52 protein-coding genes (1 of these 52 running past the window's edge) are annotated in these 57671 nt (G+C 34.3%); 45 read left to right on the forward strand and 7 right to left on the reverse strand.

Annotated elements, in window-relative coordinates; genetic code table 11:
- The first annotated feature begins 222 nt into the window (after positions 1 to 222).
- Positions 223 to 1572: a hypothetical protein gene (locus BMY18_RS14465; RefSeq protein ID WP_092455311.1), complete on the forward strand. Its 1350-nt coding sequence runs from the start codon at positions 223 to 225 to the stop codon at positions 1570 to 1572.
- A 33-nt stretch (positions 1573 to 1605) separates the two neighbouring features.
- Entirely contained in the window at positions 1606 to 1992 is a 387-nt protein-coding gene (locus tag BMY18_RS14470; protein WP_092455313.1) for a VOC family protein, read from the forward strand.
- 134 nt (positions 1993 to 2126) lie between these two features.
- Here BMY18_RS14470 and BMY18_RS14475 read toward each other — a convergent pair whose 3' ends face one another.
- Both BMY18_RS14475 and BMY18_RS14480 read right to left on the reverse strand, forming a co-directional pair.
- The gene (locus BMY18_RS14475; protein WP_092455314.1) at positions 2127 to 3491 is read right to left on the reverse strand and encodes a GH1 family beta-glucosidase; all 1365 of its coding nucleotides are present in this window, start codon (positions 3489 to 3491) and stop codon (positions 2127 to 2129) included.
- Between the two features lie 76 nt (positions 3492 to 3567).
- Positions 3568 to 6006, reverse strand: a complete 2439-nt coding sequence (locus tag BMY18_RS14480; protein WP_092455316.1) for a glycoside hydrolase family 94 protein — start codon at positions 6004 to 6006, stop codon at positions 3568 to 3570.
- A 419-nt stretch (positions 6007 to 6425) separates the two neighbouring features.
- Here BMY18_RS14480 and BMY18_RS14485 point away from each other — a divergent pair, with 419 nt between their 5' ends.
- The 14 genes from BMY18_RS14485 (at position 6426) to BMY18_RS14550 (ending at position 22014) form a co-directional block, all read left to right on the forward strand.
- A complete protein-coding gene (locus BMY18_RS14485; RefSeq protein ID WP_092455318.1) occupies positions 6426 to 7436 on the forward strand; it encodes a LacI family DNA-binding transcriptional regulator in 1011 nt (336 codons plus the stop codon).
- A gap of 35 nt (positions 7437 to 7471) precedes the next feature.
- Complete coding sequence (locus tag BMY18_RS14490; RefSeq protein ID WP_092455320.1) at positions 7472 to 8830, forward strand: ABC transporter substrate-binding protein; 1359 nt, start codon at positions 7472 to 7474, stop codon at positions 8828 to 8830.
- Positions 8831 to 8916: 86 nt separating this feature from the next.
- Positions 8917 to 9855: a carbohydrate ABC transporter permease gene (locus BMY18_RS14495; RefSeq protein ID WP_092455322.1), complete on the forward strand. Its 939-nt coding sequence runs from the start codon at positions 8917 to 8919 to the stop codon at positions 9853 to 9855.
- Positions 9852 to 10712: a carbohydrate ABC transporter permease gene (locus tag BMY18_RS14500; RefSeq protein WP_092455323.1), complete on the forward strand. Its 861-nt coding sequence runs from the start codon at positions 9852 to 9854 to the stop codon at positions 10710 to 10712. The genes BMY18_RS14495 and BMY18_RS14500 overlap by 4 nt, the downstream gene beginning before the upstream one ends.
- Positions 10713 to 10991: 279 nt before the next feature.
- Entirely contained in the window at positions 10992 to 11540 is a 549-nt protein-coding gene (locus tag BMY18_RS14505; protein ID WP_092455325.1) for a LemA family protein, read from the forward strand.
- 49 nt (positions 11541 to 11589) lie between these two features.
- Entirely contained in the window at positions 11590 to 13596 is a 2007-nt protein-coding gene (locus BMY18_RS14510) for a DUF2207 domain-containing protein (RefSeq protein ID WP_092455326.1), read from the forward strand.
- 406 nt (positions 13597 to 14002) lie between these two features.
- On the forward strand, positions 14003 to 15238 hold the full coding sequence (locus BMY18_RS14515) for an MFS transporter (protein WP_092455328.1): 1236 nt from the start codon (positions 14003 to 14005) through the stop codon (positions 15236 to 15238).
- 17 nt (positions 15239 to 15255) lie between these two features.
- Positions 15256 to 15936 (forward strand): response regulator transcription factor, encoded by a 681-nt coding sequence (locus BMY18_RS14520; protein WP_092455330.1) that lies wholly within the window; start codon positions 15256 to 15258, stop codon positions 15934 to 15936.
- Positions 15937 to 16028: 92 nt separating this feature from the next.
- Positions 16029 to 16952: an ABC transporter ATP-binding protein gene (locus BMY18_RS14525; RefSeq protein ID WP_092455332.1), complete on the forward strand. Its 924-nt coding sequence runs from the start codon at positions 16029 to 16031 to the stop codon at positions 16950 to 16952.
- Positions 16945 to 17742, forward strand: coding sequence for an ABC transporter permease (locus tag BMY18_RS14530; protein WP_092455334.1), 798 nt, complete (start codon positions 16945 to 16947; stop codon positions 17740 to 17742). Before BMY18_RS14525 ends, BMY18_RS14530 begins: the two co-directional genes overlap by 8 nt.
- A gap of 157 nt (positions 17743 to 17899) precedes the next feature.
- Positions 17900 to 18655: a sensor histidine kinase gene (locus BMY18_RS14535; RefSeq protein WP_330386001.1), complete on the forward strand. Its 756-nt coding sequence runs from the start codon at positions 17900 to 17902 to the stop codon at positions 18653 to 18655.
- 163 nt (positions 18656 to 18818) lie between these two features.
- Complete coding sequence (locus BMY18_RS14540; protein ID WP_092455336.1) at positions 18819 to 19949, forward strand: GGDEF domain-containing protein; 1131 nt, start codon at positions 18819 to 18821, stop codon at positions 19947 to 19949.
- A gap of 50 nt (positions 19950 to 19999) precedes the next feature.
- Positions 20000 to 20689 (forward strand): response regulator transcription factor, encoded by a 690-nt coding sequence (locus BMY18_RS14545; RefSeq protein ID WP_092455337.1) that lies wholly within the window; start codon positions 20000 to 20002, stop codon positions 20687 to 20689.
- Complete coding sequence (locus tag BMY18_RS14550; protein ID WP_092455339.1) at positions 20677 to 22014, forward strand: HAMP domain-containing sensor histidine kinase; 1338 nt, start codon at positions 20677 to 20679, stop codon at positions 22012 to 22014. Before BMY18_RS14545 ends, BMY18_RS14550 begins: the two co-directional genes overlap by 13 nt.
- A 10-nt stretch (positions 22015 to 22024) precedes the next feature.
- Here BMY18_RS14550 and BMY18_RS14555 read toward each other — a convergent pair whose 3' ends face one another.
- Together BMY18_RS14555 and BMY18_RS14560 are read right to left on the reverse strand one after the other, a co-directional pair.
- A complete protein-coding gene (locus tag BMY18_RS14555; RefSeq protein WP_092455340.1) occupies positions 22025 to 22780 on the reverse strand; it encodes an ABC transporter ATP-binding protein in 756 nt (251 codons plus the stop codon).
- A 91-nt stretch (positions 22781 to 22871) separates the two neighbouring features.
- A complete protein-coding gene (locus BMY18_RS14560) occupies positions 22872 to 25184 on the reverse strand; it encodes an ABC transporter permease (RefSeq protein ID WP_092455341.1) in 2313 nt (770 codons plus the stop codon).
- A 246-nt stretch (positions 25185 to 25430) separates the two neighbouring features.
- Between BMY18_RS14560 and BMY18_RS14565 the strand changes: the two genes are divergently transcribed.
- The 3 genes from BMY18_RS14565 (at position 25431) to BMY18_RS14575 (ending at position 28585) form a co-directional block, all read left to right on the forward strand.
- Positions 25431 to 25778 (forward strand): PH domain-containing protein, encoded by a 348-nt coding sequence (locus tag BMY18_RS14565; RefSeq protein ID WP_170841421.1) that lies wholly within the window; start codon positions 25431 to 25433, stop codon positions 25776 to 25778.
- A 164-nt stretch (positions 25779 to 25942) separates the two neighbouring features.
- Entirely contained in the window at positions 25943 to 27106 is a 1164-nt protein-coding gene (locus BMY18_RS14570; protein WP_092455345.1) for an FIST signal transduction protein, read from the forward strand.
- Between the two features lie 45 nt (positions 27107 to 27151).
- Positions 27152 to 28585 carry an aldehyde dehydrogenase family protein gene (locus tag BMY18_RS14575; protein WP_092455347.1) on the forward strand — a complete coding sequence of 478 codons (1434 nt, stop codon included), beginning with the start codon at positions 27152 to 27154 and terminating at the stop codon, positions 28583 to 28585.
- A gap of 524 nt (positions 28586 to 29109) precedes the next feature.
- On the opposite strand, the gene BMY18_RS14580 is transcribed toward BMY18_RS14575, so the two are convergent.
- A complete protein-coding gene (locus BMY18_RS14580) occupies positions 29110 to 29865 on the reverse strand; it encodes an IclR family transcriptional regulator (protein ID WP_092455349.1) in 756 nt (251 codons plus the stop codon).
- Between the two features lie 321 nt (positions 29866 to 30186).
- Here BMY18_RS14580 and BMY18_RS14585 point away from each other — a divergent pair, with 321 nt between their 5' ends.
- The 11 genes from BMY18_RS14585 to BMY18_RS14635 all read left to right on the forward strand — a co-directional run bounded on the left by BMY18_RS14585 (position 30187) and on the right by BMY18_RS14635 (position 43144).
- Positions 30187 to 31002 (forward strand): MerR family transcriptional regulator, encoded by an 816-nt coding sequence (locus BMY18_RS14585; protein ID WP_092455351.1) that lies wholly within the window; start codon positions 30187 to 30189, stop codon positions 31000 to 31002.
- A gap of 191 nt (positions 31003 to 31193) precedes the next feature.
- Positions 31194 to 33824, forward strand: a complete 2631-nt coding sequence (gene ppdK, locus BMY18_RS14590) for a pyruvate, phosphate dikinase (RefSeq protein WP_092455353.1) — start codon at positions 31194 to 31196, stop codon at positions 33822 to 33824.
- A 39-nt stretch (positions 33825 to 33863) separates the two neighbouring features.
- Positions 33864 to 34523: a hypothetical protein gene (locus BMY18_RS21425; RefSeq protein WP_092455355.1), complete on the forward strand. Its 660-nt coding sequence runs from the start codon at positions 33864 to 33866 to the stop codon at positions 34521 to 34523.
- A 449-nt stretch (positions 34524 to 34972) separates the two neighbouring features.
- Entirely contained in the window at positions 34973 to 35239 is a 267-nt protein-coding gene (locus tag BMY18_RS14600; RefSeq protein WP_092455357.1) for a hypothetical protein, read from the forward strand.
- 429 nt (positions 35240 to 35668) lie between these two features.
- Complete coding sequence (gene vanR / locus BMY18_RS14605; protein WP_092455359.1) at positions 35669 to 36367, forward strand: VanR-ABDEGLN family response regulator transcription factor; 699 nt, start codon at positions 35669 to 35671, stop codon at positions 36365 to 36367.
- Positions 36360 to 37463: a vancomycin resistance histidine kinase VanS gene (gene vanS, locus BMY18_RS14610; RefSeq protein WP_242941050.1), complete on the forward strand. Its 1104-nt coding sequence runs from the start codon at positions 36360 to 36362 to the stop codon at positions 37461 to 37463. The genes vanR and vanS overlap by 8 nt, the downstream gene beginning before the upstream one ends.
- Before the next feature lie 143 nt (positions 37464 to 37606).
- Positions 37607 to 38386 carry a M15 family metallopeptidase gene (locus tag BMY18_RS14615; RefSeq protein WP_242941051.1) on the forward strand — a complete coding sequence of 260 codons (780 nt, stop codon included), beginning with the start codon at positions 37607 to 37609 and terminating at the stop codon, positions 38384 to 38386.
- A gap of 16 nt (positions 38387 to 38402) precedes the next feature.
- Entirely contained in the window at positions 38403 to 39452 is a 1050-nt protein-coding gene (gene vanG, locus BMY18_RS14620) for a D-alanine--D-serine ligase VanG (RefSeq protein ID WP_092455360.1), read from the forward strand.
- Positions 39452 to 40213: a D-alanyl-D-alanine carboxypeptidase family protein gene (locus BMY18_RS14625; protein ID WP_092455362.1), complete on the forward strand. Its 762-nt coding sequence runs from the start codon at positions 39452 to 39454 to the stop codon at positions 40211 to 40213. Before vanG ends, BMY18_RS14625 begins: the two co-directional genes overlap by 1 nt.
- The gene (vanT, locus tag BMY18_RS14630; protein WP_092455364.1) at positions 40210 to 42351 is read left to right on the forward strand and encodes a serine racemase VanT catalytic subunit; all 2142 of its coding nucleotides are present in this window, start codon (positions 40210 to 40212) and stop codon (positions 42349 to 42351) included. The genes BMY18_RS14625 and vanT overlap by 4 nt, the downstream gene beginning before the upstream one ends.
- 289 nt (positions 42352 to 42640) lie before the next feature.
- Positions 42641 to 43144 carry a metallophosphoesterase gene (locus tag BMY18_RS14635; protein ID WP_092455366.1) on the forward strand — a complete coding sequence of 168 codons (504 nt, stop codon included), beginning with the start codon at positions 42641 to 42643 and terminating at the stop codon, positions 43142 to 43144.
- A 173-nt stretch (positions 43145 to 43317) separates the two neighbouring features.
- Here BMY18_RS14635 and BMY18_RS14640 read toward each other — a convergent pair whose 3' ends face one another.
- Positions 43318 to 44397: a C39 family peptidase gene (locus BMY18_RS14640; RefSeq protein ID WP_092455369.1), complete on the reverse strand. Its 1080-nt coding sequence runs from the start codon at positions 44395 to 44397 to the stop codon at positions 43318 to 43320.
- Positions 44398 to 44640: 243 nt separating this feature from the next.
- Here BMY18_RS14640 and BMY18_RS14645 point away from each other — a divergent pair, with 243 nt between their 5' ends.
- Positions 44641 to 45060, forward strand: coding sequence for a hypothetical protein (locus BMY18_RS14645; protein ID WP_092455371.1), 420 nt, complete (start codon positions 44641 to 44643; stop codon positions 45058 to 45060).
- 228 nt (positions 45061 to 45288) lie between these two features.
- Here BMY18_RS14645 and BMY18_RS14650 read toward each other — a convergent pair whose 3' ends face one another.
- A complete protein-coding gene (locus BMY18_RS14650; protein WP_207647449.1) occupies positions 45289 to 47235 on the reverse strand; it encodes an acid phosphatase in 1947 nt (648 codons plus the stop codon).
- 267 nt (positions 47236 to 47502) lie between these two features.
- On the opposite strand from BMY18_RS14650, the gene BMY18_RS14655 reads away from it, so the two are divergent.
- From BMY18_RS14655 to BMY18_RS14715, 14 genes are all read left to right on the forward strand, one after another.
- A complete protein-coding gene (locus tag BMY18_RS14655; protein WP_170841422.1) occupies positions 47503 to 48579 on the forward strand; it encodes a Gfo/Idh/MocA family protein in 1077 nt (358 codons plus the stop codon).
- A gap of 134 nt (positions 48580 to 48713) precedes the next feature.
- Entirely contained in the window at positions 48714 to 49553 is an 840-nt protein-coding gene (locus tag BMY18_RS14660; RefSeq protein WP_092455373.1) for an AraC family transcriptional regulator, read from the forward strand.
- A gap of 41 nt (positions 49554 to 49594) precedes the next feature.
- A complete protein-coding gene (locus BMY18_RS14665) occupies positions 49595 to 50062 on the forward strand; it encodes a cysteine hydrolase family protein (RefSeq protein WP_170841423.1) in 468 nt (155 codons plus the stop codon).
- Positions 50063 to 50488: 426 nt separating this feature from the next.
- Positions 50489 to 51205, forward strand: a complete 717-nt coding sequence (locus tag BMY18_RS14670) for a LytR/AlgR family response regulator transcription factor (RefSeq protein ID WP_170841424.1) — start codon at positions 50489 to 50491, stop codon at positions 51203 to 51205.
- Positions 51206 to 51309: 104 nt separating this feature from the next.
- Entirely contained in the window at positions 51310 to 52596 is a 1287-nt protein-coding gene (locus BMY18_RS14675; RefSeq protein ID WP_092455380.1) for a sensor histidine kinase, read from the forward strand.
- A 244-nt stretch (positions 52597 to 52840) separates the two neighbouring features.
- Positions 52841 to 52990: a hypothetical protein gene (locus tag BMY18_RS21125; protein ID WP_170841425.1), complete on the forward strand. Its 150-nt coding sequence runs from the start codon at positions 52841 to 52843 to the stop codon at positions 52988 to 52990.
- A 36-nt stretch (positions 52991 to 53026) separates the two neighbouring features.
- Positions 53027 to 53530 carry a hypothetical protein gene (locus BMY18_RS14680; protein WP_170841426.1) on the forward strand — a complete coding sequence of 168 codons (504 nt, stop codon included), beginning with the start codon at positions 53027 to 53029 and terminating at the stop codon, positions 53528 to 53530.
- Positions 53531 to 53553: 23 nt separating this feature from the next.
- On the forward strand, positions 53554 to 53742 hold the full coding sequence (locus BMY18_RS14685; RefSeq protein ID WP_092455384.1) for a hypothetical protein: 189 nt from the start codon (positions 53554 to 53556) through the stop codon (positions 53740 to 53742).
- Positions 53743 to 53816: 74 nt separating this feature from the next.
- Positions 53817 to 54815 (forward strand): hypothetical protein, encoded by a 999-nt coding sequence (locus tag BMY18_RS14690; RefSeq protein WP_092455386.1) that lies wholly within the window; start codon positions 53817 to 53819, stop codon positions 54813 to 54815.
- 74 nt (positions 54816 to 54889) lie between these two features.
- Positions 54890 to 55906, forward strand: coding sequence for a hypothetical protein (locus BMY18_RS14695; RefSeq protein WP_092455388.1), 1017 nt, complete (start codon positions 54890 to 54892; stop codon positions 55904 to 55906).
- Positions 55890 to 56273 (forward strand): hypothetical protein, encoded by a 384-nt coding sequence (locus BMY18_RS14700; protein ID WP_092455390.1) that lies wholly within the window; start codon positions 55890 to 55892, stop codon positions 56271 to 56273. Before BMY18_RS14695 ends, BMY18_RS14700 begins: the two co-directional genes overlap by 17 nt.
- 17 nt (positions 56274 to 56290) lie before the next feature.
- Positions 56291 to 56725 carry a hypothetical protein gene (locus tag BMY18_RS14705; protein WP_092455392.1) on the forward strand — a complete coding sequence of 145 codons (435 nt, stop codon included), beginning with the start codon at positions 56291 to 56293 and terminating at the stop codon, positions 56723 to 56725.
- Positions 56726 to 57089: 364 nt separating this feature from the next.
- Positions 57090 to 57533: a hypothetical protein gene (locus BMY18_RS14710; protein WP_092455394.1), complete on the forward strand. Its 444-nt coding sequence runs from the start codon at positions 57090 to 57092 to the stop codon at positions 57531 to 57533.
- 67 nt (positions 57534 to 57600) lie between these two features.
- A protein-coding gene (locus BMY18_RS14715) for a hypothetical protein (RefSeq protein WP_092455396.1) crosses the window boundary here: on the forward strand, positions 57601 to 57671 show its 5' end (the start). Its footprint extends 955 nt past the window's final position; only the first 71 of its 1026 coding nucleotides appear in the window; its start codon is at positions 57601 to 57603; the stop codon falls past the right edge of the window.

Below are 57671 nucleotides of genomic sequence, written 5' to 3' on the forward strand. Positions count from 1 at the left end.
TAATTTATAAAACTGCAATTGGTAAGCCGTATGCCTTAATAGGGCACGTGCGGTTTGATAAGGGGGTAGCCTAGAAATAGGTTACCCTACTTTATGATTTTTATAATTAAAGAAATGTTGGTTATGAAGAAAGGTATGATTAAAAAAATATTACAAAATAATGAACCTTTCATAAAGGAAGGGAACTAGTTAAAAAGATACTTATCAAGGAGGGATATGTATATGAAAAGTAATATTGAGGATGGTTTATACGAGGCATTTGATGATAGAGAGTATTCATCAGATAAGCTAAGAGAAAATATTCGTATTAAGCTAACCGAAATGGAAAAGAAAACGATTCAAGAAAGTGAAATAATAAAAAATCAAATAATAGAAAATGAAATTGTAAAAAATAAACTAGGAAAAAATATAATTGTCAAATCAAACAAAAGATTTCATATGACGAATTTTAATTTTGTCAGAAAGGTTGCAATTGCTGGAGTGGCTTTAATGTTCATTTTAACAATAACGATTGCAACAAATGTTGGCGGCGTAAAGGCATCTATCCAGAAAATATTCGCATTTATTCCGGGGGTTGGCGTTGTGAAAGTTGATGATATTGGCAGTTTATATTATATGAAAGGTGATTCGCAGACTAAAGGTAATGAAAATTATGAAGTGAAGTTGAATTATATTTATCCAGATATGAAATTAGTAATCGGAGATAAAATTTATGAAAGTTGGTCAAGTGTTTCGGGAGGGAACAAATGTGAAACGTGGATTGATGTAAAGGACGTTACTTGGAATCTGACAGATGTATATCAAATTGTTGTTCAAGATATTAAGTTCGATTTTTCCCTGCAGGATTATGAAGTTTATGAACAAGCGGAAGGTATTGGACCAACACAGAGGTTAAATGATATTTCTATGACGGCAATCCCAAAATGGGAAGAGAACAGTGTTGTAATAGCGCTTTACGATCTGAATTACAGTAAATTTGATTCTATAGGTGGATATAATAAATATTCGCTTTCGCAATATACGCCATATCTTACAATAGGAGATGCTACGATTAATCGTGAAAAGATTGATTTAGATAGGGGGGAGGAGAAGATGGTTTTTGATTTGTCAGGTATAGAATTAACGGAAGATTTGAAAGCAAACGCCGTTATTCATATTCCGAGAATCGGGGTCGGAAAAAAGGAGAATCAAAAGATCGGTATATCAATCGCTAAAGATGGAACATATCACGCATCCAAAGAATCGGTGCAGTTTTCTGACAGTACAATGCATATTATCAAGGTAGAAAAAGCATCTAAAGTAGAAAAATACAAAGATTTTGAAAATTGCTTGAAGTTTACATTAAAATTTGATTACAATATGGAAAATTTAGAGCTAGAGAATTTTAGCAAGCTTTTACTGAGTGATGGTAAAGTAAAAAATCTGGGATGGTCCTGCGAATATGACGAAAATACTGGATACTATTCTTTATATATTCAAGATTATGCAGAAACAAGTAAAATAAAGTCAATTACATTTGGTGAACTTAATTATTATATTAATGATGAATATCAGATAGATTTAGGAAGATAATGGTGGTAGTAAAGCCACAGAAAGTAGGAAAATATGAGAATAAGCCATATTGCTCTATATGTGAAAGATATTGAGAAAGTGAAAGAGTTTTACAAAAAATATTTCTGTGCAATTGAAAACGGAAAGTACCATAATTCGAAAACTGGGTTAGAAACTTATTTCCTGAGCTTTGAAGGAAGTGATACAAGATTGGAGATTATGACAAGACCTGAAATGCAGGTTGGTAACAGTGTAGATGTGAGACTTGGATATATTCATCTTGCCATTAGTCTAGGAACAAAAGCAAAAGTTGATAAACTGACCAATAAACTTAAAAATGATGGTTATACCATTTTGAGTGGTCCAAGAATCACAGGAGATGGATATTATGAGAGTTGTGTTTTAGATTGTGAGAATAATCAAATTGAAATTACTGAATAAAACCTTAAATGAAATATAGCCCTATAGCAAATCGCCAGGCTGACAATTTACTATGGAGCTATATAATGGAGGAGAAAAACTGTATAAAAAAAAGGAGAAAGCGATATTAATGAAACGAAAAAAGTATAATAAGTTTAAATTATACTTTTATACCATAGAGCTGAATCCTTTGGTATACGTTCCTGGGTTTGATAATCAATATATATAAGTCCGAATCGGTCTTCATATCCATTGTGCCACTCAAAATTATCAGTAAAGGACCAATGAAAATAGCCACTTATGTCTGTGCCAGCTGAATATGATTTTTCTAATTCGAGAAGGTAGCGTTGTAAAAAATCAATACGTTCTTGATCGTGAACTTTTCCATCAAGGTATATTTTGTCATGGCAGGATAAGCCATTTTCGGTAATGTATATAGGGAGTTGATAACGTTCATATATAAAACGGGTTCCCCAGTTCATTACCTCAGGAGTGATGGGCCATTTTAGCGCAGTGCGAGGAAATCCAGGTTCTCTTGGAACAAATCCATTAGAATCAACGCAGTGCCCATTGTAGATATTAACGCCTAAAAAATCAATAGGCTGATGCATGATTTCCATATCACCATCTTTAAAAGCAGAAATCAGTTTGGATGCAGGTTCTCCAAGGATATCAGGATACTTCCCTAAGCATACGGCATCGCAAAAGATGGTATGACAAAACATCCAATTATCTTTCGTCACTGTAAATGACATACTTCTAGCAGTGTCAATATCTTCCTTTGTGGAACTTTTGAAATTAGTGCTACTACTATCTTGATTTTCATAAGGATAACATAATTCTCCAGTACTTGAAAATCCAATCAGTACTGGTGCATTTGCACTTAAACGCATTGCATTTACTGCCATTCCATGAGCCAATGCTAGATTATGAATAACGTTTAGGGTTGCCCCCATTGATAGTTTTAGTCCAGGAGCATGAATGCCGTTATGATATCCAAGAAATAAGATAATTTGAGGTTCATTAATAGTAATATAATTTTTGACGCGGGTTGAAAAATGTTTGCAAATAAAAGCTGCATATTCTGAAAAAGCGACGGCTGTATCACGATTTTGCCATCCACCCTGATCTTCTAATGCTTGAGGAAGATCCCAGTGGTATAAGGTGATATACGGAGTAATATTATATTCAATTAGCGCATCTACTAATTTATCATAAAATTCTAAACCCTTTGAGTTAAGTACTTTGTCGCCGTTAGGAAAAACTCTAGGCCATGAAATTGAAAAACGATAAGCGTTAATCCCTAAAGAATGCATAAGCTTAATGTCATTAAGATAATTCTCGTAATGATTACATGATATGTCCCCCGTTTGTGCATTAGCAATATTAGAATTCTCATGGCAAAAGGCATCCCAGATAGAGGGACCCTTTCCATCGCAATCCCATCCGCCTTCAATTTGATAAGCGGATGAAGCTACACCCCAGACAAAATTAGATTGAAAATTAAATTTTAATGACATAAGCATATGCCTCCTCATGAATCAAGATATCTATTAGTAAAACGTGAATCGAGATTCCTATATAGTAAAAACAATCCTAGTTTCCCATAAATGCAACAACATCATAAGATTTTTGACCCTCAACAAATGGGATGATATTTCCATCAATTAATTTTCCATCAACAGAGAGGGCAGATATTCCTTTTTCAACACCATTCGGGTTTTTGATTATAATATTATATTGTGCATTTCTAAATACTCTTGTAATTTTTAATTTTTTTGTAGTTGAAGGAATACAAGGATCAATCATCAGTCCAGCGAAATCAGGTCTAATTCCTAAAATATGCTGTGATACATTCGTAAATGTCCATGCAGCAGTTCCGGTAAGCCAACTGTTTTTTGCTTCACCATGGTGAGGCGCATCAATTCCTGCAATCATCTGTGAATATACATATGGTTCTGTTCTGTGAATATCGCTAATATCTTCAAGATAGGCAGGACATGTCTTTTTATATACATCAAATGCACGGTTACCGTGGCCTAATACAGTTTCTGCAATGGAAATCCAAGGATTGTTATGGCAGAAAATACCACCGTTTTCCTTGTACCCTGGTGGATATGTTGATATTTCACCAAGATTTAAGTAATATTTGCTGTAGGTTGGTTGAAGAAGTACAATTCCATATTGTGTATCAAGATATTTTTCAACAGAAACAAGTGCTTTTGCTGCAAGACCTTCTTTAACACCAATGCCGGCCATAACGCAGAAACCTTGAGGTTCGATAAATATTTTACCTTCTTCACATTCGTTGGAGCCTACTTTTTCACTGGCTGCATCATATGCACGAAGGAACCATTCACCATCCCATCCGGATTTTAATACTGAATCATACATAGCGGCTACGTTTGCGTTGACAGTATTGGCTTCATCTATGTGACCAAGGTGATTCAATATCGCGTTAAAATCATTTCCGTATTTGACATACATGCCAGCAATAAATAGTGACTCAGCAACAGGTCCTTCAGATGGACCACTGGTCTGGAATGATTCATCAGGCACTTTTGAAAAGCAGTTAAGATTTAGACAATCATTCCAATCAGCTCTTCCGATGAGTGGTAAATTATGTGGACCACGATTCGTAGTAGTGAATTTAAATGAACGACGTAAATGCTCCAAGAGAGATTCCGCTTTACTTAAATCATTATCGAAAGCGACACTTTCATCAAGAATTCCATAATCACCAGTTTCTTTGATATAAGCGGCAGTTCCAGCGATAAGCCACAATGGATCATCATTAAAGCCACTTCCAATATCTGCGTTTCCTTTTTTTGTCAAAGGCTGATACTGATGGTAGGCGCTTCCATTTTCGAACTGAGTAGCTGCGATATCTAGAATCCTTTGTCGTGCGGATTCGGGAATCAAATGAACGAAACCTAATAAATCCTGACATGAATCTCTAAATCCCATTCCACGACCAGTACCTGATTCGTAATAAGAAGCAGAACGAGACATGTTAAAAGTAACCATACATTGGTATTGATTCCATATATTAACCATTCTACATAGCTTTTCATCAGCTGTTTCAACAGTGAAACGAGACAATAATCTATCCCAGTGAGTTCTTAAGGCAGCTAATGCATCATCAACTTGTGAAACGGTTTGATACTTTGAAAGTAATTCTCTGGCAGGTTTTTTATTGATAACACCGAAAGATTCCCATTTTTCTTCTTCTTTGTTTTCTATGTAACCAAGAAGGAAGATATAGGTTTTTTCTTCGCCTGGTTCTAACGTGATTGATACATGGAAAGAACCGATAGGAGACCATCCACTTGCAATTGAATCTTTGGAACTTCCGTTAATAATTGCCTCTGGTTTAGCAGGACTTCCATAAGTCCCTAAAAATGATTCACGATCAGTATCAAATCCTGTAACAGGAGCATTTACAGAATATACAGCATAATGATTACGTCTTTCACGGTATTCAGTCTTGTGATAAATACATGAGTCTTCAACCTCAACTTCTCCAGTACTGTAATTCCTCTGGAAATTAGTCATATCATCTACGGCATTCCAAAGGCAAAATTCCACATAAGAAAAGAGTGAAAATGTCTTTGACTCTGTACCATTGTTTTTCAAGGTAACTTTGTTGATTTCACAGTTGTCACCAATTGGAACAAAAGCAGTAACAGAAGCATCAAGATTGTTTTTCTGTCCACTCATTTTTGTATATCCAAGACCGTGATGGCATGAATAACTATCTAACTCTGTTTGAGTTGGTTGCCATCCAGGATTCCATATTGTATCGTTTTCTTTGATATAATAGTAGCGACCATTATTATCAAGTGGAGTATTGTTATAACGGTAACGCGTTAATCTAAGAAGCTTTGCATCTTTGTAAAAGCTGTAGCCACCTCCAGTATTAGAAATTAAAGAAAAGAAATTTTCACATCCAAGATAATTAATCCAAGGAAGCGGTGTTTTGGGAGTAGTAATTACATACTCTTTTTCGACGTCATCAAAATAGCCATAATTCATAGTTTGTTCTCCTTATTGATATAATTAGATTATAAGAACTTAGTAGTTTTTATAATTAGTTTTGCGAAGCTGAAACAAGAATCTTCTTATGTGCAGTTACTTACATCTCACATAAATCAAATCGGTTATGTAATAGGTTGAAATATGTATTAATGAATCTAAGTAAACGATTAAGTTAAATTTAAGCGCTATAAACAATATAATAATACACATATTCAGTATTAGTATATTAAAGCATTCTGAAAAAATCAACAGTATAATTAAAGATTGTGCAAATTGCATAAAAAAATAGAGATTATATTGTAAAATATAGAGAATATTGTAAAATACATTGCATTTATGCTTAGAATGTGATATATTTTAGTCACGAAAACGATTAAGTAATAGAACACAATGCTCAAGGAAGGAATTGAAATACTATGGTTTCTATGAAAGATATTGCAAAATGTTGCGATGTTTCTATTGCAACAGTCAGCAAGGCACTTAATGGTCATAAAGATATCGGGGAAGAAACCAAAAGGAAAATCAAGGAAGCGGCTGCCAAGATGGGGTACTATCCAAACTCAGCAGCGAGAGCACTTAAGACACATCGTTCGTATAATATTGGAGTTTTGCTTAATGACGAAGCCCATAGTGGATTGACTCATGAGTATTTTTCGGCAGTTCTTGAAGGCGTGAGGGTGGAAGCCGAAAGTATGGGGTATGATATAACATTTATTAATACTCATAACAGCAAGATGACATATTATGAACATTGTAAATACAGAGATCTGGATGGTGTAATAATTGCTTGTACAGATTTTGAGACGCCTGAAGTATTGGAATTGATTGATGGTGTGATTCCAACGGTAACAATTGATTACATTTTTAATAATTGTACATCAGTTGTATCAGATAATGTAAAGGGGATGAGAGAACTCGTTCAATATGTGTATAATATGGGGCATCGTCGAATATCTTATATACATGGACAAAGAGAAAAAGCAGTTACAAGAGATCGTCTTGCAGCATACTACAACATCTTAGAAGAATTAGATGTTGAAATAAGAGATGAGTATGTAAAACCGTCGTTATATTTAGATTCGGAAAAAGCGGAAGAAGCTACATATGAACTGTTGGATTTAAAAGAACCTCCAACATGTATTATTTATCCGGATGACTTATCTGTAACGGGAGGGATTAATGCATTAAGAAGTAGAGGGCTGAATGTTCCAGATGATATTTCAGTAGCAGGGTATGATGGAATTAAATTATCTCAAATGTTGAATCCTAGAATTACTACAGTAAAACAGGATACAGATATAATTGGGAGAACTGCAGCAAGGGAACTAATCAATGAAATAGAAAAACCCAAAAATGCTTTTGCAAAACGAGTAATGGTACAAGGAGAAGTTTTACCTGGAGAGTCAGTAGGAAAGGTAGCAATGTAATTAATTTGTAATTAAATTTAGAGGAGGATTTTAGAATGAAAAAGAAGTTAGTTAGTTTATTATTAGTATGTATTATGGCAATGATGTCATTAGTAGGGTGTGGCACTAAGGCACCAGCTGTTGTAAAACAAACACCTGAAAATCAAGGTAAAGTATTAAATATTTATTGTTGGAATACAGAATTTCAAGATAGATTCGAATATTTCAAAAAAAGCGGAAAATTACCAGCTGATATGAAAGTGAATTTCATAGTAACTCCTAGTGCTAATAATGCATATCAAAACGCATTAGATGCAGCACTATTGAAACAAGACTCAGCAGCAGCTGATGACAAGATAGATCTTTTTCTTGTAGAAGCAGATTATGCATTGAAATATGTTAATTCAGATTATTCAATAGACGTTGTTAATGAGGTTGGTCTTTCAAAAGAAGACTTATCTAATCAATATCAATATACAAAAGATATTGTAACAAATACTAGCGGCGTTCAAAAAGGCGTAACATGGCAAGCAACTCCTGGTTTATTTGCATACAGACGTTCAATTGCTAAAGAAGTATTAGGAACAGATGATCCAGTTAAGGTACAAGCAGCACTTAATGGCTGGACAGCATTTGATGCAGTAGCAGTTAAAGCAGCTAAATTAGGATACAAAATGCTTTCAGGATATGATGATTCATATCGTACATTTTCTAATAATACAGCAGCTCCTTGGGTAGATAAAAACAATAAGATTGTTGTTGATGCTAACCTTATGAAATGGGTAGATCAGACAAAGACATATACAGATAAGAGCTATAATAACAAGACTTCATTGTGGGATGCAACTTGGGCAAAAGATCAAGGACCTACAGGTAAAGTATTTGGTTTCTTCTATTCAACATGGGGAATCAACTTCACATTACTTGGTAACTCATTAGCTACTCCAACTACTGAAGGCGGAAAAAATGAAGTTGGCAATGGTATTTTTGGAGACTATGCAGTATGTGCTGGTCCTCAAAGCTATTACTGGGGTGGATCATGGATTTGTGCAGCTAAAGGAACTGATGATCTTCCTGTAATCAAAGATATTATGTACACAATGACATGTGATTCTGCTACATTAAAGAGCATTACTACAGATACTCAAGATTATACAAATAATGTTGCAGCTATGAAAGAAATCGCTGCAAGTAGCTTCAAATCAGATTTCTTAGGCGGACAGAACCATATTGCATTATTCGCAGAAGTAGCACCTAAAATTGATATGAGCAAAATATCACCTTATGATCAAGGTTTGAATGAATCATTCCAAAACGCATTCCACGATTATTTTAATGGTAAAGTTGAAATTAGTGCAGCTTTAGATAACTTCTACAAATCAGCAATAGAGAAATATCCAAATCTTTCAAAATAGTTAAAAAAGATAGTTTATTATCTTAATGATAAAAATTTTGGAACACGAGTAAAATCGTGTTCCAATTAAATTAGTGAGGTAGAAATATGATGAAAAAGAAATCAAAACTTGTTAGCTATGCTAAATGGGGATATATTTTTCTAATTCCTTTTTTTGTAACATATCTAATATTTTCATTGATACCATTGGTATCCACGTTTTATAATAGCTTTTTCGAAAACTATATGGTTGGTTTAATGAAAGTAGGACCTAAGTTCATTGGAATTGATAATTATAAGGCTGTTTTTTTACATAGTGAGCTGCTAACGTATTTAAAAAATACATTAATTATATGGGTTATGGGATTTATACCTCAGATTTTCTTTTCATTGCTATTAGCAGCTTGGTTTACAGATTTAAAACTTAGATTAAAAACAGGAGCATTTAAAACTATTATTTATATGCCAAATCTTATAATGGCTGCAGCATTTTCAATGTTGTTTTTCGCAATGTTTTCTGATTCTGGTCCTGTTAATAATTTATTAACATACCTTGGATTACCTTCATATCGTTTCCTTTCAGAGGTGGCTGGAACGAGAGGCTTAATCGCTTTTTTGAACTTCTTAATGTGGTTTGGTAATACAACAATTATTTTAATGGCAGCAATAATGGGAATAGATGGAAGTCTATTTGAAGCGGCGCGAATAGATGGTGCTAATTCATGGCAGACGTTTAAAAGAATTACAATGCCCCTAATAAAACCAATACTTGCTTATGTATTAATTACTTCTTTAATTGGTGGAATACAGATGTTTGATGTACCACAGATCTTAACGAATGGTGAAGGTAATCCTAATAGAACAAGTATGACGGCTATGATGTACCTAAATAAACATTTGTTCAGTAAAAACTATGGTATGGCAGGAGCTGTATCGGTAATTTTATTCATAATTACATGTATATTAAGTATATTTGTATTTAAATTTATTACAAACGATTCTGACAAAGTAAAAGTTAAGAAGAAAAAGAAGGGGGGATCATTATGAAAAAATCTAAAGGATCTGATAAAATACAGTTAAATATTCAAAGAGCATTTTGTTATGTTATACTAGTATTTTTGTCTGTTTTATGCTTGTTTTCATTTTATATCTTATTCATTAATACGACTAGATCTCATCCAGATATTCAAAAAGGCTTTTCAATAATTCCAGGAAAATCGTTTTTTGTAAATTTAAATAGTGTTCTTAATAATAAAAATCTTCCAGTATTAAGTGGTCTTATGAACAGCGTAATAGTATCATCGGTTTCTGCAATACTAGCTACATATTTTTCGACATTGACAGCATATGCAATTCATGCTTACGAATTTAAATTTAAAAAATTTGCATTTGGATTTATTATGGTAATTATGATGATACCTACACAAGTATCAGCTTTAGGGTTTGTTAAATTGATGGGGGATATGGGACTTATGAATTCATTTATTCCACTTACAGTTCCAACGATTGCATCACCTATTATATTTTTCTTTATGAAACAATATATGCAAAGTGCGTTGCCTATGGATTTAGTGGAAGCTGCTAGAATCGATGGAGCACGTGAATTCAGAATTTTCAATCAAATTGTTCTCCCGATTATGAAACCAGCGATTGCTGTTCAGGCTATCTTTACATTTGTATTTGCTTGGAATAATTACTTTATTCCAGCGTTATTATTAAACAAAGATAATAAAAAGACATTGCCAATTTTAATTGCACAGTTAAGAAGTGCTGACTTCTTGAAATTTGATATGGGGCAAGTATATATGCTAATTGCTATTTCTATATTTCCTGTAATTATTGTATATTTGATTCTATCGAAAAATATTGTTAGCGGAATCACCCTAGGAAGTGTCAAAGGATGACCTTGCAAAGCATTAAGTCGTGCAACCACAAAAATAGGAGTATTCAAAAGAGAGCTTGCTCGCTTTTGAATACTCCTATTTTTGTGGTTGCACGACTTATTATAGCCAATAATAGTATTTTAGGTTATATATTATAAAATAAATAAAAAAAGATGATTCTGCTTCGATAGAAACATTGAATAAATATTTTAATAAACAGTAGATAGAATCCATTAAATATTGACATATTAAAATAATAGTTTGATACTGTTAATAGTGAATAAAATAAGGAGGTAAAAAATGGAACTTTATATTATGATTGGTGTAGTAGCTTTATTAATTATTTATATATTTATATCTTATAATAGTTTAGTAAATCTCAATAATTCGGTTAAAGAAGCATTTTCAACAATGGATGTCTATTTGAAAAAGAGATGGGATTTAATTCCAAATATTGTTGAAACAGTCAAAGGATATGCAAAACACGAGAGAGAGACGTTAGAAAGTATTGTTGAATTAAGAAATGGTGCATATGATAAGATGTCACAGGATGCAAAAATCGCTGCAAATGATCAAATAACTGGTGCATTATCGAAGTTAATGGCACTGTCAGAAAATTATCCTGATTTAAAGGCAAATCAAAACTTCTTAGATTTAAGTAGTCAACTTACAAAAATTGAAGAGGACATTGCAAATGCAAGAAAATATTACAATGCAGTTGTTAAAAATATGAATAATAAAGTGCAAATGTTTCCAAGCAATATTATTTCAAAAATATTTGGCTTTCAAGAGGTTAAAATGTTTGAAATATCTGAAAAAGAAAAGGAAAATATAAAAATTGAATTGTAGATAATCGTTTTTTGAATCTTCGATTGCAATACACCAAGGGGGATAAACGGTGAAAAAGATAATTAAGTATTTTTTTCTAATGTTAGTATTATTTATGTTAACTTCAATCAATGTATTTGCATCAGATTTCAGCAATAATAAAAGTAATATCAAGGCAGATACAACGGATACAATTAAAACTGATATGGTTAATGCAGATATAACTACAACGGATACGATTAATACTGATACGATTAATATAGATAAATTGAGCTTAGACAGTAATTATTGGAGTTATGGATACGTAATAGACAGCTATGATATTAATATTGATGTGAATGAAGACAATACTTTTAATATGAAAGAAAAAATTGGTGCGTATTTTTTTATTGCGAAGCATGGAATTTTTAGAAAAATTCCGTTAAGTAATAAAGTGGTCCGCCAAGATGATAAAACGACATCTTATAATAGGGCTAAGATTACAGAGATCACTGTAGATGCGCCTTATACAACGTCTATTACAGATGGAAATAAAGAAATTAAAATTGGTGATTCAGAATATGCATTAACTGGTGCGAAAGAATATAATATAAGTTATTTATATAATCTTGGGAAAGATACGGGAAAAGATTATGATGAACTATATTTGAATTTGATTGGTAAGGAATGGGATACGGCAATTGGAAATATAACCTTTACCATAAATATGCCAAAAGAATTTGATTCAAGGCAACTTGGGTTTTCCAGTGGATACGAAGGATCAACAGATAGTTCTAACATTACATATAAAGTGGCTGGAAATGTAATAACAGGTAGTTATCAAGGTAAGTTAAATCCTGGCCAGGCTTTAACTGTAAGATTGAAACTTCCGGAAGGATATTTTGTAGGAGCAAGTAGTAATCTAGATGCGCTGATGATTCTGTCCATTATTATACCGATTTTGTTTGTGCTAATTACAGTAATTATGTGGTATAGATTTGGTAAAGATAACAAGGTGGTTGAAACTGTTGAATTTTATCCGCCAGAAGGATGCAATAGTGCTGAGGTTGGATTCTTATACAAAGGCAAAGCCGACAAAAATGATGCTATTTCTTTATTAATATATTTGGCAAATAAAGGCTATATAAAAATAGCTGATTCCGAAAAGGAAGTAGTAGTTTCAAAAAAACAAAGTTTTAAAATCACTAAGTTAAGAGACTATGATGGTAATAATGAAAATGAGAAACGGTTTCTAAAAGGTTTGTTTAAGAGTTCTACGTCCTCAAGTGTCACTGCGAGTGATTTAGAAGATACATTTTATACTACTTTAAATAAAATCATTGCGGATCTAAATAAAAAAGAAAACAAACAAAAGATATTTGAAAAGAGCTCGTTGGGAAAAGGCATTTTTGTAATCTTTATGATAGCGATTACATATATATTAATTACAGCAAAGCCTGTATCAGAATATGGCGGGTGGACTTTAGTTCCTGTTGCATTGCTATTTCCAGGTATTGGATTCTCTGTTTCGTTTAGCTTAGTATTTGGCAAAACGCCGATATCAGTCAAATTATTTGGACTAGTATGGGGAATTATGTTTGGTGGAACAGTATGGGTTGCTATGGTATTGCCTACATTATTGATTGATCCAATGTATTTGGTTGCTTATGTTATAGGACTTGCATGTACCCTGGTTATGATTATATTATTTAAAGCGATGCCTAAAAGGACAGTTTTAGGAAATGAGATGTTAGGCAAAATCAAGGGATTTAAAACGTTCCTTGAAACGGCGGAAAAACCAAAACTTGAGGCATTGGTCATGGAGAATCCGGAATATTTTTACAACATATTGCCCTATACTTATGTTTTAGGAATATCAGATAAATGGATTAAAAAGTTTGAAATAATTGCAATAGAACCACCAAGCTGGTACGAGGGTAGTAGCGGGTTTAACATGGTGTCATTTGGTACTTTCATGAATTCGACAATGTCATCTGCATCAACAGCGATGTCTTCTAGTCCTTCAAGTAGCAGTGGTGGAAGTGGTGGAGGATCATCAGGTGGCGGCTCAGGTGGTGGCGGTGGAGGATCTTGGTAAGAAATGGATCGAAAGCCTGCGTGATAAAGCAGCAATTCGTGTTTTATATTACAATTTAATTTAGTGTTGTAGAAGCTCCTGGAAGTTTAACTTCCAAGGAGCTTCTTATAATCTGTCATATATTTCATATATAATTTTCAATATTTTAGCATATCCCTTCAACTTACTAAATATTTAGATAGAAAATGCATTTTGTAGGTATTCTAAAATATTGTGGTATCAAACATCTATATGTTGTATAATTATTGTTAAAGTAGTAGGAATTATATGAATATAGAAGGTATATTACAATAATCAAATGCATTCGGAATTGAAGACAATCAGAATTAAAGACAACCGGAATGAAAGAAAATCGTAATTAAAGGTAATTGATTTTTAAGTAGTCAAATTGAAAGAGAGATATTTTATGAATGTTACAAATGAAGTTAACAATAAATTCAACAACCCTTTTGTTTCTTTGAAACACAAAAATTTCAGGTATTATTGGATAGGTATGTGTATTTCATTAATAGGTACGTGGATGCAAAATATTGCACAACCATGGTTGGCGTACTCGTTAACGAACTCTCCATTTTTATTAAGCTTAATAGGAATAGTTCAATTTACACCGGTATTAATCTTTTCGTTATTTGCGGGAATTATTATTGATAAACACTCGAAAAAGAAGATTTTAATATGTACGCAATCAGCTTCGCTTGTAATTACCTTAATACTTGCGATATTGGTATGGACTGGAAACGTACAATATTGGCATATTTTAATTTTGGCAACGGCGCTTGGAATTATTAATACAATGGATATGCCAACACGACAATCGATTGTTATAGAGCTTGTTGGAAAAGAATATTTAATGAATGGAATTGCTTTAAATTCGATGTCTTTTAATTTAGCAAGAATCATAGGACCTGCTATAGCAGGACTCGTAATGGGATATGCTGGAATCGCAGCATGTTTTTTTATTAATTCAATTAGCTTTGCAGCAGTTTTAATTAGTTTGTTTTTTATTAAGGTAAAACCGTTGGAAAGAAAACCCCACAAAAGTACGAAAGTAATAGAAGAAATCAAAGATGGACTCAAGTATATTTACAATAATAAGGTACTATTTAATACTATAGTAGTGGTGGCAATCGTAGGTACATTTGCTCCAAATTTTAGTGTGCTTGTTCCTGTTTTTGCAAAAGAAATACTAAAGCAAAACGAAGCAGGATTTGGTATTCTTATGTCCTTTATGGGATTAGGCTCATTTGTGGGTGCAATGTTTATAGCAACATTAAGTACATCTGGACCGAAAAAGTTCTATATTTATGTAACGCCATTTCTTGTAGGCGCCGCATTGATTATTACAGGTTATACGAGTGTTTTCATATTGACAGGAATTTTTCTTGCAATTACAGGATTCTTTTTTATAATATTTGCATCTAGCGCGAACTCAACAGTACAACTTAATTCAGGCAATGAGTATCGTGGCAGAGTAATGAGTGTATATACGTTAGTATTTGCTGGAAGTACACCGTTGGGAAATCTATTTGCGGGATTGCTTACGGAACGCTTTAATGCAAGGATAGGATTTGCAGCTTGTGGTGCTGCGATAATTGTGCTTATGATTCCTTTAATGATATATAAAAAGAAAAGGAAAAATTAATTGGATGGGGAGAAAACGTGGACAAAATCTTAATTGTTGAGGACAACAAAGATGTAAATACAATGCTAGCAGAGGTGCTGACTGATGAGAAATATGAGGTCGATTCTGCGTACACAGGCATAGAGGGGATTAAAAAAATCAAGGACCAGGAATATGATCTGATTCTACTTGATATTATGCTTCCATATAAAAGCGGAGACGAAATACTCAAAGAAGTGCGTGAATTTTCAGATGTACCTATAATAATTATCTCCGCAAAGGATATGATAGGAACCAAAATTGAGCTTTTAAAAATGGGTGCTGATGATTATATTACAAAACCTTTTGACCTGGAAGAAGTAATCGCAAGGGTCGAGACAAATCTGAGACGCTCTAAAAGACGAGAAGCAACAGAAAAGATATTTCGTTATAAAGACTTGGTGCTTGACGGCAATGCAAAGCGGATAACCGTCAATAACATAGAACTGGAGCTGACTGCAAAGGAATGTTTGATTATAGAATTGTTACTCAAAAGTAGAGGCAGGGTATTTACCAAAGCAAATCTGTATGAAACCATATGGCAGGATACATATTTAGGAGATGATAATGCTGTAAAAACGCATATAAGCAATCTCAGAAGTAAACTAAAAATTGCAAATCCAGATAATGAATATATTGAAACTGTTTGGGGACTTGGTTATCGTATGTATAAAGAATAATCTTATCGAAATCTTAACAACTATATTTTAAACTTAACTTTCTCTAAACCTTTGTGATTTATGCTATTAATATAGAAAGGATAGGTGAGTAGATGAAAGAATATGTTTTGAAAACGAATAATTTAACAAAAAGATATCATGGTGTAAATGTTTTGCAAGATGTGCAAGTTGCTTTGGAAGCCGGGAAAATATACGGTTTAATTGGACAAAACGGTGCTGGGAAAACGACGTTAATGAGGGTCGTTTCCGGGCTAGCCTTTCCCACAGAGGGAAGTATTGAGCTTTTTGGTCTAAGCGGTGATGGGATTTTGCAGGAGCAAAGAAAAAGAATGGGTTGTATGATTGAGTATCCTAGTTTCATTCCTTACATGACGGCACAGGAAAATCTTACATATCATAGGATATTAAGAGGAGAACCAAGTAAAACCATAGTGAGCGAATTATTGAAAACGGTTGGCTTGGATAATACGGGAAAAAAGAAGGCAAAGAACTTCTCTCTTGGCATGAAACAACGTATGGGTATCGCTATAGCATTACTCGGAGACCCCGAATTGCTCATTTTAGATGAGCCTATCAATGGGCTTGACCCAATAGGGGTGGTAGAGATAAGGAATTTGCTGACTAGATTGTGTGAGGAACGCCAGATGACAATTCTTATATCTAGTCACAATTTACCAGAACTTTATCAGATGGCAACAAACTATATCATTATCCATGAAGGAAAAATCAAGCAATCACTTACATTAGAAGAACTTGAAGAAAACTGCAAACATTATATTTTAATTGGCAGCGATCAGCCAGAAAAGCTAGTGAGTATTTTAGAGATGCAGTTAGGAACAACAAACTATAAGGTAATGCCTGATAAGACGATTAAACGCTATGACCATTTGGATGACAAGAGTTTAGTTGCAAAGGCTATTTCTGATAATGGAATTATTGTGACGAATTTTTCTATTGAGGGAGATACACTGGAAGATTACTTTATTTCTGCGATTGGGGGTGAACTGAATGCTTAATTTAATTCAGGCAGATTTATTTAAAATGCGAAAATCACCAGTAATTAAAATTTTATTTGGAATTACAACGTTATGTGCCATAGTAATGACCATAATGGCATATTTGATACCACAAGGTGTAATCGGTGATAAATATACTGGAATTGGTTTTCTTTTCTCCGATTTAAATGTCATAAGTATTTTGGGGGCTGTTTTAGCCGGTATTTTAATATGTGGTGATTTCGAAAATAAAACAATACATGAAGCTGTTACAAGTGGATGTAATAGAGGTGCTATCATAGTAAGCAAAGCTGTCGTATTTTTTAGTGCACTGGCATTTATTCTTATTCCATATGCTATCATTACAGGTATTGCTTTGGGTACTGGTGCTAAGTTTGATATGGGCGCTGTATCGGCAGGATTTTTGAATATACTATCAAAAGATTCTGGAATCGCATTGAGTGCATCGGGAATTTTGAAAATATTAGCAGCTATGCTGACACTGATGCTTGTATATATGGCACAGTTGAGTCTATGCGTGCCACTTGCGTTCGTACTTAAGAAACCGGTCCTTGTTGTTGTTAATTATTACGGACTTTCAATAGGTAGCGGACAGTTAGCAATTTTGAGTAGCAGTTCTCCTGTCTTAAAAAATATATTGTCCTGGACGCCATTTGGTGGAAACTACTCTTTTTTAACCATGAATTCGGGACCAGGGGATTTATTAAAGGCAATTGTGGTTTGTTTTATATGTATTATCATAATGATTGTTATTGCATTCAGTTTGTTTAGAAAATCAGAAATCAAGTAAAGAAAGGTTGGTAGAAGGGTTGATAATTGCAATTTGTATTTTGATTATTATAGTATGTTTACTTGCGTCGTATATAGCCCTTCTCCAGTATCAATTTGGTAATATAAATAGTCAACTTGAAAAACGACTGACAGGCGACATAAGGCGGCCTATCAGATTGGAACTCATTAACCGCCAGTTAAATCAATTGACTGCCAATATAAACAAGTGCTTAAAGGCGGAGGAAACCCTCCGTCTTGAGAGCGTTCGGGAGGAAAAGCAATTTAAAGGTTTAATTGCTAATATATCCCATGATTTAAGAACACCGCTTACGGCCATAAAAGGGTATCAACAACTTCTAAAAAATAGCGAGTTAACACAGGATCAACAAAAAAAACTCGAAGTTGCTATAAAGCATGCAGATGAATTGGGACATCTGATTGAACATTTTTTTGAATATTCATATCTTTTAAATGCAGAAATAAAACTAAACATTGAGAAAATTAATCTTACATATGTTGTTACAGAATGTCTTGCTGCATCAATTGCTTCATTTGAAAAACGCGGTCTTATGGTACAGCTTAAGGAAACACAACCAGTCTTCGTGCTAGCCGATCAGGAAATGTTGGTACGTATCGTTCAAAATTTAATCCAAAACTGTGTAGTCCATTCCTCCAGTAATGTTGTGGTTGAAATTTTAGCTATGGAAAATGCCGTAATTTCATTTAAAAATCTAGTCGAAAATGCTACTGAAATTGATGTGAAGTGTCTATTTGACCGTTTCTATACATCAGATCAGGCAAGAAGAAAAACGACTGGTTTGGGATTGTCTATCGTTAAACTATTGGCAGAGCAGATGGGTGGAACTGTAAATGCAAATTTGTTAGGTGAAGAGTTGGAGATAGCGGTGGAACTACCTATATATGCGCGTTAAAATCATGTTATGTTTATACAAAATAATCTAGTATACCATAATATATTGGAAAAAAACAGCACTATTATTGTTGTTTCAGTATTGAAATTGTGATATCATACTACTATAGTAGCGATACAATTAGAGGAACTTATCAATGATGCTGATATAGGAGTACAAATGAATGAATTTAATAGGTAATATAATTATAAACATTTATTCAATTGCAGTTTTGCTTATTGTTTATATCCAATATGTGAAAAAGCAGGAAAAAGAATTTTTGCAATATAAAATTTTTCTAATGATGTTAAAGACAACTGTTTTTCTATTGATTGTTGATATATTTTCCAGATTTGATGGTAGTCCAAATACAATATATGTTTACATAAATCGTATTTGTAATTTTGCTGCGTTTTCACTTAACCTTGTTCTCCCTTCATTATGGATATTATATGTTCATGATCAGGTGGTTCAAGAAGAAAAATTCACAAGGCGACTAATTTTTTCATTGATTTTTTTAAATTTGATAAATTTTATTAGTGTCATATTTTCACAATTTTATGAATGGTTTTATTATATTGATGACGAGAATATGTATCATAGACTTCCACTTTTTTTTGTTCCAGTTGTATTGGTTATAATGTTTATGGCTGTAGGGATAATGATGCTTATAAAAAATAGAAAAAAGATTGAGAAGAAGAATTTTGCTTCTTTGATTTTTTTTGGTGTTCCACCATTTGTAGGTGTTCTTTTACAAGCTACTTTTTATGGCTATTCATTAATGCTGAATTGTCTAGCACTTTCGATGCTAATTGTATTCGTAAACATACAGAATCATAATATGTACACTGATTATCTTACAGGAGTAAATAACCGGAAAAAGCTTGATCTTTACTTGAGGGATAAAATCAATGCAAGTATTGAAAATAAGACTTTTTCGGCTATTATGATAGATGTAAATGATTTTAAAGCTATTAATGATACCTTCGGACATAATATAGGTGATGATGCACTTAAAATTTGTGCAAAACTGCTTGCTAGCTGTGTTGAGGAAGATGACTTTATAGCGCGTTTCGGCGGTGATGAATTTTGTATTATTTTATACACATCTGATGAGAATATATTAGAAGAAACTGTATGCAGAATTAAGAACTATTTTGATAAATTCAATCAATCAGGCAAGCATCCTTATAAGCTAGAAATTAGTATTGGTTATGCATTATACGACTACAATTCTTTTATGAAAGTGGAAGATTTCCAAAAGAAGCTTGATGTATTGATGTATAAGAATAAAGAGCTGGTTAAAAAAATGTAGACAAGCGTAAAACAACATTTTTTCTTAAAACAAACAATGAGGATAATTCCATGGCAAATGAAAAAATACTAATAATTGAAGATGACATAGATTTATCAAACGTTATGAGGGATTTTTTGTCTAACGATGGATATCAGATAAAGCAAGCATTCTCAGGGAATGAAGGCTTGGATATGTTGCAAAAACTGGAGCCGGACCTGATTATACTTGATATTATGCTACCAGGTATTGATGGTATTGAAGTATGCAAAAAAATTAGAGAAGATAGATACGTACCAATCATTATAATTTCTGCTAAAAAATCGGATTATGATAAGGTTTTGGCATTAGGAGTTGGTGCTGATGATTATTTGACGAAACCATTTTCTCAGATAGAACTAGTGGCCAGAGTGAAATCACATTTACGTCGCGCAACTAATTTTCTACCAGCGAAGAGTGCAAAGAGTGCAAACAAAATATTTGGACAATTGTGCATTAATAGTGCTTCATACGAGGTTGTTGTTGACGGGAAACGAATTGATTTTTCACCTAAGGAATTTCAACTGCTTGATTTTTTATCAGACAACCCTGCGCAAGTGTTTACAAAGGAGCAATTGATTGATCAGGTGTGGGGATATACCGAGTTTATCGATGAGAACACAATTGCAGTTTATATAGGTCGTATTAGAGAAAAATTAGCTAGGGAACATGTGGAATTGATAAAGACAGTTTGGGGAGTAGGATATAGATGGGAAAGCTGACAATTAAGCTGAAAATATGTGTGCTATTGGTTGCTATTTTAATTGGAGTTGCTAGCCTATGTGTAAGCATCGTGGTAGTAAATGAGAGAAATACTGATAGGGATATGTTTAACAGAACCAAAGTGCTCCTAAATAACGGAATTTACATGGCTAACGGTTTGGATTTTTCTGAGTTGGATCAATATACATACTCAGTAGTGAATTTATCGGGCAAAGTTTTATATTCTAATGATCTGAAATCTCCAGTAGGCGAGCAAATGGAATTGAAAATGCTATCAGGAATGTCAAAGGGTGACATTGCATCTGATGATATGATATATTCAACACCATTTATTAGAAATGATGTTCAGGTAGGAACTATCTATGTTTCAGTGCCCTATAGTTTAGTAAGTGACAAACATGTATCCGTATATGTCATTATGGCATTTATTATCATTTATATTATTAGTACGATCTTTCTTTTGATTAGGCTTATGTTTAAGGATATTCTTGAGCCGATTAGTATGATACATAAAGTAACAAATAGTATAAGGGATGGTCATTTTCAGGATCGTTTATATTATGATTATGATGGAGAGATAGGAACGCTCTGTCATGATTTTGAAGGTTTGCGTTCGGATTTGGAGTATTCTACTGAAAACGAAAAAAAACTGAAAGAAAAAGAGAAACTACTGATGGCATATATTTCTCATGATCTTAGAACTCCAATTGCAACGATATCAGGTTACGTGGAAGGAATTCACAATGATATAGTGAAAGGGGACAGAGTACATGAGTACACATCTATAATTCTAAAAAAAATCGGTATGCTGAATTCTCTTATTGACGATATTCTCGAACATTCCCAAGCACAACTACATGAATTTGAAATCAAGAAATGCGAATGCTATTCGAGAAAATATTTTGATGAGATCATGATAGAAGCGAAGCAAGATGTTGATAAAAAGGGACTTACATTTTCTTACAGTCAGATACCTGATGTACTGATCAATATTGATGAAAAACGAATCAGACAGGTTATGCAAAATCTTCTTGGAAATGCTATGAAATTTACGAATGAGGGTCAAATAAGCGTTAATTATAAAGTGGAGAATGATTATTTGTTAATTGCTGTAAGAGATACTGGTATCGGCATTGCAGCCATCGATATTCCTATGGTATTTGGTGAGTTTTATAGAGGTGAAAAAGCCAGAACCCTTAATGTACAAGGCTCCGGCTTAGGACTTAGTATATCCAAATATATTGTTGAACAACATGGTGGTAGAATAGAATGTGACAGTATATTAGATCAGTGGACTGAAATACAGTTTTCTATCTCAATTTAGACAGTGGCTATTACCATCCTTGTTCTTTTAAGAAATCAAATACAACAGCTTTTCGTTCGCTTTCTTTTTCGCTGGAATATTTTCCGAGATTTAGCTCCGCATATATACGGCCATCAGACATATACAATAATCTAGTTGCGCGGGTGGCAGCTTTTAAATCATGCGTTACCATAACGATAGACTGACCATTATTGTTTATGTTAGTCAAGCTGTCAAGCACTTGTCGCCCACTCGAAGAGTTAAGCGAACCAGTGGGTTCATCACCAAATATAACCTTGGGATTGCCGATTAATGCCCTACATATTGCGACGCGCTGTTGCTGCCCGCCGGACATCTCACTTGGGTATTTGTCTTTTTCTTCAGTAAGTCCGAACTTTTCTAGAAGCTCCAGAGATTTCTTGTTTACATTTTCTTTTGAATCAGATCCATAGCCTATATAGGCAATATTTTCAAATGCAGTTAAATCATGCAGCAGATTCATACTCTGAAATATAAAGGAAACTTCGGTTTTTCTGAACTTACTGAGTTTTTTTTCTGTCATACTTGACATATCATTTCCAAGTATAGTTAATGTTCCACTTGTAGGCTTATCCATTGAACTGATTGCGTATAGTAGGGTGGATTTTCCACCGCCGCTGCTACCCATAATTACTGTGAAATCACCTTCATATATTTCCAAATCTATATTTTTGAGTACATTCATACCGGTTTTTCCAAGAATATAAGTCTTACATAACTGTTTTGTTTCTATAATTTTATTTTTCATTTCATTTTCCCTCTTTCATAATTAATCTATATTTCTGACATAGTTTGCTCATAAATTTCAATATTCTCATTCATAGCTATAATTCGTACGTTTATTCTTCCATCAACTTCTTAGGTGAAATCTTCTTGATTGGAAGGCTGAGAAGTATGGTTATTAAAATGATGACACTCAACCCACTTACCAGTAATATTGTAGTTTCAAAGGCTTCTGTTTTGTATGCATTTACACTCATAACGGCATAATAGATGCTGTGTGTGAATGCGAGATTTAAGATAGTAGCAATTATTAATCCAAGGGCACTTAACAAAGATAGTCTAAAAACATTTCGTCTTATGATATATCCATTTGAAAATCCATAAGCCTTCATAATACCAAAATTGCGTTGTTGTTCATTGTTGTTCATAACGATTATATTAATAATGTTTAGCAGCGTAAATGCAAAGAAGATTACGATAATAATGATTGTTACAGGTATCATGATTGACATGATGGATACTTTTATGTCATCAACAAAATCAAGCATCGTTTCGAATTTATAATCAGAAAAATGTTCCTTGATATCAGCTCTAAATGCATCTATATCTTTTGGATTCTTTAGGTTAACTCCGATTTTGGTGTAATATAATTCCTTTGGTACATCTGAAAATGTAGAGGTTACAAATGATAACGAAGGGGGCATCATGGTATCATAGATTCCAGAAATCATAAGATTGGTTTCAACACCATTAATGACTAGAGTGATATAATCACCAATATCGTAATCGGTATTTTTTAAAGTAAGTGAATCGATTGCTACTTCTTCTTTGTTTTGAGGTGGGCGGCCATGACGATAAGTGATTCCTGTCAGTTTATAATCAAAGGTATTGAAATCGGTCACATTGGCATATTTTATATTGATATTGTCTTCATTACTAAGTACACTCACTTTAGAAAATAATTCACCAGTAATATAGCTATCAACATAATCGCTATTTTGTACATAGTCAATTAATTCTTGTGTTAGGGCATGGTCTTCCTTGGTTATGAAACAATCACAATTAGGACCTGAAATCCAAGCTGGGGCATTCTTTTCCATACGACCGAACGAGATACATATATTTACTAGCATGATTGCTATGAAAAATGATGTGCCCACAATAAGTACAATAATTGCGGAACGACTCTTGTACTTAAAGATATCATTGATAGCCATACTAAATGAGGAATGCGCATTTTTAATCAGTGACTTTCTTAGCTTTGCCTTGGAGGAAGAGGTCCCAACGCGAAAGGCATCAACAGGCGTGATTTTTCGTATTCGTCTGAGTGCAAACCATATACTAAATATTAGAATTAAGCTGGTAATCAAAATTACAAAAACGCAGGAGTATATGGAAGCTTTGCTCAGGCTGTAATCACCTATATATTCCATAACGATTCGGCCGATGAAGATTGACATTGGCAATCCTAAAAGCGAACCGATTGTAATGGAAATGATTCCTACAAGAGCGTAGCATTTCTGATAAAACCCCATAATTTCTAAGTTTGTATAGCCTACAGATTTATAAGTCCCAATAGCGCTATATTCATTTAGAATTGTATTTCTTATAAAAAATAAAATAATTACAATTGTCATTATTAGCATAAATCCTGCTGATAATGTTCCAAGACTAGATATTAAGGAAGTAATCATAGTAGCTTTTAATTTCATAGCGGACAATGTGTCGTAACTTTCAGCATGATAGTCATCTGTATAGACAGTATCAAGCCAGTCTTGAATGGTCTGGCTATTAGTATCGGTGGTAATACAAATCAATTCAAGTGCTTGCTGGCTGTCAAACCAATCCGTATCCGCTTGATTGATGAATATCGCAGCGCCGGTTGTCATAGATACTGGCTTTCTGGTGTCATTAACAAGGGTGGAAACCGTAAGTGGTTTCGTAGTGTTACCGACTTTTATATCAAATGTGTCATTTACAAAAATACTGTGGTTGTCAGCAACGATATTTTGTACCCAGACTTGACCAGGTGCGGGACAGGTGCTTTGCAAATCACCATCGACGGGTGTGAGCTTGAATGGCAAATCAGTATAATCTGATAGTACAATGGCATATAACGGATTGATATAACTTTGTACAAGCGTATTATGATGATTAATATCAAGAGAAGCAATGTAATAGCACTCGTATGTTTTTATTGAAGTTATATCATCTCGTTCTTTTGATTTTTCTTGTATTAGTTTGCTGGTTCCTGGGGTTGCATAGAGCAGGAGGCTTGCATTGCTAGAATCATCATACTGACTGTCGGTATAACGCTCCACCTCTTTACTGAAACTAATACAAGTGGATAGAATCATAGTCGCAAAGGCTAGAATAAACCCTAGTACAATAAATTGTAATTTTTTCTTTTTAAGCTTTTTAATCCACATAAATCTATTTCCTTTCTGTCTGTATCGAATTGTTTGGTATATAGACAGTGTAGTATTTTAATCTTACTCAGTTATGACTAAATTATAAACAAATTCTTACTATGTAAATAATACCATAAAATGTATTTTTAGTATTATAGGATTTGAAATAATGTAAATGAAATATACAAATAAATAGATATAAAATGGTTTGGAGGTTTTGCTATTATTTCTATACTAATCATTCCTGTTATGTGTATCTGGTTAATGTTTGAAGAATTTACTCCAATCAGTTTGAAACTTTCAAATAATCAAATTGTAGCTGAGCATCTGAAAGTAGAATATGCAATCAATATTGACGATATTAAGGAAATCAAGATAATAACGCAACTTCCGAGAACACAAAAACGAATGGGTACAGGGATGGATAAGTTGGAAAAAGGGTCATTTTCGGTAGATGGATATGGTGATTGTGATTTGTGCTTGAATCCTCAAAATAAAACATTTATTGTCGTTACAACGGCGAGTAACACATATTTTTTAAGTGACGAAGATAATGCAGTTACACAGAAAGTATATGAAGAGGTTGAAAAAAGTAATATAATTTACCATTAATGTAAAAGAAACTATAATCATGCATAAAGAAAACAGCTGTTCCACAGAGTGGGACAGCTGTTTTGTTCTGCGGAATATACGTGTTGTATGTAAAAATGTATATTATATAATATATATATAGCAATTATTTATACATATCTAACAAAAATTGGGAGGTAATGAATATGTTAAAAGCAAATGTTGGATCAAGTACATTGGCAAATGCAGCTGATGCAGGAAAGAAAGCAGCGGCAGCTGCAAAAGTTGGATTAGGGGATATTAAGGTTGCATTTGTGTATGCAAGTTGTGCGTATGATATGAAGGCCCTAATTTCTGGTGTTGCTTCTGAATTTCCAGATGTTCCACTCTTGGGAAATACTTCTTTTACCGGTGTTATTACACAAGATGGTTTTATCTCATCGGATGACGGGTTTGTAGGTGTCATGGCTATTTCTGATTCAGATATGGCGGTGGGGGTAGCCGGTAAGGCACGTGGCGTAGATGCTTTTGAAGATGGAAAGTTACTAGCTGATGAAGCGATGAAGGCTGCAGGTAAGGATGTCGCTCCTACCTATTTCTATATGGCTGCGTCTCCAGCAGAAGAAGAATTTTATCTAAAAGGAATCAGTTCTGTAATTGGAAGAGTACCATTTTTTGGAGGAAGTGCAGCAGATAACAGCATTTCTGGAGATTGGAAACTGTATACGAAGGACCAAGTATTTGCAGATGGTGCAGTTGTCGCGTTTTTCTATGGAAAACCTATCACCAATTTATTTACAGGTGCTTATCATGAGACAAATGATTTTGGTGTTATCACAAAGATAGATGGAAACAGAACTTTACTTGAGATAGATGGAGTCCCAGCTACTCAAAAATATGCAGAGTGGTTAGGTGTTTCAAAGGATGCTGTTGCTGGTGGAAATCTTCTCGTAACTGCGATTACGTCTCCACTTGGCGTTAAGGATCGTCTTGGCGATTTAGTAGCAATTCGTCATCCTATGAATGGTAATGAAGATGGTTCTATGAACATTGGAAACAATTTGGCAGAAAAGACCTGTGTGATTCGTATGGAGGCTACGATTGATGAATTAATTTCTTCAGCAGGAGAAACATTACGAGCTTTAAAAGCGAAAATGGGTGGAGAGGCAGCAGCATTCCATTTGGTTCATTGTGGCGGAAGACGTGCTGGAATTGGCGATCGCATCAATGAAGTTGCAGATGCCATCAAAGCAGAAGCTGGAGATGTTCCATTTATAGTTGAATTTACATTTGGTGAATATGGATATGAAAGTGATAACAACAATACGTGCGGTGGCTTGATGCTTTCATTTACTGGGTTCTATAAATAATACATAAAGTAATATATAAAGTAAAATATAAAGGAGGACATTAATATGAACATGATTATTAATGGTAAGTTAGTAGAAGCTTCAGACGGTAAAGTACTTGAAATATTAAATCCAGCAACAGGCAAGCTTATTGATACAGTCCCAGCGGCAACTGAGGAAGACATTAAAAATGCTGTAAGTGCTGCAAAGGCAGCTCAAAAAATATGGGCAAAAGTTCCAGTATATGAAAAATCAACTATTATGAGAAAATTTATTGCTTTAGTAGAAGAGAATAAAGAGAGCCTGGCAAGAACATTGTCAGATGAAACAGGTAAACCAATTAATGAAGCGAGAGGCGAAATTGGGAATATTGCGATAGCGTTTGAGGCGTTTAGCGAGAAGGCTAAGCATTTATACGGAGAAGTGATTCCAGCAGGCTTGGAAGCGGGACAGGATAAACACATATTATTTACACAAAGAGAGCCTATCGGTGTAGTTGCATGCATCATTCCATTTAATTTTCCTTGCGACCTATTTGATCAGAAGGTAGCACCTGCATTGTTATCTGGAAATGCTGCCATTGTGAAACCATCTACCGACAATCCTTTAACACTTTGCAAGTTATCGAAATTATTGGTTGACGCAGGTGTAACCGATGGAGCAATTCAAATTGTGACAGGTCGTGGTTCAAAAGTTGGTGCATGGCTTTGCTCAAATCCCGATGTACATTTAATCACATTAACAGGTTCAACCGAAGTTGGCATTGAAACAGCAAAGACAGCCGCTGGCAACTTAACGCATGTGGCATTAGAGCTTGGTGGAAATGATGCATTTATCGTATGTGAAGATGCAGATGTTGATCTTGCAACAACAGAACTTATTTGGGGTAGAATGTATAACACAGGGCAAGTATGCTGTGCTTCCAAACGATTTCTTGTACATAGTAGCCGCGTTGAAGAATTTGCTGCAAAGGCTGTTGAGAAAATTAGCGCAATTAAGCGCGGTATGCCATCTGAAGAAACAGCTCAAATGGGTTGCTTAATCAGCGAAAAAGCAGCAATTGATGTTGAAAAGCAAGTAAATCTCACAGTAGATCAGGGCGGTAGAATTATCCTTGGCGGAAAGCGAAGTGGTGCATTCTACGATCCAACTGTTATCATTGATGTTCCAAAAACTGCAGATGTTGCAATCGATATGGAAATATTCGGACCAGTTGTTCCAATCATAGCATTTGACACAGTGGAAGAAGCAATCGAAATTGCAAATGCATCTATATTTGGACTTTGCGGTTGTGTGTTCAGTGAAAATATGAAAACTGCATTCAAAGTTGCCAATGCATTGGAGTGCGGCGGTTCAGTAATTAACGGAGCAAGTTTCTTTAGAAGCTTCGAAATGCCATTTGGTGGATACAAATTCTCTGGTATCGGGACAGAAGGCGTTTTAAGTACATTCAACGAAATGACAACGACAAAGACAATTGTACTCAAAAATATTTTGTAGACGGACGAAGAAACGGATATAGTTCCTCTTGTTCGCTATTGCCTCTACAGCCATACGGGATTGTCTGCATTCGGTTCGACACAAAAAGATGTGTCAACCGCCTGCAGACAATCGCGTATGGCTGTAACGGCAAATGCGGACAATTGAGGAACTATATCCGTTTCTTCTGCTCGTTGAAAGGATTTCATCGCCCCCCTTAGAAGACTAAAAGACTAGAAGACTAGAAGACGAAAAGACTAGAAGACTAGAAGCATCCGAAGCATTAGATCCTTCACAATCATCCGGGCCGGTATGTTTTTTCTTTGAAGGGGCGGCGCCGGTTGTTTTGCGCGACGAGTAGAAAAACCCTATGGATGTCCTCAATTGTACGCATTTGCCGTTACAGTCATATGAGATTGTCTGCAGGCGGTTGACACTGTTTTTGTGTCAAACCGAATGCAGATAATCCCATATGACTGTAGAGGCAATAGCGAACAAGAGGACATCCATAGGGTTTTTCGTCCGTCCAACCAAAACAACCAAGCTCATGCATAGCCGAGGCGGTGGGATATATTATCGGCGGCTTGTTTAACCTTACCGATGATTTCGGGTAATTTTTCATCGGTAATTTGATTGGTGGTTCCACTGATGCTGATGGAGGCTATGGCATCTGAGCGGTAATCAAAAATTGGCGCGGCAACACAGCGCTGTCCGAGACAATATTCCTGGTTGTCCATTGCCCAACCCTGTCTTCTGACTTGTTTTAGGTATTGCTTGAATTCATTTGGATTGGTAATTGTATATTCGGTATATTTTTTGAAGGTATAATTATATAATAATGTTTCAAGTTCTTCCCCTGATAAACAAGATAGTAGACACTTTCCCATGGAAGAGCAATATGCTGGAGATCGATATCCTGCTTGGGTATATTTGTTCATAGGAAGGGATATATCGAGGTTTTCGATATAAGAAATATCCGCTCCATGTAAAATTCCTAGATGTACAGCCATGTTGAATTCGGCTCGTAGTGCTTCAAGATAAGACTTTGCTTCGGTCTGGAGTTCCAATGTATTAATATGACTGCTTACAACATCAATCAATTTATAGCCAATTGAATAAGCCTGATTTTCGTCTTTTTCTACAAAACCACGTGAATGCATGGTCTGTAAAAGGCGAAATGCAGTTGACTTACTTATTTTTGTTGATTTGGCAATATCTGTCACACTCATTGATTTTCGTGAACAGGCAAGTGCTTCAATAATATCAAAAGCACGTTCCACTACTCTGACTTTTTCCTCCATAACTTTCACCACTTTCTTATATCCCTTAAATTATATAATATCTGATTCCGAAATAAAGTACAAGATGAGAATTGGAGAATTGATATTGAAGTCATGTAAAAGCAATATTTAAAATATAGTTAAGAGTTTTAAAAATACAGGAATAATGATGGTATTATTCATAGTGATATTCGTAGTGATATACGTAGTGATATTCATAGTAATATTTATAGTGAGTAATGCTTTGGTAATACAATACACAAAGTTTATCTGCTATGTTAAAATAATACTTGACTGTTACCCAGGGGCACGGTGTAGAACTAGAATAGAAGGGGGATTGCTATGCAAATTAAAGAGGTTGAAGTAACGACGGGACTTACTAAAAAAGCAATTCGTTATTATGAAGAATGTGGTTTGATTAACATTTCTAAAAAGGAGAATGGATACAAAGAGTATAATGAGGAAAATGTAAATACGTTACTGTTAATAAAAAAGTACCGACTTCTTGATTTTTCTGTAGATGATATTCGTAAATATATGAATAACGAAGATTGCAGAACGGTTATTGGTGAAAAACTTGCTGAGAATGAAGGGAAGATACTGCAGGCACATCAAGTAAAACAGATACTAGAAAAAATGTTAGAGGGAGAAAAAATCGAAAATATGGATATAGAAAAAAACTTATTGGAAGAAAAGAAGAAAGGATATATGTATATTAAAAATAACAATATGTTATTTGGAATAATGAATCTCATCATATTCATTTCTATTTATTCATATGTTTTTATGAATCATATTAAAAACGATAATTTTAGCATGACGTTTATAATAATAATTCAAGGAGCACTTACTGCTATATTTATAGGTATTACAGAGAAGAGAAAGAAGAGAGCAAGCTCATTGGACATTCTATTATTGGAAAGAAAGCCAATTGAAGTATTAGTACAACTATTTGTTAGTTCGTTTACATATGCATTGTCGTCAGTCATGTTATACGATGGAATATATTTAGCGAAAAAGTTTTATTTTGAATGGCAGGCAAGTTGGCTTCGAATTATGGCAACCGTGATGGTGGGAGTGGTATTTACAATAGGAAGTATAGTTATTTTAGGTTTATCATTTTGCGATCCTAATAAAAAATCACATGAATATATTTAATACAATCAAAAAAAGAGAAATAATGTTTTTTAAAAAAACATTATTTCTCTTTTTTGATTGTATTTTCCACAAAATGTAATATAATTAAGTTATACAGTAAGATAATTTAATCGTTTTTGTTTTCGTGTTTTCGTATTCGTATTTGGTTAAAAAGTTACAAAGAAAAATCATAAGTAAAAGGAGGATTTTTAATGAACAAATGGGTGTATTTATTTAAGGAAGGCAGTGCAGAGATGAAGAATCTGCTAGGGGGAAAGGGCTCTAATCTAGCAGAGATGACAAATCTTGGGTTGCCAATTCCACAAGGTTTTACAGTAACAACGGAGGCTTGTACAGATTATTACAAAAGTGGAAAGGAGATTACCGAGGAGATACAGGCACAGATTTTCGATTCGTTGAAGACACTTGAGGAGCAACAAGGTAAGAAATTTGGGGATACAGAAAATCCGCTTTTAGTATCAGTAAGATCTGGAGCAAGAGCATCTATGCCAGGAATGATGGATACAATTTTAAATCTAGGGCTAAATGATATATCTGTAGAAGGATTTGCGAAGAGAACAGGTAATGCAAGATTTGCATATGATTCTTATAGAAGATTTATTCAAATGTTTTCAGATGTAGTAATGGAGATGAGCAAAACATTTTTCGAGGGAATCTTGACAGAAGCTAAGGATTCCAAAGGAGTAAAATTCGATACTGATTTAACTGCGGATGATTTGAAGGCAGTTATTGTTAGATATAAGGCCATTTACAAAGAAAAAATGGGTGAAGAATTTCCACAGGAACCAACCGTGCAGTTAATGGAAGCGGTAAAGGCTGTTTTTCGTTCATGGGATAATCCAAGAGCAATTGTCTATAGAAGAATGAACGATATCCCAGGAGATTGGGGAACAGCAGTAAATGTACAAGCAATGGTATTTGGTAATATGGGAAATACTTCGGGTACAGGTGTAGCATTTACAAGAAACCCATCAACTGGTGAAAAGGGAATATACGGAGAATATTTAATCAATGCACAAGGAGAAGATGTTGTAGCAGGAATTAGAACACCACAGCCGATTACTAAGCTTGCAGCAGATATGCCTAAGGTGTTTGAACGTTTTATGGAGATCGCAAATAAATTAGAAGCTCATTATGCAGATATGCAGGATATGGAATTCACCATTGAAGATGAAACACTTTACTTCTTGCAAACAAGAAATGGCAAAAGAACTGCACCAGCAGCTTTGCAAATCGCATGTGATTTAGTAGATGAAGGAAAAATCACGCCAGAAGAAGCGGTTAAGAGGATTGATGCAAAATCACTAGATCAATTATTACATCCAATATTCGTGCCACAAGCGCTAAAAGATGGTAAAGTTCTTGGCCAGGCACTACCAGCATCCCCTGGAGCAGCATCAGGTAAAGTATACTTTACAGCGGATGAAGCGAAAAAACATAATGACGACGGTGAAAGAGTAATTCTTGTTCGTTTAGAGACATCACCGGAAGATATAGAAGGCATGCATGCAGCAGAAGGAATTTTAACAGTACGTGGCGGCATGACCTCACATGCAGCAGTAGTAGCACGTGGAATGGGAACCGCATGCGTATCAGGCTGTGGTGAAATCAGGATTGATGAACAAGCAAAGGTATTTGAGCTTGGTGGAGAAACCATTTCAGAGGGAGATTATATTTCGCTCGATGGTTCAACAGGCAAAATCTACTTAGGTGATATCAGTACAGAGGAAGCCGTTATCGGAGGCAACTTTGAAAGAATTATGGGTTGGGCTGATGGTTATAGAACCTTAAAGGTAAGAGCAAATGCAGACACACCAGCTGATGCAGCCAATGCGGTTAAGCTTGGTGCACAAGGTATTGGTCTTTGCCGTACAGAGCATATGTTCTTTGAACCAGATAGAATACCAAAGATTCGTAGGATGATTCTATCAACTTCGCAAGAGGCTAGAGAAGAGGCATTAAATGAATTGATTCCATTCCAGAAGGCAGATTTCAAAGGAATCTATGAAGTAATGGAAGGCAGACCAGTCACCATTCGGTTCCTAGATCCACCACTTCACGAATTTTTACCAACAGATGAAAAAGATATTGCAGATTTGGCAGCGGATATGGGACTGTCTATTGAGCAAATCAAAGATGCTTGTACATCCCTTCATGAATTTAATCCAATGATGGGACATCGTGGATGCCGTCTTGCAGTAACCTACCCAGAAATCGCAAGAATGCAGACAAGAGCAGTTATGGAAGCAGCGATTGAAATAAATGATGAAAAGGGCTTCAATATTATACCAGAAATCATGATACCACTTGTTTGTGAGAAGAAAGAACTGAAATACGTAAAGGACATCGTAGTTGAGACAGCAGAAAAAGTGAAGAAAGAAAAGAATTCTGATATCAAGTATATGATTGGAACAATGATTGAAATACCAAGAGCTGCTCTTTTAGCAAACGAAATAGCAGAAGAAGCAGAATTCTTCTCATTTGGAACAAATGATTTGACGCAGATGACCTTTGGATTTTCAAGAGATGATGCAGGCAAGTTCTTAGATGCTTATTATAAAACGAAGATTTTTGAATCAGATCCATTTGCACGACTTGACCAGAGCGGCGTAGGCCAGCTAGTCGAGATGGCGGCAAAGAAGGGGCGCTCGGTAAGGCCAAACTTGAAACTAGGAATTTGTGGCGAGCATGGTGGCGATCCAGCCTCCGTAGAATTTTGTCACAAGATTGGACTCAATTATGTGTCTTGTTCTCCATTTAGAGTTCCGATTGCTCGGTTGGCGGCGGCACAGGCGGCATTGAAAGAAAACACAAGTAAGTAATATATTGGACACTACCATGGGGGTAGTACAGGGGAGTATATGAAGAAAACCATAGGTTTAAGAAGAATACTTTTAATATCATCGATTATGTTATTGCTTACTGCTTTTTTAACAGCATGTGATAGATATATAGGTGAATCTGAAAAAAAACCAGTGATATATCTTTATCCGACTACAGAACAACAAGTGAAAGTACAATTAAACTACGATGGTAAATTGACATGCACATATCCCCAATATAATGACGGATGGGATGTAATTGCACATCCTGATGGTACGCTTACAAATATCGTAGATAATAGGGAATATTCATATTTGTATTGGGAAGGGATAACCAATACAGAGTTGGATATGTCAACAGGCTTTGTGGTAAAAGGAGCGGACACTGAAAAGTTCCTCCAGGAAAAACTTGAATATATGGGGCTAATACCGAAGGAATATAATGAATTTATCGTATATTGGCTTCCTATTCTTCAAGAGAATGCGTATAATTTTATCACTTTTGCTGGGAATGATTATGAGGATCTGGCACAGCTTAAAATCACCCCAGAGCCAGACTCGATATTACGAGTTATGATGGTCTATAAACCATTAGATAAACCGATACAGGTAGAAGAGCAGGAATTAAAACCATTTACAAGAGTAGGATTCACCGTTGTTGAGTGGGGTGGAACGCAGGCTAGAGGTGCTATGAAATAAATATTTGTTACGGCAGGTGTACCCTATTCGCGCAGGCAGCGTTGAAGCAAAAATTTATAGAAATAGTTATGGAGATATTTAAGGCATAATCTGTGGGCTGATATTATCATTAAGGTTTGTGGTACTTTATAATGCTTATATACAAAAAGACATTACAATTTATAGAAATATAAGTTGTAATGTCTTTATAATTTGATTACTTAATTTTTCAGAACAATAGATTCGATTCTTTTGTTTTAGAGAATTATATAAAAGATACAGAAATCGGTGTTGAAGTTAAATGATAGGGAGAGTTAGAAATGGATGATAGGAAACTTGATAACTTGATTCAAGAAAATAAAATAGATAAAATAATTGAATATGCTAAAAGTCTATCTGGATTAAAGTGTTTTTGAAGGATACATTTATATCATGGAAATTACAAAAAAATTGTGTAGGGGGAAAATAGATTGGATAAAAAGGATATTTGGAAGGCTCTAGAAATATCTGAGACAAGTAACGAAGACGGTATTAAGTTGGCATACAGGAAAAGGCTTGTTTTCGTAAATTCTGAAGAGGATGCGGAAGGGTTTATGCGCTTGAGGGAGGCTTATGAATATGCAATTCAGTTGGTGGGGGAGCCAAAAGTAAATAGTGAGGAAGAAAAAAATGAGGTAGATATATGGATTGATAAGATAGATGGTGTATATTCTTCATTTGTAGATCGAATTAATTGACACTGAGGCGAAATTATATAGAAAGAGTGGTGGAAGGTACTTAAGGTACAATTAGTGGGGCGACATAACTGTTAGTGTTTGGGCTATTATATATTGTTAAACTTCACAAAGAGCAATAATTTATGCTGTAAGAAAACCTTCTAAACAATTTGTTTTGAACACGAAAATAAGAGTGCTATTTTTGATTGTAGAAATACAATAGAGAATAGTACTCTTATTTTATTGTCAAATAATAGCGGTAGAAAGGACAGGTGTTATAATAAGACCTAAACATTGTATTTTAAAACCTATTTTGATATACTATATTAAAATAGGTTGACTCAGTGTGAACGTGAGCTATAATAAACTGTGAAAATGTTAATTGATAAAGATATAAAAAAGAGGCATAAGTATTATCAGACAGAACTGACAAGGGGAGTGACGAGACTAATGAGTGAAAGTATTTTGATTGTGGATGATGAAAAAGAAATTGCCGATTTGATTGAGGTGTACTTAAAAAATGACGGCTATTTAGTATATAAGTTTTATAATGGAGTGGACGCACTCAACTTTATCGAAACCAATAAATTGGATTTGGCAATTTTAGATGTAATGCTTCCCGATCTTGATGGATTTCATATTTGTCAAAAAATTCGTGAAACCCACTTCTTTCCTATTATTATGCTGACTGCAAAGGTTGAAGATATGGACAAGATTATGGGACTTACCATCGGTGCGGACGATTACATAACCAAGCCATTTAATCCGTTAGAGGTTGTTGCACGAGTAAAGACACAACTAAGAAGATATGTGCGATACAATCATACTGATGAGCAACATACAGCAGTTATTAACGAGTATGATATAAAAGGACTGATAATGAACAAGGATATGCACAAATGCACGTTATTCGGGAAAGAACTAACACTAACACCTATTGAGTTTTCAATCCTCTGGTATTTAGGCGAACACAGAGGAAAGGTTGTATCTTCCGAGGAACTGTTTGAAGCGGTATGGGACGAAAAATATCTAGATAACAACAATACCGTTATGGCACACATTGCGCGTTTACGCGAAAAATTACACGAGCCTGCTAAAAATCCTAAATTCATTAAAACTGTATGGGGAGTGGGGTATAAGGTTGAATAATGAAAACAAAAAACTAAAAAATCGAAGTAAAAGCATCTCCAGACGGATTTTATTTCGTCTGATAACTGCAATTGTATTATACACATTGTCAGGTATAGTGGTGTTCGTGGCAGCCGTAACATTTTATGGTCTTTTTACTTGGCGAGGTTATGAAATATTTTATCGAATTGCTCAATGGTTTGGTGTTAGAATCTACATGATTGCATTTTTATATTTTGGAATAGGTTTTTGTATTATTTTTCTCTATTATTGGAGAAAGCCGTTTCAGTATCTGGAAAAAATAGTAGATGCAACTGAAAATTTGTATCATTTAGACGACAGTTTAATTGTGCTTCCAGAGGAATTAAAAGAAATTGAATTGCAAATGAATCAAATTAAAATGACAGTACGTGATAGCGAACGTGCTGCAAGAGAAGCCGAACAGCGGAAAAACGATCTTGTGGTTTATCTGGCACACGACTTAAAAACGCCGCTTACATCCGTCATCGGTTATTTGACATTGCTCCGTGATGAAATCAAGATCTCGGAGGAACTACGTGAAAAGTATTTATCCATTTCGTTGGGTAAAGCAGAACGTCTTGAAGATTTAATTAACGAGTTTTTTGAAATTACTCGCTTTAACCTTACTAACATAACACTTGAGTTGAGTAAAGTGAATTTAACACGTATGCTCGAACAACTTATTTATGAATTCAAGCCAATGTTTTCGGAGAAGAATTTGCAATGCACATTAAACGTTGCACCTGATTTGATGATAAAATGCGATGTGGATAAAATGCAACGTGTCTTTGATAATTTATTACACAATGCAGTAAATTATAGCTTTGAGGGAAGTATGATTGATATTGTTGTTACACAGGATATCAATAACGTAAAAATCAACTTTATAAATCATGGTAATACAATTCCAAAAGGAAAACTTGATCGGATTTTTGAACAGTTTTATCGTTTGGATTCTGCTCGGGCCACAAAAAGTGGAGGTGCTGGTCTTGGCCTTGCAATTACAAAGGAAATTATCGAATTACATGGAGGTACTATTGCAGCAAATAGTGAAGATGAAATTATTACTTTTAATTTGGTAATTCCAGCTTTGTAGGAAAATCGTAAGAATTTTGTCACAAAGAAATAGAATTTCATTATAGAAAAACGGAAAAAGAGCATTCTTAATTTTGGTACAATTCATGTACCGAAGTAAGGGTGCTCTTTTGTTTCGTGCTAATAAGAGGAAGGAAAAAAATTATGAAGGAAGAACCAAAATACAATTCATTAATGTCTGCTAAAAAAAACAGGAAAGCGACGAAACGCAAAATAAAAAATACTACTTTAGCCATATTCATCCTATTTTTCCTTACTATAGTAATTTACGTTGCAAATATCGGTGGCAAACAAAAAGCGAATCAAATTAGAGACAATATTTCAAGTGTTGCACAATCAGCTGCTCAGAACAGTATCATAGATACGCAAAGAAACACTACTTGGAATTTGCTTCTTGTAAATTATTGCAACTATATTCCTGACAACTACTCGGTTAAGTTAAAGACAATCAGAAATGGTTATCAGGTAGATGAGCGAATTTATCTGCATTTACAAGAGATGTTTGATGCTGCAAAAAAGGTAGGAGTATATCCGCTTATTGGAGAGGCCTATCGTACAGCAGCGCAACAACAAAAGATGCTTGACGATAAAATCAAAGCTTATATTACAGAAGGCTATTCAAAAAGCGAAGCTGAAACATTAGCAAAAAAATGGGTGGCTGTGCCCGGAACGAGTGAGCATCAATTAGGATTGGCTCTTGATATTAATGCTGAAAAAGGTAAATGCACCAATGAAGAGGTATATCAATGGTTGGCGAAAAACAGCTACAAATATGGTTTTATTTTGAGATATCCTTCCGACAAAGTTGAAATAACAGGTACAAGTTATGAACCTTGGCATTACAGATATGTTGGTCAAGAAGTGGCAAAAGAAATATATGAACAAGGTATTTGTCTTGAAGAGTATTTGAAAAATTATAAATAAAAAGGAGAATTAGAAAATGGGAAAAAAACGAATTGCAGTTATATTTGGAGGACTCTCTACAGAATATGCCGTATCTCTGCAGTCAGCTTACGCTGTGTTGATACACTTGAATAAAGAGAAATACGACATAATCCCACTCGGGATTAGTAAAAGTGGAGATTGGTTTCGATATTCTGGTATTTATGAACATATTCAAAGCGATACTTGGCTTGAAGATATAACAAAACTAACGCCAATTGTTGTTTCACAAAATCGTAGTATCAGCGGAATTATTGAACTCAACTCAAATAGAAATAAGGTTATAAAACTTGATGCTGCATTCCCTGTATTACATGGAAAGAACGGTGAGGACGGTACGGTGCAGGGTTTGCTTGAATTGGCAGGCATACCACTAGTTGGGTGTAATACACTTAGTTCAGCACTGTGCATGGATAAAGACAAAGCACATACAATTGTTCATAGTGTGGGAATTCTTGTACCACAGGCGATAGTTATGAAACAACCGATAAACGGCGATATGCTTTCTGACGTAACACAAAAATTAAAATATCCGTTATACGTAAAACCTGTACGGGCCGGATCATCATTGGGAATAACAAAAATAAAAAATAAAGAAGAATTGCCTAGAGCATTGGCAGTTGCTTTTGAACACGATAGCGAAGTTATCATAGAAGAAAATGTTGACGGTTTTGAGGTTGGCTGTGCCGTATTGGGGAACACCGATTTACTGATGGGCAGAATTGATGAAATCGAGCTTACCGATGGTTTCTTTGACTATACAGAAAAATACACCTTAAAAAGTTCAAAAATTCATATACCTGCAAGAATAGATATGCATACCGAGAAAAGGATACAAGAAACCGCATGCACTATTTATAAGGTGCTTGGATGCTCCGGCTTTGCAAGGGTTGATATGTTCTTAACGCCAAGCAATGATATCGTTTTTAACGAAGTAAATACTATTCCTGGCTTTACCACTCACAGCCGTTACCCAAATATGATGAAAGCTATCGATTTGTCCTTTGAAGATGTTTTGGACAGGCTGATCGGACTGTGTGAAGTATAATGACAACCCTTATACTAAATAGGAATGATGTTCATACAGGAAATTTGATTCTTGTAAATGCAAAATATCCGATTAAATCTGAAAGTAATATAGGAATTATTTCAGCGGATGAAAATCACTCGAATATTCTTATGGAACTAGGTGCGAGGACTGCAATGTCCCATATATTGAGTGATATGAATTGCATAGATGAGATAGTACTAGTAAGTGGCTACCGTTCAAACGAAGAGCAGGAACAAATATACGCAAAATCTCTCAGTGAAAGTGGACGAGTATTTACGGAAAAGTATGTCGCACTTCCACAGTGCAGTGAGCATCAAACAGGTTACGCTATCGATCTGGGTTTGAAAAAGGATGTCATTGACTTTATCCGGCCTAATTTCCCTTATGATGGAATCTGTGATAAATTTCGCAAAAGAGCACCTAAATATGGTTTTATTGAACGCTATCAAAGCGGCAAAGAAGCGATTACAGGCATCGCTCACGAACCATGGCATTTTCGTTTTGTTGGTTATCCTCATTCAGAAATTATGACGACAAAAGGACTTTCTTTTGAAGAGTATATTGAAGACATTAAGCAATACCCCTATGATGGGGAACATTTGGAAATAATCCGAGGAAAAAGGACAATAGAAATATTCTATGCTCCAATCCTCCTTTACAAGCAAATAAAACTAAATATGCCGGAGAATTGTCTTTATCAAGTTTCAGGTAATAATGTTGACGGCTTTATCATAACCCTATGGAGGCAAGAGGAATGAATAAAAAAGAAGGATATGCAGGAATAGATTATTTTAGAATGATCGCTGCATTTTTAATTATAGCAATTCATACATCACCATTGGCAACTTACAACAATACTGCTGATTTTATTTTCACACGTATCGTTGCGCGTACAGCTGTTCCGTTTTTCTTTATGACATCGGGATTTTTCATGATTGCAGAATACAATTATAACGCTGATAAGCTAAAGACTTTTATCAAACGAACTTCATATATATATGGTATCTCAATCGCACTCTATATCCCGGTAAATATATATAACGGATATTTCACCGCAGACAACCTACTACCAAATATTTTGAAGGATATTGTATTTGATGGAACGTTCTATCATTTGTGGTATCTTTCTGCGGCTATTATTGGTGCATCCATTGCATGGTTGTTGGTTAAAAAAATAGGCTTGAAATTGGCGCTTATAGCTACTGCTATTATATATATAATTGGACTATTTGGTGACAGTTACTTTGGTTTTTCCTTACAAATCCCGTTCTTAAAAAGCCTATATACCAATCTGTTTGAGGTTTCAGATTATACACGAAACGGCATTTTTTTCGCTCCAATATTCTTTGTACTAGGCGGCACTATTGCAAGTGAAAAATGGCATCTTTCATTGAGAAACAATCTAATAGGATTCATTGTTTCATTTTTTCTTATGCTGACAGAGGGATTGCTTTTACATAAGTGGGGCGTCCAGCGTCATGACAGTATGTATATTATGCTTATTCCGTGTATGCTTTTCCTGTTTAGCGCCCTTACATATCTGCGAGGACGCCGAAGTTCTACATTGAGAAATTTGGCTCTGATAATTTATATTATTCACCCTATGCTGATAATTGTTGTTCGTGGTTTTGCAAAAACAGTTGGGCTGCAAGCTTTATTGATTGATAACAGTTTTGTGCATTATCTTGTGGTTGGAGTATCTTCTGCTGCTGCATCATTTATTCTAGTAGCATTGATGGCACGAATAAAAGTAGAACCAAAGGAAGTTTGCGTATATGATGGTACCGATAGGTCGTGGATTGAAGTGAATTTAGATAATTTGATGCATAACGCAAGGGTATTGCAAGCGGCTATGCCTGAGGATTGTAAGATGATGGCGGTTGTAAAGGCAGAAGGATATGGTCACGGAGCTTTAGCCGTATCAAAATGCCTAAACAAAATAGGGATAACTGCATTTGCGGTTGCAACAATTGATGAAGGTTTAAAACTGCGACAAGGTGGAATTCAAGGTGAAATCTTGATTATGGGATATACAAGTCCAATGAGGGCAAAAGAACTTCATAAATACGAACTTACACAGACATTGCTTGATTATGACTATGCCGTTCTTTTGAACAAGCAGGGTTACATTATCAACACACATATAAAAATTGACACAGGGATGCATCGCCTTGGTTTTAATAAATACGACATTGATAAAATCGCGAAAACTTTCAAAATGAGGTATTTGAAAATATGTGGTATATATACGCATCTATGTGTTTCAGAGAGCCTTGAAATTACGGATGTAGAGTTTACACACACTCAGATATCTGGATTTTATGATTTGCTTGATATTCTTTCAAAACAAGGTATAAAGTTACCCCAAACGCATATTCAAAGTAGCTATGGCCTTTTGAATTATCCAGAGATTGAATGTAACTATGCAAGAATAGGCATTGCTTTATATGGAGTATTCAGCTCCGGAAACGATAAAACAAAATTGCAGCTTGATTTACACCCTGTTTTATCTTTAAAAACACGAATAGTACTTATCCGAGCGATTACAAAGGGAGAAAGCGTTGGATATGACAGAAAATTTATTGCAACCAGAGATAGCCGCATAGCCATATTACCCATTGGATATGCGGATGGACTACCGAGAAACATTTCATGCGGTAATGGTAGTGTTCTTATACACGGCTACCGCGTACCTATTGTCGGGCGAGTTTGTATGGATCAGCTTACCATTGATATAACAGATATTTCTAATACCGAAATAGGTGATATAGTTACCATAATTGGAAAAGACGGACAAGATGAAATATTTGCCACAGAGGTTGCCGAAAATTCAGACAGTATCACAAATGAATTACTATCCAGAATGGGAGGTAGATTGAAATTGGTTAATTATTGATCCTATCAATTTAGCAATTACCATTGCTCACCGCTGAACCGATGCGGCGCAGGCAGCGTTGAACAATAAGTAGTTATTGATAGTTAGATATTCGATTAGAAGTAAATATTTAAAATAGTAGGTAAGAAGTTCCATATCAGCAATTTATTATTTGAAATTGACTGATATGGAACTTTTTATTTGTAATTGCTCAGTAAATAGTGATTTTATGGTTTGATAGATGAATTTGATATATAATAAATATTAGAAATGCTAAGTAAAATAACAAAATTCGAAGGAGAAAAAAATAATGAGCAATATATTTTTTATAGGGGATACGCATTTTGGTCATAAAGAAGTGATCGTATTTGAACGACGACCTTTCAAAGATGTTGAAGAAATGGATAATGAAATGATACGCCGTTGGAATAGTGTTGTGAGCGAAGAGGACACTGTTTTTTTGATAGGTGATTTTTCATTTTATGGTTTTGAAAAGACGAAAGAAATATGCAATTCGTTAGCTGGTAAAAAAATCCTAATTATTGGAAATCATGATTTAGAAACAGAAGCGTATTATAGGGAATGTGGATTTGAAAGTGTTTATGCTTATCCAATTATAATTGAAGAATTTTGGATGATCTCCCATAAGCCATTGTACCTAAATAAGAATATGCCATATGCAAATATATATGGGCATGTTCACGGCAACGAAATATATGTTGATTCATCTAAACATTCTTTCTGTGCATGTGCAGAAAGAATTAATTATACACCGATTTCTTGGGAGAAAATAAAAGAAAAAATGAATTCGTAGGGGGATCTTTATTTAGAGTTTGTTCTATGTATTGAGATTGTTGAGTCTAATACGCCTCAATTTACTTGTTCGCAACGGGAGTACTCGTCTCGGTTGATGATTTAGTGCTATCATCATTTGATGCAGCAGTTGTTTTTTCGGTGCTTTTCTCAGTAGTTGGCTGTGTTGTTGCTTCAGTAGTTGGTTCTATTGCTTTTGGGATAGGCTTTATTACAACAGCTTGACTGTGGCATCTGTTCATATCTTTTTGCCATTGTTTCTAAGTCACGAATCACCATTCCACACATAGGATCTGATATTGTTACGGTTTTGGCATTCAAATCATAACCAATCATAACAACACAATGCTCAGGAGCTGTCCATTGGATAGTCTCTCCGTTGACATCCCACTGCATTGTCATATAAGCTTCACTTAAGTCCATTGTGGACCATAAAACTACTGGGAAGCCAGCTTCAATTTGCTGAAGTAATGTTGAAAAACTACTATTGCTAAAGTTATATGCTTTATGTTGATTTCCCTGTGTTGCCAAATATGAATTAGCAGCTGTAACAATTGGACTAGCATAACAACCAAATGAATAAGGATCTCTTGGGTCTCCTAAGAAATAATCCCAAAAGCTGCCTTCGCCTAGGCTACATTTTGGTAGGTATCTATCAGCCATAGTACATTTGTCAACATTATATTCGAAATAATTTAATACAGTTGTGAGTGAAGTTATTTCGCAGCCAGTTGGTAATTCGGGTAACTGGGACAAGTAAGCAACTGGTAATTGAACGTTTTTAGTTTTGATATTACTGACATTAACAGTTACGTCGACTTCTGGTAAGTATATCTTTTCTGAATCATCAGTTCCCATAATAGCATTATATACAGTTTCTTTGTCATTGTTTTTAACAAAGGATTTTATATCTTCGATTTTTTCTACCTTTGCGATAAGCGCTGCTTGTGTATCTTTTGCCTCTTCCATAGCGGTTTTAGCAAGTTCCGCCGCCTCAGAAGCTGCTTTTTTAGCGGCTGCATATTCAAAAGCAAGTTTTTTGAATTCATCCGGAAGACGTATTGACATTGTTTTATTTTGTGAAACGCCAAGAGTAGTTCCTGAATTATAGTTATTTGAAACATTTAGAATTGAAATACGGTCCTCGCTACGGGGTGTTTGTGATAGAAATATCGCAGCGAAAATCAAAATTATGGATGTGGCTATTATAATACATTTGTTCTTTTTACTAATGTTAGCAATATCTTTTTTCATGATTTTATCCTCTTTTGTTTGTCATTAGATAATAACACATAAGGGAACAAAGTAAAAACAAAAAGTAAAAAATAATTGTAAATTATGGAAGTAAATGGTAATATAAAAACAAGCAATTGGTACTGAAATATAAGTCGTTTATAGGACTAGATCAATTGTTTTCTTATAATTTAATTGTAATTACAAACTAGAAAAGGAGAGATATGATATGATCTTATCGATATATCATATCAAGAAGGAAAAATGAAAATCCAAAGTTACTTTCCACGTTTTTACTCTATTTTTTTATTAGTTATTGCAGTTGTATATAGCCTACTGGCATATATTTTTATTAAAAATGGTCTTTATATAATTATATTTGTATTGTTAATTATTGCAATTTGTTATATTAGTTTTATGAATCTTTATGATGATAAGGTTGTTATTATACAATTTTATCAATCAATAACGATTAAATTTGACTTGATAGAGAAAATTGAAATTGGCTACTATCGAGAAAGCGCTCCTGTAATAATTTTTTATATTAAAAATGGTAAGCAAAAAGAATTCTTTTATAAGCTTTACGCAAAGGAAGCTTCAATTGAATTAATTAAATATGCGTTGAAAAAGAATGATAACATTAAGCTAGATTCAAAGGTGAAAGCATTTATTGACATTTCATGAAAAAATATAAGATAGTTTTATCCAAGTCTATGATTTTTGAAAGCGATGTCAGACTTGCAAAATATGAGGCATGGAAAGATGAATTTTGTGAGTAGGAACAGCAATAAAAACTTATTTAATTAAAATAGCCACTCAAGTCATGTTGAAAATGACTTGAGTGGCTATTTTAGAATAGTATCCGTATGTGCGGTTCGCCTTATTAAATATAGTTTTTAAGTATCGTTATATCTAAATGACTCTCTTTTTATTTATCATAACAATAGCACTGGTAGAAACTGAACCTATGAATAGTAAAACATATAAAGCTAAATTAAATGTATCGCCAGTCTTAGGTGTAGTAATGATTGCTGGATCAACAGTAGCAGCGGCATTAGCAGATACTATTTTAAATGATGTTCCATCAATCGCAACTTTGTAGGAATCTGAAAGACCACTTATTTGAACAGATGAAAATGCTGTACTATTTGTAAGTGTGCCATATGAAATGAAAGCTGTATTAACATCAGGCACGTAGTTATTTACAAAGTTAAGTTTTAATGTTCCACCAAGGGTCGCTTCGCCAGTAATATTAAGTAAATCGTCACTGCTGTCAATGTTAAGTTCAAGTGTACCGTTTTGAGATTGGCTGAAGTTACCTTTGATCGTCAAGCTATCTGGGACATTTTCACTTATTGTACCACCGTTATTTGAAACATTTCCGGTTCCAAATGCTTTACTAGAATCTGCTTCAAGGATACCTTGTGCAAGAACGGTACCGCCGGTATATGTATTATTTCCAGATAAAATTAAGGTTCCTGTTCCTTGTTTTGTAAGGGTTCCGCTACCAGAAATATCGTTTTTCCAGTTATCTGAAGCATTATATCCACCTTTTGAAGCATCCATTGTTACGGTTACGTCATTGTTCATTGCACCGTAACCATTTGCGGCAGCGAAAAGATTTAAACGGCCCCAACCTTCTACATCATCGAGTACTGGATAACCAGAAGCCAAACCTGTTGAATATAAAACCCAACGACGTTGTGTTGCGTCAAGATATGGGAGACGTGTTTCGAGCAATACTTCTGCTCCTTTTGGTACGACCATTGCTTTTGTTGTATCACCGGTCTGTGCAAATCCATAAGTTAAGCGATCTGTGTAATTCTTTAAATTAGTTGCATAGCCACTATATTTATCAACAGAAGTTCCGGTTTGTGTAAGTAATGTGCTTTGTGCTTGTGTGTAGGCTGATTGCTTTAAAGCTGCATTTGCAGGATCATTTAATGCTGAAGCTACAATTGCAGTTGAGGTCATACGTCCGCCTATAACATCAAAACAGGAATGCATACCGGCAATGACTCTGTTATTTCCTAAATCGGATGCTCTTGTAAGCATTTCCTGGAATCGCTGTGGTACTGCATATGCTAAACTAAGTGATGCAAGATAACCAGCATTGGTATGCCCACTTGGGAATCCACCATCACTTGCAGGGGTTGGACTTATGCATGGAACTAGATTTGGAATTACGCTTACAGCTGTATTCCAACGGTATGGACGCATATATTGGTAATATGCTTTTGCTGAAGAGGTTGATGCACTACTATTACGTACCATGTTTACTAATTTTACGATGTTACCAAGTGATGAATTTTCATCAGCCCAGGCACTTGCTGTATCATCATACTTTACAGTTGTAGCATTGGCTGGAATTACATCAGTAACGCTTGTTGTGGCATTGGCACCAGTTATAAAATTATCTGTATAAGAACCAAGTCCTGTGATTATACTGTAATTTTGGTTACGACGGTCATCTAAATATGCTTGTGTTTTTTGTGCTGCGGTACTGTTACTTGTAATTGAAGCTACCTTTTGGATATTTGCATCAAGTACAGAGGTGTTCAGTTTGGTTCCCGTATCCCAAGTAGCGCCAGGGGTCCAAAGATTTAGGAAACCTGAAAGAACACCTATTGATGGGTTTGTTACAGGAGTCTTATTACTTGAAGAATTATTTTTATAAACATCTACATAATAACCATATGCTGCAGATTTAGGGTCTATTGCTGATTGATCCACTCCATTTGCTGCAAAAGCAATACTTACACTTTGACTGCTGATTGCAGTAACTAATAATAAAGCTGCGAATTTTGATTTGTGCTTCATTTTAAAAGCCCCTCCATAATTACATTTCATTAAATTCATTTTTCATCTCTCCTTTTGATTTGAATAATACAAATTCAGTATAATTGAACTATATTTATTTTAAATAAAGGTGAGGTAAAGCTAGCGTAAATTTTCATACGGGCTGAGGCGCTTGAGTAAAATATAGGTAGGGATTTAAGAAAAATGTTTATGAGTGATAAATGGTATGGTATATTAAAAGTGGCTTCAAAATAATGTGATGAAGCTGAATAACACTAGAGATTTGTTGATCTTGCATATTTAATAAAATTGAAAGGAATGGTAGAAATGATAGAAAAGAAAAATTATAATTGGGCAGTTTTAGGATGTGGAGTAATCGCCAATGAATTTGCAGAAGCAATGAAAAAACATAACAATAAAATATATGCGATTGGGAATAGAACACATGAAAAAGCAGTAGCGTATGGAAAAAAGTATGATGTTGAGAAGGTCTATGATGACTACAAAGATATATTTGAGGATGATGAAGTCGATATTATTTATATTACAACGCCTCACAATACACATATTCAATTTTTAAGGGAAGCATTATCAAGAGGAAAACATGTTTTGTGTGAAAAATCAATTACATTAAACAGTGATGAACTAGAAGAAGCAATCACGCTTGCAAATGATAAAAATGTGATATTGGCGGAGGCAATGACTTTATACCATATGCCTTTATATAAGAAACTTGATGAGATTGTAAATGGGGGTGACCTCGGTGATGTGAATGTAATTACCATCAATTTTGGTAGTTATAAAGAGTATGATATGAATAATAGATTTTTCAATCGTAATCTTGCGGGTGGAGCTATGCTGGATATCGGTGTTTATGCGCTTTCATTTGCAAGATGGTTTTTGAAATCAAATCCGAAAAAAATTGTTAGTCAAGTGAAGTATGCATCTACAAAAGTGGATGAACAAGCGACTATCTTAATGATGAATGAAGAGCAACAAATGGTATCGATAGCAATTTCATTACATTCGAAACAGCCGAAAAGAGGTATGATTTCATGTGATAAAGGATATGTGGAAATCATGGAATACCCTCGTGCAATGCAGGCTGTAATTACGTATACTGAAACTGGAGAGAAGGAGATTGTTCAGATTGGGGATATGCAAGACGCATTGTGGTATGAAATTGAAGATATGGAAAAGGCAGTTGCGGAAAAAGCAGTTACAGATAAGGCCGCTATGGACAAAGCAGTTACGGACAAAGAAGTTACAGAAAAAGCGGTTGTAGGAAAGTCAATTACAGATAAGGAAAGTTATATGCATCTAGATTATACAAAAGACGTAATGGAAGTTATGACGCACATAAGGAAAGATTGGGGAATGAACTATCCGGAAGAAATATCATAGTCTGATTGATAGAGGTACATTTATATAAAAAAATAAAATTGTAAGAATGAAGCAAGAATTGTTAAGACTCCCCAAAAGGCATGTGATATTATTATTTTGTAGCTACAATATAATTTTGAAAGGAGAAAAATGATATGAAAAATTTCAGTAAAATAAGTCAAGCACTTCATTATATTGACGACAATTTAGATGACGATCTAAGTTATGAAATTGTTGCTGAAACATTTCATTTTTCGCCATTCTATTTTCATCACATTTTTTCTGCGATAGTAGGCAAGACAATTACGATGTTTATCAGAGAGAGGAGACTTGAAAAAGCTTGTAGAATGCTTAGCAATACGAGTGAACCAATCACTACGATATGTTTTGCATGTGGGTTCAATTCTTCACAGTCTTTTAGTCGTACATTTAAGTCCTATTATGGAATGTCTCCAAATGCTTTCCGGAAGTGTGGATATGTTCCTGACATAGTATCGGTGGAAGAAATGATTAAGAAATTTGCAAATCGTCTAAAAGGAGGAATACTTGTGAGTCCTAATATAGTGAAAAAAGGAAAGATGCTAGTTGCAGGGATTACCGGAAATGGAAATGAAACAGGAAAGTTATGGAGTGAATTTAGTAAGGTAAAAGACAAAATAGATAATAAAGTTTCAGAGAACGGATATGAAATCAGATTATTTGGAGAGGAGATTAATACATGTCATGTTGGTGTTAGCGTAAAAGATGATAACACGAAGGGATTGACATATTTGATGCTACCGACTTCGTTATATGCATCCTTTGATGTATATATTTCTAAAGGGTATACAAGCGAGAATGATGCTATCAATAAATGGCTAACAGATAATAAAGACTATTATGAGCGTAGTCTACTAGATGGGAAATCATATGTTGTAGAATCTTACGATGAACGGTTTAATGAAGGAAATGATGAGTCGATTGTCGAAGTATGGATACCAATTACGAAGAAGTAATTAGCATTCATTTGATTAACATCAATAAGAATGAGGTGCGTATGAGGGCTTTAATTGTGGTGGATATGCAAGAGGATTACATTGGAGAAAATTCCAAGTATCTGTATGAAAGAGAAAAAATAATTACAAACATTAATATGCGTATTGCAGAGTATTATGCGAATAAGGATAGCGTAATTTATATCAAAAATCTTAAAGTCAGAAGGCAAGAAAATTATGTTTCAGAATTTGTTCCTGATCTTAATGTTGTATCTGATGTCGTAATAATTAAGGATAAGTCTAGCTGTTTTAGTAATCCTATTTTGCTGGATTATCTTAAAGAGCATAGCATAAATGATATCGAAGTAGTTGGGATTGATGGAAACTGCTGCGTAAAATCAACGGCATCAGATGCTGTGAAAGCAGGTTATTTTGCTTCTATAAAAGAAAATTGCGTGGGAGTATTAAATAAACAAAGGTTTATCCAGTCGAAAGATAAAATGTTGAAATTAGGAGTATCTATATTATGATTTTCAAACGATTCAGTTTTGCAATTGGATTTTAAGATGCAAAAACTTATAAAAAGCAGTATCATTTATTTTTTAGAAATGATACTGCTTTTTATTACATAAACGTCAGAGAATTTGCGGGAAATATTTGAATATAAGTATGAAAGAATTGCGCACGCAACTATGTAAATTAATTATTAAGTTGACATTAAGATGTAATGGTAAAACAACTATTGAAAATAGGAGTGGTTATGAAGGAAAAGAAATGTATAGCGGCAATATATTGGTAATGTTTAGGGAAAATATTAATAGTATAAATCGACATATAGTGATATAATTTTGCTGAAATATAAAAAATAAATTCAAAATAAATCTTAAAGAATGTTAAACAATTAAACGTGTAAATAATAAAAATAGTTCTTATCATTAGATATGAGGGGAATACGTATGATAAAAATAGCGATTTGTGACGACGACGCAATCATAAGTGAACAATTACAAAAGATGATATATTCGATGGAAGAGTTCCTTCATGAGGAGTTTCATGTCGATATATTTATAGGTGGAATGAAGCTTTATGAAGAACTGAAAAAAGGAACAGAATTTCATGCTATATTTTTGGATATAGAGATGCCGGATATGGATGGAATAGACGTTGGGCGCAAAATAAGAGAAGAATTTCATGATGAAATTACGCAAATTATATATATTTCATCTCAAAGCAGTTATGCAATGCAACTATTTAAGGTAAGACCAATGGACTTCCTGATTAAGCCGCTAGATGAATTGCAAGTAAAGGCGGTTGTTACAAAGGCCTATAATCTTATAAAAACTGGAAATGAGATTTTTCCTTTCGTGGTTGGTAGAGAGACAATTAGAAAACCAATCTCAAAAATATTATATTTTCAGAGCCGCGCTCGGAAGGTTATTATGTATACAACGGATGAGACCTATGAGTTCTATTGTAATCTTGGCGATATATATGAACAGCTAAAGGCTAATAAGTTTTTCTTCATACATAAGTCATATCTGGTTAACTATAATCATATTTCTCGGCTCGGCTACGAAGCTTTGGTGATGACAGATGGCACTCAATTGGAGATAAGCCAGTCCAAAAGAAAAGAAGTTCGTGAATTGCATGCCGAATTTGAGAGGCGAGTGTAGTATTCATAATGTATTACAATCTTTTTGACGGTACCATAAACTAGATAGGTGTTGGGGATAGTAACACACAAACTTATGATATGTCTAGCTAAAGTAGGGCAGGAATGGGGAAAAGTATGGGAACATTTGGTAGTATGGAAAATATAAATATCCTAATTGCACTTTTAGGTGGTTTATTTGGAACTTACGTAATCAATAAATTTGCTAATGCATTTTTAAAACAGCAAAAAAAATCAAAGGAATTGAAGTCTATGCTCTTTTTTGCATGCTTTATTCTTGTATCCGTTGGAGCGTATGGTGAAGATGCAAATATTTTCAAGATGCTATGTTATTTTGCAGGTGCTTTTGTATTTTCCTTTTCGTTTGAAGATGAGGTCAGAAAACGCAGTATGTTTGTTGTATATACTTCATTAATATTGGTCGGAATACAGTTATTAGCTACTATATTAATGACTGGGGTAGCTAAGAGCGAGATGCATTATCCGATTCAAATTTCAGTATATACCGTGGAATATATCATTGCATTAATGGTTGGAAGAATGAAAAGACCAGATTCAATCAGTTTGCCAATAAGATATTGGGTAGCTGTAATTATGGTACCCGTATTTTCGCTTTATTTTATTACGTTATTATGCAGAATGGTGGGTCTAAATTTGGTTGAAGTGTTTTTTGGGATTATTAGCATATTAGCCACAGATTCTGTTATTATCATATTATATGAGGCATTGAGTGAAACGTATAAAAAGTCTCTGGAGCAAAATGCACTCCAGCAGGAAAACAAATATTATGTTGAGCAGTTACAATATATGTCGGAATCCTATCATACAATTCGTTCTGTAAAACATGATATTAAGAATACCTTAAATAGTATAAAAGGACTTGCACAAAATCAAAATTGTGAAAAAATAGTACAATATATTGATTCGGTTAATAATACCGCCGGATTCAATACCATTTATATAGACTCAGGCAATACAATTTTGGATAGTATATTGAATTTCAAAGCGCAAGAATCCTTTGAAAAAGGGATCTCTTTGATATGTAAAGTGTCAGTGCCAAACGATATAGAATTGGACCCATTTGATATGAGTGTAATCATCGGAAATATCCTCGATAACGCAATTTCAGCAGTGGAAAAGCTCAATTCAGATAAAGTGATATTAGTCAATATCGACTGTAAAAAGGGTAACTTAATCATAAATGTATCAAATAAATTTGAAGAGGCGATCACGTATGATGCGAATGGAAGATTACTTACATCGAAGCCTGATAAAGTGAATCATGGCATTGGAATCAACAATATAGAAAAGATCGTTAAAAAATATAATGGTAAACTGACACTTGGCCCAATGAAAGATCGTTTCGTATCAGAAGTCATTATGTATATCTAGAAAAACAAAATAAAGTCAAAATAAAGCCGCATCATCAATAAAAGTAAAGTTGATGAGGTGGCTTTTAAATTATATGAAAGAATAAATTAATTTTAACTTTTTACATTAACGTATATAGTTTTTTACATCAAGCGGGATACGATTGTGAAACGTGGTAATATAAAATAAGTTAATAAAACAAATTAATAATACTGATTTTTGTATATACCAACCCCAAAACCATATTGAAAGGAATGTATCTAGTATGAAAAAGTTACCGATCGTTGAAGTTGTTATGGGAGCAGTTTTGATAATATCAATTATAGGATTTTACGCATTGAAAAAGGATAACACAGATAATAATGCTCAGAAATCAACAACAGTAAGTGCAGAGAATAATAGCGAAAGTGAGTAGCGGACAGATTCAAGTGGGCAAGCTTATACTCCTCCTATGAGAGAGGATAAATCTGCCAATCTGGATGCTACTGATATAATGAATTATTATTCAAAGGAGATGTATATTACCGAAGAAAAATTTCTAAGTCAACAGTATGGTAATATTGGTGACACAGTATTTTTTGCCGCATCAACTGAATCTTCATTTCAATATGTACCAGCTTCAGCAAAGGTTACTAATATCAAAATTACAAATGAGATAAGTGATGAATATATGAATTTAGTAGAAAAAGAAGTCAACCGCTCACAGAAGTCTGGTCGCCCAGGGTGGAACTGTTTTGTGAGAAATTTCTCAAATATGGATGATGCAGTAACGAAAGAAAAGGCAGAATCGTTAAGCTCATATGTAATTGTCGATGTTACTTTAACAAATTATACAGATAATGATATAAGATTTAATATAAATACACTAAAAATTCCAGTAATTGAAGATAATGGGATAATGTCATGGTATACATATTCTGAATCAGTTAATAGTCTGGTATTAGTAATTCTATAGAATACCACGAACCCGACGTTAGCATGGCAGAAAGTGCAAGTTTGTTTTATCTTGCGAAAGGTGAATTAAAATTAAAGTTATTATATGTAATCACGCATAAAGAATTGGCGACCGGAAAGGGGTGTTTTTGCGGTGGGTTGGGAACCGAGGGCGGTTCGGACAGTGGAACCAGAAGATATAGGAATGATGGCTTTAGGATAAGAATCAACTAAGGGGCAAGCAATGAAGGTTATTACTAAGATGGAATTATCAACCCAAAATCATATTGAAAGGAAATATATCTTGTATGAAAAAGTTACCAATCGCTGAAGTTGTTATGGGAGTAGTTTTGTTAATATCAATAATTGGATTTTACGAATTACAAAAGGATAACACAGATAATGATGCTCAGAAATCGACAACAGTAAGTGTAGAGAATAATAGCGAAAGTGGACAATCATTAAGTTCAAGCGAGCAAGCTTATACGCCGCCTATGAGAGAGGACAAATCTGCCAATCTGGATGCTACGGATATAATGAATTATTATTCAAAAGAGATGTACATTACCGAAGAAAAATTTCTGAGTCAGCAGTATGGCAATATTGGTGATACAGTATTTTTTGCAGCATCAACTGGTTCTTCATTTAACCATGTACCAGCTTCGGCTGAGGTTACTAATATCAAAATAACAAATGAGATAAGTGATGAATATATGAATTTAGTAGATAAAAAAGTCAATCGTGAATATAAAATGGGTAGTCGCGGGTGGAACTGCTTTGTAATAAATCATGCATATATGGATGATGTAGTAACAAAAGAAAAGGCAGAATCACTAAGTTCCTATGTGATTGCTGATGTTACTTTAACAAATTATTCAGATAACGATATAATAATTACTTTAAGTTCATTAAAAATGCCAGTAATTGAAGATAATGGCTTAATGTCATGGTATACATATTCTGAATCAGTTAATAAGGATTATGTATCAAGAGCAGATGGTAGCAATTATGTGCTTCTTGAAATGGATAAATCTGTTGACTATGTTGGGATGATAACTAGTGCATCGGGAACGCCGGGTATTAGTGATTTTACATATTACCACGAGCCCGACGCCAGTATGGCCTTTAGTGAAAGCATGTTTTATCTTGCCAAAGGCGAATTAAAATTAAAGATATTATATGTTATAACGGATAAAGAATTGGAAACTGGAAAGGTGTGCTTTTGTGGTGGATTTGGAACCGAGGGTGGTTCGGACAGTGGAACTAGAAGATATAGAAATGATGGCTTTAAGATAAGAATCAACTAAGGGGCAAGCAATGAAGGTGATTACTAAGATGGAATTATCACCCCCAAATCATATTGAAAGGAAATGTATCTTATATGAAAAAGTTACCAATTGTCGAAGTTGTTATGGGTGCAGTTTTATTAATATCAATTATAGGATTTTATGCATTACAGCAGAATGGTGGTAGTAATGCTCAGAAATTAACAATTGAAAACCCAGAAAATAATAGTGAAAGTAGTGGGCAGTTGCTAGATACTATGGGGCAGCCTTATACAAGTGCTGTTTTTAATGATAAATCTGGCAGTAATAGTACAATTGCGGATAAAATGGATTATTATTCAAAAAAGGTATATATAACAGAAGATAAATTTCTAAATCAACAGTACGGAAATATTGGTGACACAGTATATTGCGCAAAACAAATGGCAACTTCACTAAATTATACGCCTGTTTCTGCGAAGGTAACTAATATAGAAATTACTAAAAAAATTGATAATGAATATATGCAACTTATAGAAACCAGAGTAAAACATGAAGGTGATTATGGCACTAAGGAGTGGAATTGTTTTATAAGAAATCATGCCAACATGAGTGCTGCAGTTACAAAGGAAATGGCAGAATCAATATGTTCTTATGTGATTGTGGATGTTGTTTTGAACAATTATACGGGAAATGAAATAATAGTAGATAGAACTGAATTAAAAATGGCAGTAGTTGAAGATAATGGTTTAATATCGTGGAGTACATATTCTGAGGCTGCGAATTCGGACTATGTATCATTAGCAGCAACGGGTAATAATGGAATATTGTTGGGAAAAGATAAGGCGGTCGACTATGTTGGAGAAATAACGAATGGTACTAATGGTTTTTCCAATTACCATGAGCCTGACGTTAATCTTGTTAAAAGAAGTGACAAGTTTTACATTCCTACAGGGGAATTAAAATTAAAGCTATTATATATAATAACTGATAAAGAATTAGCAACAGGGAAAGTGTGCTTTTGTGGTTGGGATGGAAATGAAGGCGTTTCAAACAGTGATGGCAGAAAATATCTTAATACTGGAATAAGGATAAGAATCAACCAGGGGGCAAGCAATGAAGGCAATAACTAGAATGGAATTATCAAGGGCTTTTAGAAACAAATATTTCTGTTTCGCAATTACGATTGGCATTGGGATTACGTTATGGCATTATTTCAGGTATAGTTATATTTTAGCTGAGTATATATATAAGGTATATAAAGGAACAATGTTTGAATCATTCTTTGAAAAGGTAACCTACGGGACACCAGCAGTAGAAGCATGGATTGGAACTCGAAATATTGGATACAATATTTACTTTTTTATTATGCCTTTATTGTGTGCAATACCATATGGGATTTCTTTATGCATTGATAAAAAAAGTGGATATATTAATAACATTACTACACGGGTTGGTAAAAAAAATATTACAAAGCAAAGTTGCTGGCAGTTTTCTTGAGTGGAGGGGCGGTTGCTGTGATTCCACTTATATTTAATTTGTTATTATGTATGTGCACATTACCAATTATGTTTCCACTGGCATCTAGCATGCTGTTTCCAGTATCAACAGCTTCGGTATTTGGTGATTTGTTTTATTCACATACATTTTTATACATATTAATATATTTGTTATTTGATTTTATATTTTTTGGATTATTAAACTGTTTGTGCATCGTTATGACATATTTTGAAGATAATAGATTTGCGGTTGTATTGTCTCCATTTATCATCTATTTTGCAGTTCATGTATTTTGTTCCTGGGGGTTGGGAAAAGGTGGTTATTCACCTATGGTATATACATTTTTCCCACAATTCCATACACAAAATGTCGGAATAATTTTGGCACAGATATTAATATTGCTTGTATTGGCACTGTTGACTATTAGGGGTAGTAAGCATGATACCATATAATAAAATGAAATTCAGAATAGTCGAGTATTTTTCTAGAATAGTTGAAAATTTGAAGATTTTCAGGAATTATATAATGGCGGTATTGTTTGCATAAATTTTGTTAGGTGTCATGTATACTAGGAAAGTCAAAATAAAGTCATAAAGTCAATATAAGTAAATTTGATGAGCGGATTTTAAATTATATTGAAGATTAAATTAGGAGAAATAAGATTATTAATACTAGTGTAAACTTTATTTTTTTACATCAACATATATAGTTTTTTACATCAAGAGGGATATGATAGTGAAATGTAGTAAGATAAAATAAGTTCAATTTATGAACTTATGATGATTGGGTGGTATATACGATAAATGGAGGAGAATAATGAAAAAAATATCAAAAGAACACAAAAAAGGTAAGATAATGTCAGTTTTATTGATAGCAATATTTGTTATGTCAATGGGGACATTATGTTTTGCAAATCCTAAGCCAGGTGGATATGATATATCTCAATATGCGTACTATGGAGAATACAATAATATTTCAGCTTTTATTGAAAAAGATACATATTCTTCAATGTATGCTCATTGCGATTCATCTTCTGCTGAATTCAGAATCTCTGCAGTCGGATCTACTGCAGGAACTGGATATCAGGATGATTATATTGATGCTTCTCGTGGTCATAGTTATTTATTAAGTGGTGGAGAGACTGCTGATGATATTATTAATTTTGTAAGGGAAAATGGTTGCTGTAATGCAGGAATCAAAGGGGAATATGCAGGTGATTCAGCTTTTGCTGCGAATGGATGGTTTTTAGCAGACAAGTAAAATACATAAAAACATTAATTTAGTTATATACCAACCCAAAATCATATTGAAAGGAAATATAGCTTATATGAAAAAGTTACCAATCGTCGAAGTTGTTATGGGCGCAGTTTTATTAATATCAGTCATAGGATTTTACGC

Source organism: [Clostridium] fimetarium, from assembly GCF_900111235.1.
Lineage (GTDB): Bacteria > Bacillota > Clostridia > Lachnospirales > Lachnospiraceae > Clostridium_N > Clostridium_N fimetarium.

Coding starts and splice junctions, on each gene's coding strand:
- BMY18_RS14465 (WP_092455311.1), top strand. CDS start 223: ATGAAAAGTAATATTGAGGATGGTTTATACGAGGCATTTGATGATAGA.
- BMY18_RS14470 (WP_092455313.1), top strand. CDS start 1,606: ATGAGAATAAGCCATATTGCTCTATATGTGAAAGATATTGAGAAAGTG.
- BMY18_RS14475 (WP_092455314.1), bottom strand. CDS start 3,491: ATGTCATTAAAATTTAATTTTCAATCTAATTTTGTCTGGGGTGTAGCT.
- BMY18_RS14480 (WP_092455316.1), bottom strand. CDS start 6,006: ATGAATTATGGCTATTTTGATGACGTCGAAAAAGAGTATGTAATTACT.
- BMY18_RS14485 (WP_092455318.1), top strand. CDS start 6,426: ATGGTTTCTATGAAAGATATTGCAAAATGTTGCGATGTTTCTATTGCA.
- BMY18_RS14490 (WP_092455320.1), top strand. CDS start 7,472: ATGAAAAAGAAGTTAGTTAGTTTATTATTAGTATGTATTATGGCAATG.
- BMY18_RS14495 (WP_092455322.1), top strand. CDS start 8,917: ATGATGAAAAAGAAATCAAAACTTGTTAGCTATGCTAAATGGGGATAT.
- BMY18_RS14500 (WP_092455323.1), top strand. CDS start 9,852: ATGAAAAAATCTAAAGGATCTGATAAAATACAGTTAAATATTCAAAGA.
- BMY18_RS14505 (WP_092455325.1), top strand. CDS start 10,992: ATGGAACTTTATATTATGATTGGTGTAGTAGCTTTATTAATTATTTAT.
- BMY18_RS14515 (WP_092455328.1), top strand. CDS start 14,003: ATGAATGTTACAAATGAAGTTAACAATAAATTCAACAACCCTTTTGTT.
- BMY18_RS14525 (WP_092455332.1), top strand. CDS start 16,029: ATGAAAGAATATGTTTTGAAAACGAATAATTTAACAAAAAGATATCAT.
- BMY18_RS14530 (WP_092455334.1), top strand. CDS start 16,945: ATGCTTAATTTAATTCAGGCAGATTTATTTAAAATGCGAAAATCACCA.
- BMY18_RS14540 (WP_092455336.1), top strand. CDS start 18,819: ATGAATTTAATAGGTAATATAATTATAAACATTTATTCAATTGCAGTT.
- BMY18_RS14545 (WP_092455337.1), top strand. CDS start 20,000: ATGGCAAATGAAAAAATACTAATAATTGAAGATGACATAGATTTATCA.
- BMY18_RS14550 (WP_092455339.1), top strand. CDS start 20,677: ATGGGAAAGCTGACAATTAAGCTGAAAATATGTGTGCTATTGGTTGCT.
- BMY18_RS14555 (WP_092455340.1), bottom strand. CDS start 22,780: ATGAAAAATAAAATTATAGAAACAAAACAGTTATGTAAGACTTATATT.
- BMY18_RS14560 (WP_092455341.1), bottom strand. CDS start 25,184: ATGTGGATTAAAAAGCTTAAAAAGAAAAAATTACAATTTATTGTACTA.
- BMY18_RS14565 (WP_170841421.1), top strand. CDS start 25,431: ATGTTTGAAGAATTTACTCCAATCAGTTTGAAACTTTCAAATAATCAA.
- BMY18_RS14570 (WP_092455345.1), top strand. CDS start 25,943: ATGTTAAAAGCAAATGTTGGATCAAGTACATTGGCAAATGCAGCTGAT.
- BMY18_RS14575 (WP_092455347.1), top strand. CDS start 27,152: ATGAACATGATTATTAATGGTAAGTTAGTAGAAGCTTCAGACGGTAAA.
- BMY18_RS14580 (WP_092455349.1), bottom strand. CDS start 29,865: ATGGAGGAAAAAGTCAGAGTAGTGGAACGTGCTTTTGATATTATTGAA.
- BMY18_RS14585 (WP_092455351.1), top strand. CDS start 30,187: ATGCAAATTAAAGAGGTTGAAGTAACGACGGGACTTACTAAAAAAGCA.
- ppdK (WP_092455353.1), top strand. CDS start 31,194: ATGAACAAATGGGTGTATTTATTTAAGGAAGGCAGTGCAGAGATGAAG.
- BMY18_RS21425 (WP_092455355.1), top strand. CDS start 33,864: ATGAAGAAAACCATAGGTTTAAGAAGAATACTTTTAATATCATCGATT.
- vanR (WP_092455359.1), top strand. CDS start 35,669: ATGAGTGAAAGTATTTTGATTGTGGATGATGAAAAAGAAATTGCCGAT.
- BMY18_RS14615 (WP_242941051.1), top strand. CDS start 37,607: ATGAAGGAAGAACCAAAATACAATTCATTAATGTCTGCTAAAAAAAAC.
- vanG (WP_092455360.1), top strand. CDS start 38,403: ATGGGAAAAAAACGAATTGCAGTTATATTTGGAGGACTCTCTACAGAA.
- BMY18_RS14625 (WP_092455362.1), top strand. CDS start 39,452: ATGACAACCCTTATACTAAATAGGAATGATGTTCATACAGGAAATTTG.
- vanT (WP_092455364.1), top strand. CDS start 40,210: ATGAATAAAAAAGAAGGATATGCAGGAATAGATTATTTTAGAATGATC.
- BMY18_RS14635 (WP_092455366.1), top strand. CDS start 42,641: ATGAGCAATATATTTTTTATAGGGGATACGCATTTTGGTCATAAAGAA.
- BMY18_RS14640 (WP_092455369.1), bottom strand. CDS start 44,397: ATGAAAAAAGATATTGCTAACATTAGTAAAAAGAACAAATGTATTATA.
- BMY18_RS14645 (WP_092455371.1), top strand. CDS start 44,641: ATGAAAATCCAAAGTTACTTTCCACGTTTTTACTCTATTTTTTTATTA.
- BMY18_RS14650 (WP_207647449.1), bottom strand. CDS start 47,235: ATGAATTTAATGAAATGTAATTATGGAGGGGCTTTTAAAATGAAGCAC.
- BMY18_RS14655 (WP_170841422.1), top strand. CDS start 47,503: ATGATAGAAAAGAAAAATTATAATTGGGCAGTTTTAGGATGTGGAGTA.
- BMY18_RS14660 (WP_092455373.1), top strand. CDS start 48,714: ATGAAAAATTTCAGTAAAATAAGTCAAGCACTTCATTATATTGACGAC.
- BMY18_RS14665 (WP_170841423.1), top strand. CDS start 49,595: ATGAGGGCTTTAATTGTGGTGGATATGCAAGAGGATTACATTGGAGAA.
- BMY18_RS14670 (WP_170841424.1), top strand. CDS start 50,489: ATGATAAAAATAGCGATTTGTGACGACGACGCAATCATAAGTGAACAA.
- BMY18_RS14675 (WP_092455380.1), top strand. CDS start 51,310: ATGGGGAAAAGTATGGGAACATTTGGTAGTATGGAAAATATAAATATC.
- BMY18_RS21125 (WP_170841425.1), top strand. CDS start 52,841: ATGAAAAAGTTACCGATCGTTGAAGTTGTTATGGGAGCAGTTTTGATA.
- BMY18_RS14680 (WP_170841426.1), top strand. CDS start 53,027: ATGAGAGAGGATAAATCTGCCAATCTGGATGCTACTGATATAATGAAT.
- BMY18_RS14685 (WP_092455384.1), top strand. CDS start 53,554: ATGGCAGAAAGTGCAAGTTTGTTTTATCTTGCGAAAGGTGAATTAAAA.
- BMY18_RS14690 (WP_092455386.1), top strand. CDS start 53,817: ATGAAAAAGTTACCAATCGCTGAAGTTGTTATGGGAGTAGTTTTGTTA.
- BMY18_RS14695 (WP_092455388.1), top strand. CDS start 54,890: ATGAAAAAGTTACCAATTGTCGAAGTTGTTATGGGTGCAGTTTTATTA.
- BMY18_RS14700 (WP_092455390.1), top strand. CDS start 55,890: ATGAAGGCAATAACTAGAATGGAATTATCAAGGGCTTTTAGAAACAAA.
- BMY18_RS14710 (WP_092455394.1), top strand. CDS start 57,090: ATGAAAAAAATATCAAAAGAACACAAAAAAGGTAAGATAATGTCAGTT.